General features: G+C 63.4%; 45 protein-coding genes and 4 pseudogenes. 15 read left to right on the top strand and 34 right to left on the bottom strand.

The window, feature by feature from the left end; translation table 11 throughout:
- The 3 genes from FMZ75_RS16880 to FMZ75_RS16870 all read right to left on the bottom strand — a co-directional run.
- Positions 1-375: relaxase domain-containing protein (locus FMZ75_RS16880; RefSeq protein WP_166144423.1), on the bottom strand; the 375-nt coding region annotated here is incomplete at its 3' end.
- 3 nt (positions 376-378) lie between these two features.
- The gene (locus tag FMZ75_RS16875; RefSeq protein WP_142864235.1) at positions 379-696 is read right to left on the bottom strand and encodes a hypothetical protein; all 318 of its coding nucleotides are present in this window, start codon (positions 694-696) and stop codon (positions 379-381) included.
- Between the two features lie 156 nt (positions 697-852).
- Positions 853-1,191 (bottom strand): integration host factor subunit alpha, encoded by a 339-nt coding sequence (locus FMZ75_RS16870; protein ID WP_142864234.1) that lies wholly within the window; start codon positions 1,189-1,191, stop codon positions 853-855.
- Between the two features lie 319 nt (positions 1,192-1,510).
- Between FMZ75_RS16870 and FMZ75_RS16865 the strand changes: the two genes are divergently transcribed.
- Positions 1,511-1,927, top strand: coding sequence for a hypothetical protein (locus FMZ75_RS16865; protein WP_142864233.1), 417 nt, complete (start codon positions 1,511-1,513; stop codon positions 1,925-1,927).
- A gap of 234 nt (positions 1,928-2,161) precedes the next feature.
- Entirely contained in the window at positions 2,162-2,407 is a 246-nt protein-coding gene (locus tag FMZ75_RS16860; RefSeq protein WP_142864232.1) for a hypothetical protein, read from the top strand.
- Positions 2,408-2,608: 201 nt separating this feature from the next.
- Here FMZ75_RS16860 and FMZ75_RS16855 read toward each other — a convergent pair whose 3' ends face one another.
- Positions 2,609-2,995 (bottom strand): SOS response-associated peptidase, encoded by a 387-nt coding sequence (locus FMZ75_RS16855; RefSeq protein WP_142864231.1) that lies wholly within the window; start codon positions 2,993-2,995, stop codon positions 2,609-2,611.
- A 162-nt stretch (positions 2,996-3,157) separates the two neighbouring features.
- On the opposite strand from FMZ75_RS16855, the gene FMZ75_RS16850 reads away from it, so the two are divergent.
- On the top strand, positions 3,158-4,063 hold the full coding sequence (locus FMZ75_RS16850) for a protein-L-isoaspartate O-methyltransferase (RefSeq protein WP_166144420.1): 906 nt from the start codon (positions 3,158-3,160) through the stop codon (positions 4,061-4,063).
- Positions 4,064-4,266: 203 nt separating this feature from the next.
- Here FMZ75_RS16850 and FMZ75_RS21705 read toward each other — a convergent pair whose 3' ends face one another.
- The 4 genes and pseudogenes from FMZ75_RS21705 to FMZ75_RS16830 form a co-directional block, all read right to left on the bottom strand.
- Entirely contained in the window at positions 4,267-5,493 is a 1,227-nt protein-coding gene (locus tag FMZ75_RS21705) for a tyrosine-type recombinase/integrase (protein ID WP_142864240.1), read from the bottom strand.
- Positions 5,494-5,706: 213 nt separating this feature from the next.
- Positions 5,707-6,864: pseudogene (locus tag FMZ75_RS21700) on the bottom strand (IS256 family transposase); the annotation flags it as partial.
- Positions 6,865-7,047: 183 nt separating this feature from the next.
- On the bottom strand, positions 7,048-7,389 hold the full coding sequence (locus FMZ75_RS16835; protein WP_370464737.1) for an SOS response-associated peptidase: 342 nt from the start codon (positions 7,387-7,389) through the stop codon (positions 7,048-7,050).
- 282 nt (positions 7,390-7,671) lie between these two features.
- The gene (locus FMZ75_RS16830) at positions 7,672-8,640 is read right to left on the bottom strand and encodes a Rha family transcriptional regulator (RefSeq protein ID WP_166144417.1); all 969 of its coding nucleotides are present in this window, start codon (positions 8,638-8,640) and stop codon (positions 7,672-7,674) included.
- Positions 8,641-9,228: 588 nt separating this feature from the next.
- On the opposite strand from FMZ75_RS16830, the gene FMZ75_RS16825 reads away from it, so the two are divergent.
- The 3 genes from FMZ75_RS16825 (at position 9,229) to FMZ75_RS16815 (ending at position 11,336) form a co-directional block, all read left to right on the top strand.
- A complete protein-coding gene (locus tag FMZ75_RS16825) occupies positions 9,229-9,762 on the top strand; it encodes a hypothetical protein (RefSeq protein ID WP_166144414.1) in 534 nt (177 codons plus the stop codon).
- Positions 9,763-10,032: 270 nt separating this feature from the next.
- On the top strand, positions 10,033-10,647 hold the full coding sequence (locus FMZ75_RS16820) for a hypothetical protein (protein WP_166144411.1): 615 nt from the start codon (positions 10,033-10,035) through the stop codon (positions 10,645-10,647).
- The gene (locus FMZ75_RS16815) at positions 10,644-11,336 is read left to right on the top strand and encodes a hypothetical protein (protein WP_166144408.1); all 693 of its coding nucleotides are present in this window, start codon (positions 10,644-10,646) and stop codon (positions 11,334-11,336) included. Before FMZ75_RS16820 ends, FMZ75_RS16815 begins: the two co-directional genes overlap by 4 nt.
- Before the next feature lie 68 nt (positions 11,337-11,404).
- Here FMZ75_RS16815 and FMZ75_RS16810 read toward each other — a convergent pair whose 3' ends face one another.
- The 6 genes from FMZ75_RS16810 to FMZ75_RS16785 all read right to left on the bottom strand — a co-directional run bounded on the left by FMZ75_RS16810 (position 11,405) and on the right by FMZ75_RS16785 (position 14,694).
- Positions 11,405-11,854, bottom strand: coding sequence for a DUF4326 domain-containing protein (locus FMZ75_RS16810; protein WP_166144405.1), 450 nt, complete (start codon positions 11,852-11,854; stop codon positions 11,405-11,407).
- A gap of 50 nt (positions 11,855-11,904) precedes the next feature.
- Entirely contained in the window at positions 11,905-12,084 is a 180-nt protein-coding gene (locus FMZ75_RS16805) for a hypothetical protein (RefSeq protein WP_166144402.1), read from the bottom strand.
- A 36-nt stretch (positions 12,085-12,120) separates the two neighbouring features.
- Complete coding sequence (locus tag FMZ75_RS16800) at positions 12,121-12,339, bottom strand: hypothetical protein (RefSeq protein WP_166144399.1); 219 nt, start codon at positions 12,337-12,339, stop codon at positions 12,121-12,123.
- Between the two features lie 70 nt (positions 12,340-12,409).
- Positions 12,410-12,859 carry a hypothetical protein gene (locus FMZ75_RS16795; protein ID WP_166144396.1) on the bottom strand — a complete coding sequence of 150 codons (450 nt, stop codon included), beginning with the start codon at positions 12,857-12,859 and terminating at the stop codon, positions 12,410-12,412.
- A 65-nt stretch (positions 12,860-12,924) separates the two neighbouring features.
- Positions 12,925-13,521 (bottom strand): hypothetical protein, encoded by a 597-nt coding sequence (locus FMZ75_RS16790; RefSeq protein ID WP_166144393.1) that lies wholly within the window; start codon positions 13,519-13,521, stop codon positions 12,925-12,927.
- 651 nt (positions 13,522-14,172) lie between these two features.
- Positions 14,173-14,694: a VOC family protein gene (locus tag FMZ75_RS16785; protein ID WP_246729034.1), complete on the bottom strand. Its 522-nt coding sequence runs from the start codon at positions 14,692-14,694 to the stop codon at positions 14,173-14,175.
- Here FMZ75_RS16785 and FMZ75_RS21695 point away from each other — a divergent pair.
- Complete coding sequence (locus FMZ75_RS21695; RefSeq protein WP_246729033.1) at positions 14,684-14,908, top strand: tautomerase family protein; 225 nt, start codon at positions 14,684-14,686, stop codon at positions 14,906-14,908. The two genes, FMZ75_RS16785 and FMZ75_RS21695, sit on opposite strands and share 11 nt — an antisense overlap.
- Positions 14,909-14,968: 60 nt before the next feature.
- Here FMZ75_RS21695 and FMZ75_RS16775 read toward each other — a convergent pair whose 3' ends face one another.
- Positions 14,969-15,547 (bottom strand): hypothetical protein, encoded by a 579-nt coding sequence (locus tag FMZ75_RS16775; RefSeq protein ID WP_166144390.1) that lies wholly within the window; start codon positions 15,545-15,547, stop codon positions 14,969-14,971.
- 976 nt (positions 15,548-16,523) lie between these two features.
- On the opposite strand from FMZ75_RS16775, the gene FMZ75_RS21690 reads away from it, so the two are divergent.
- Positions 16,524-17,144, top strand: coding sequence for a hypothetical protein (locus FMZ75_RS21690; protein ID WP_246729032.1), 621 nt, complete (start codon positions 16,524-16,526; stop codon positions 17,142-17,144).
- A 36-nt stretch (positions 17,145-17,180) separates the two neighbouring features.
- On the opposite strand, the gene FMZ75_RS16765 is transcribed toward FMZ75_RS21690, so the two are convergent.
- Positions 17,181-17,555, bottom strand: coding sequence for a hypothetical protein (locus FMZ75_RS16765; RefSeq protein ID WP_142864176.1), 375 nt, complete (start codon positions 17,553-17,555; stop codon positions 17,181-17,183).
- Positions 17,556-17,954: 399 nt separating this feature from the next.
- On the opposite strand from FMZ75_RS16765, the gene FMZ75_RS16760 reads away from it, so the two are divergent.
- The 3 genes from FMZ75_RS16760 (at position 17,955) to FMZ75_RS16750 (ending at position 20,262) form a co-directional block, all read left to right on the top strand.
- Entirely contained in the window at positions 17,955-19,259 is a 1,305-nt protein-coding gene (locus tag FMZ75_RS16760) for a MobA/MobL family protein (RefSeq protein WP_166144384.1), read from the top strand.
- Positions 19,260-19,337: 78 nt separating this feature from the next.
- Positions 19,338-19,595: a hypothetical protein gene (locus tag FMZ75_RS16755; RefSeq protein WP_166144381.1), complete on the top strand. Its 258-nt coding sequence runs from the start codon at positions 19,338-19,340 to the stop codon at positions 19,593-19,595.
- A gap of 85 nt (positions 19,596-19,680) precedes the next feature.
- Positions 19,681-20,262 carry a hypothetical protein gene (locus tag FMZ75_RS16750; protein ID WP_166144378.1) on the top strand — a complete coding sequence of 194 codons (582 nt, stop codon included), beginning with the start codon at positions 19,681-19,683 and terminating at the stop codon, positions 20,260-20,262.
- A 71-nt stretch (positions 20,263-20,333) separates the two neighbouring features.
- Here the strand turns inward: FMZ75_RS16750 and FMZ75_RS16745 are convergent, their stop codons facing one another.
- Positions 20,334-20,756, bottom strand: a complete 423-nt coding sequence (locus FMZ75_RS16745; RefSeq protein ID WP_166144375.1) for a single-stranded DNA-binding protein — start codon at positions 20,754-20,756, stop codon at positions 20,334-20,336.
- Positions 20,757-21,368: 612 nt separating this feature from the next.
- On the opposite strand from FMZ75_RS16745, the gene FMZ75_RS21685 reads away from it, so the two are divergent.
- On the top strand, positions 21,369-21,971 hold the full coding sequence (locus FMZ75_RS21685; RefSeq protein ID WP_370464738.1) for a BPSL0067 family protein: 603 nt from the start codon (positions 21,369-21,371) through the stop codon (positions 21,969-21,971).
- Positions 21,972-22,991: 1,020 nt separating this feature from the next.
- On the opposite strand, the gene FMZ75_RS16735 is transcribed toward FMZ75_RS21685, so the two are convergent.
- The 17 genes and pseudogenes from FMZ75_RS16735 to FMZ75_RS16660 form a co-directional block, all read right to left on the bottom strand.
- Positions 22,992-23,399 carry a hypothetical protein gene (locus tag FMZ75_RS16735; RefSeq protein ID WP_166144372.1) on the bottom strand — a complete coding sequence of 136 codons (408 nt, stop codon included), beginning with the start codon at positions 23,397-23,399 and terminating at the stop codon, positions 22,992-22,994.
- 45 nt (positions 23,400-23,444) lie between these two features.
- Entirely contained in the window at positions 23,445-23,693 is a 249-nt protein-coding gene (locus FMZ75_RS16730) for a hypothetical protein (protein WP_166144369.1), read from the bottom strand.
- 140 nt (positions 23,694-23,833) lie between these two features.
- Positions 23,834-24,154 carry a hypothetical protein gene (locus FMZ75_RS16725; protein ID WP_207783485.1) on the bottom strand — a complete coding sequence of 107 codons (321 nt, stop codon included), beginning with the start codon at positions 24,152-24,154 and terminating at the stop codon, positions 23,834-23,836.
- Positions 24,155-24,178: 24 nt separating this feature from the next.
- Positions 24,179-24,355, bottom strand: a complete 177-nt coding sequence (locus tag FMZ75_RS16720; RefSeq protein ID WP_166144366.1) for a hypothetical protein — start codon at positions 24,353-24,355, stop codon at positions 24,179-24,181.
- Positions 24,356-24,453: 98 nt separating this feature from the next.
- The gene (locus FMZ75_RS16715) at positions 24,454-24,732 is read right to left on the bottom strand and encodes a hypothetical protein (protein ID WP_166144363.1); all 279 of its coding nucleotides are present in this window, start codon (positions 24,730-24,732) and stop codon (positions 24,454-24,456) included.
- A gap of 276 nt (positions 24,733-25,008) precedes the next feature.
- Positions 25,009-26,673 (bottom strand): ParB N-terminal domain-containing protein, encoded by a 1,665-nt coding sequence (locus FMZ75_RS16710; RefSeq protein WP_166144361.1) that lies wholly within the window; start codon positions 26,671-26,673, stop codon positions 25,009-25,011.
- Positions 26,674-26,911: 238 nt separating this feature from the next.
- Positions 26,912-27,331 carry a LysR family transcriptional regulator gene (locus FMZ75_RS16705; protein WP_370464736.1) on the bottom strand — a complete coding sequence of 140 codons (420 nt, stop codon included), beginning with the start codon at positions 27,329-27,331 and terminating at the stop codon, positions 26,912-26,914.
- Between the two features lie 114 nt (positions 27,332-27,445).
- Positions 27,446-28,672, bottom strand: coding sequence for an MFS transporter (locus tag FMZ75_RS16700; RefSeq protein WP_246729030.1), 1,227 nt, complete (start codon positions 28,670-28,672; stop codon positions 27,446-27,448).
- Entirely contained in the window at positions 28,669-29,535 is an 867-nt protein-coding gene (locus tag FMZ75_RS16695; RefSeq protein WP_166144355.1) for an NAD(P)-dependent oxidoreductase, read from the bottom strand. The genes FMZ75_RS16700 and FMZ75_RS16695 overlap by 4 nt, the downstream gene beginning before the upstream one ends.
- 61 nt (positions 29,536-29,596) lie before the next feature.
- Positions 29,597-30,181, bottom strand: a complete 585-nt coding sequence (locus tag FMZ75_RS16690) for a TetR/AcrR family transcriptional regulator (RefSeq protein WP_166144352.1) — start codon at positions 30,179-30,181, stop codon at positions 29,597-29,599.
- 77 nt (positions 30,182-30,258) lie between these two features.
- Positions 30,259-30,499 (bottom strand): annotated as a pseudogene (locus FMZ75_RS16685) (DUF3363 domain-containing protein); the annotation flags it as partial.
- A gap of 558 nt (positions 30,500-31,057) precedes the next feature.
- Positions 31,058-36,115: a DEAD/DEAH box helicase family protein gene (locus FMZ75_RS16680; protein WP_166144349.1), complete on the bottom strand. Its 5,058-nt coding sequence runs from the start codon at positions 36,113-36,115 to the stop codon at positions 31,058-31,060.
- A 105-nt stretch (positions 36,116-36,220) separates the two neighbouring features.
- Positions 36,221-36,547 (bottom strand): hypothetical protein, encoded by a 327-nt coding sequence (locus FMZ75_RS16675; RefSeq protein WP_166144346.1) that lies wholly within the window; start codon positions 36,545-36,547, stop codon positions 36,221-36,223.
- Positions 36,548-36,761: 214 nt separating this feature from the next.
- A complete protein-coding gene (locus FMZ75_RS16670; RefSeq protein WP_166144343.1) occupies positions 36,762-37,196 on the bottom strand; it encodes a hypothetical protein in 435 nt (144 codons plus the stop codon).
- 63 nt (positions 37,197-37,259) lie between these two features.
- A pseudogene (locus FMZ75_RS21380) lies at positions 37,260-37,811 on the bottom strand (phosphoadenosine phosphosulfate reductase family protein); the annotation flags it as partial.
- A gap of 12 nt (positions 37,812-37,823) precedes the next feature.
- Positions 37,824-38,297 (bottom strand): hypothetical protein, encoded by a 474-nt coding sequence (locus FMZ75_RS21375; protein ID WP_207783483.1) that lies wholly within the window; start codon positions 38,295-38,297, stop codon positions 37,824-37,826.
- Complete coding sequence (locus tag FMZ75_RS16660) at positions 38,294-39,271, bottom strand: ArdC family protein (protein WP_166144339.1); 978 nt, start codon at positions 39,269-39,271, stop codon at positions 38,294-38,296. Before FMZ75_RS16660 ends, FMZ75_RS21375 begins: the two co-directional genes overlap by 4 nt.
- On the opposite strand from FMZ75_RS16660, the gene FMZ75_RS22230 reads away from it, so the two are divergent.
- The 3 genes and pseudogenes from FMZ75_RS22230 to FMZ75_RS21680 all read left to right on the top strand — a co-directional run.
- The gene (locus tag FMZ75_RS22230; RefSeq protein WP_370464735.1) at positions 39,221-40,111 is read left to right on the top strand and encodes a MucR family transcriptional regulator; all 891 of its coding nucleotides are present in this window, start codon (positions 39,221-39,223) and stop codon (positions 40,109-40,111) included. The two genes, FMZ75_RS16660 and FMZ75_RS22230, sit on opposite strands and share 51 nt — an antisense overlap.
- Positions 40,112-40,445: 334 nt before the next feature.
- On the top strand, positions 40,446-42,578 hold the full coding sequence (locus FMZ75_RS16650) for a DNA topoisomerase (protein ID WP_166144336.1): 2,133 nt from the start codon (positions 40,446-40,448) through the stop codon (positions 42,576-42,578).
- Between the two features lie 211 nt (positions 42,579-42,789).
- Positions 42,790-43,069: pseudogene (locus FMZ75_RS21680) on the top strand (IS21 family transposase); the annotation flags it as partial.
- Positions 43,070-43,178 lie beyond the last annotated feature (109 nt).

Genomic DNA, 43,178 nt, shown 5'->3' with positions numbered 1-43,178 from the left:
TTCCGCCGCGAGCGTCACGGATTTGTGGGGCGAGAAGGTGAAGTCGTAGCCGCTGATTTCTCGTTTGTGCTTCGACCAGTCCTCTCCCGTGTCGGCGCGCTTGCCCTCGAACAGCCGGTCGAGCTCCTCGTCCTTGGGCGCGTGATGAGAATTGATGCCCAGCGCGCGGGCGACAGAGAGCGGCATGTCCGATCGCCACGCCGGTCCGGCGTCGCGGCCGGTGTAGTAGCTGGTGAGGCGCGAGCCCGGCTCCAGCTGCTGCTGGCCGAGGGCCTCGGTCGCCTGCTCGGGCTGCGGCCCGAGCCTCGCTTCCGTGAAATACATGCGGACGAGCTTGCCGTCGGACGCTGCGGCGAACTTGCGGAACGTGATCATCGATCAGGCCTTCGCGAGGGAAGAGAAGCGCTTTTCCAGCGCCTCGACCATCTTGTCCGGGAGGCTCTGCTGCATGTCGACGAGGAGCTCGAAGGTCTTCCGCGAGAGGATGAGCTGCTCGCGGTTCTGCGCGATCAAATGGGCGAGCAAATCGCTCAGCGTCGGCTTGCCGGCGTCGTCCTTGGGCGTGAGCAGGACGATGATCTCGTCGAGGCGGGCGATGGTGATGCGGATCTGCTCGTTCTGAAGGCCGACCGCTTCGACGATCTGGTGGGCTTCCTGCTCGACGCGAGCGAGCCCTTCTTTCAATTCCTTGGACATGATTGCGCCTCCGCTATGAAACGAAGGGTCGTCGGAGTCTGCGCGAATGGAAACGATCGGCGCCGAAAGATTCGAGCTGGCGTCGGGCGCTGGCGGCGCGCGGTTCGCGACATCAGCGGTCATGAGCGCTCACACCACGCTGCGCCGGCGACAGCTCTACGGAGAGTCGCCGGCGACCGGGGATGCTCCCGACGCCGCCACTGCAGATTTGAGATGTGACGCCGCTTTGAACACGACGACCCGACGCGACGAGATGAGAGCCGCAGCTCCGGTTTTCGGATTGCGGCCCGGGCGAGCGTTCTTGGAGCGGATACGAAAAGTGCCGAAGCCGCGGAGCCTTACGTCTTCTCCGCTGGTCAGGGCGGATAGCATCTCCTCGAACGCGCAATCGAGCAGGGCTTTTGCGTCCGCTCGGGAGAGGCCGGGGATGCGGGCGTAAATGGCGTGCGCGAGGTCGTCGCGCGTCACCGTGCTCCTGGAAACAGCTGCGTCCAAAATCCCATCCGGCTTTCCGCCGTTCCCTCAAAAACACACCGCGTCGCCCGCAGGGCAAACCGAATCGCAGTGCGGCTGGAGAATGTCTAACCCGCAGGTACGGGGCAGACCAGCGCCGCCCGAGCTTGGTATTTGGTCACTGCGGTTTATCGTTGGCGATCCCAGCGAGGAGCCGCCTGCTCGCGAGCGGGGTCTAGGGCGAGAATGCGCCGGAGTTTCACATTCGGCCGAGACGCCGATTAGCGATCAGAGCGCGAGCCGCAGAGTCGACCGCCTTCCGGGCTTGACTCGACTTGCCGCATGTTCTCTTTATGTTCGCATGAGCGAGCGGCGCATCCCGGAGAACACCAGCGGCTACGCCAGATGGTTGGCGGATCAAATCGCGAAGCGGGCCAGCGGCATCCGCCTGAGCCCGACAACCTCGCTCTTCGTCGGCATGGCGCTCGAGGGCTATGCAGATTGGCTCGATCGCACGGAGGCGAAGACGCTTCCTTTTGTCGTGACGGCAATCGAGCCGGCCGACACGGGCGCCGGCGAGGTCGTGGCTGCGGCGCTCAATCTGCACGTCGCCACAGCCGCCTATACGGCGGCGATTATGACGCGGCCCGGCGCTCGCATCATGCTGCGCCACGGGACGAGGGTCGTTTCGGTTTCAGACAAACAATCAACGGGCGACGCAGGGCATGATGCCGATCAGCAGACAAAAGCGCGCTCGGGAAAGACGTCTCACGAGTAAGGGCGTTCAAGTTCTAGAAACGGCGCTGGCAATCGGTTTCGCGCTGCTGGTTCAGGCTGCGGAATCGGCGGCGCTCGCCATGGCCTTCGCTCCGGCCCCCTCGTGAGGTCGGCCAAGCGCCCGGAGGCCCTGCCGAGGTCACGCATTAGCCCACATCGGCCTCTACCTCGCAACGAGCGGACCGACTCACCTTGGCTCGAATCCTTCCGTGTCGGCTATGTCTTGCGGGGACTCATGCGCAAATATCTCTTCGTCGCCGCCTTCCTCTCGATCGGATCGCAAAGCGCCTGGGCGCAAGAGCGCGTGCTGGACGGAGCGCTCGGCGGGATCGCGGGCGCGGTCGTCGCGGGACCGATCGGGCTCGTCGCCGGAGCGATCACCGGCGTGACGGCCGGACCGGCTATCTCATCGAGCTGGGGCCTGAGCGGAAGCCGGCGCCACGCTTATCACCGGCGGCGCCGGCATCACGTATCTCGATGAGCGCGGTCGCCGCGACTCACAAGCTGCCGAACAGGACCGAAATCGTCGAGTCGGAGGTCGAAGCGTTGTTGTAGTCGTACATCGCCGAGAACCGCGCGATGAAGCTCTGCAGCTTTTTCGGGTCCTACTTTCGACGTTCAAAGGCCGATCGCGCCGATCGGCATCGGCTACTCGCGATAATTTACCGGAGCCCTTCAGGGGTCAGGCGTCGATTTCGTCCGCTATTGGAGCCGTCAGGCTGGCGTCGTCGTCGCCGGCGCCCGAGCGATTGACTTGGTTCGAGACCACCCATTCGCGCAGAGCGTCGGTCGGGGGCGGCCGCAAAAGGGTGCCCGGCTCCGCGCCAGTCAGCCATGCATCGAAATCCGACGGCGCCAGCATGACCGGCATTCGATCGTGAAATTGCGACATCCATTCATTGGCGGCGCCGACGACGATCGTCGCCGAGAGGAGCGCCTCCGTCGTTTCAGGGTCACGCCAGCTCTCCCACAGCCCTGCGAAGGCCAGTGGCTCCCCGGCCGGCGAAGAGAAATAATGCGGGACTTTCGCGCCGGCTTTCCCGGTCCACTCCGTTATGTGGACTGGCAAGCCTAATCCGAACGGACGGCCGGTAGCTCACCGGCCGCCTTCGAGCGCACCGACGGGGCCGTGAGGCCACAACGTTCACGATCGACCCACTCAAATTTCTAGGCTGAAATCGCCATGACGAGATGGTACAGTCCACTTTTCGAAAGTGAGGAGGTAGCGGCATTGCTTCAAGAATTGGCGGAAGCGCAAATCGATTTGGTGGCTCTACGGCGTGTTTACGCGCGTCAGCTTTTAGCCCGTGCCGGAATCTCGGAGAACAAAGCCTTGGAGGCCGCGTTCGCGGCTATCCCCAGGGAGACTTTCCTTGTAGCGCCGCCTTGGGAGCTGCTTCCCGTCTATTTCAATCACCGGGGTGTAACGACGGACGACCCTGCTCTTCTCTATCAAGACGTATTGGTCAGCCTCCAAGGACACCGGCGCGTCAACAATGGATGCCCGGCTCTTCACGCCGCGCTGCTCAATGCCGTCGGCGTTCGGCCGGGCGAGCGTGTCGCACATATAGGAGCCGGCACCGGATACTACACAGCGATCTTAGCTCATCTCGTTGGCCCAACGGGGCAGGTGACAGCAGTGGAATTCGACGCCGAGCTTGCGGGGCATGCACGTACTGCTTTGGCAGCCTATTCGAACGTCTCCGTTGTTCACGACGATGGTTCTAAGTGGCCGCAGCAACAAGCAGATGTCATTTACGTCAACTTCGGCGTAAACCGGCCATCGGACGCTTGGATCGAGTATCTGGCGGATGATGGACGTCTGATGTTTCCGTTGACCGCCTCCGCTTCCTTGATCGAACTAAGTGGCAAGAAAGGCGGCGTGATAGGCAAAGGTCCTGCTTTTTTGGTAACGAGGGCGGGCGAACGATTTGCCGCAAAATCGATTGGCCCTGTCGCTATCGTTCAGGCAGAAGGAGATTTGGTTACAGCGAAAGACAATGAACGCCTCGCTGCAACTCTGAAAAAGCGGACCGCAAGTTTTGTTCGTTCCCTAAAATGGCGTAAACCTATCCTCGCTCCGGAACGCTACTGGTATATCGGCGCAGGCTGGGCGCTTGGATTCGATGAGCCGTGACGCCGAGCATCTCTTTAAAGCTCGGCTTTACAAACCAGTGCTTCGAGTCGTTCGCGCGAATTGGTTTCCAGCCACGAAGCGGATCTCAGGACAGTCCCCTAACACGCGGAAGACCGACGAGCGAAACGCGTTCCTGCGCGGTTGATGAAGCCGGTGACCAGTACTGCTGACGTCCCGCTCGTAATTCGGCTGCCGGACTCGATTCATATTAGTGCCCCCACGTCGGCCACCGGCTCTCCCAGTTCGGCTAGCAATTGGTCGATCCGCCTCAGCGTGCAGTCGTGACGCTCGACTTCTCGTGACCACCCCTCCGCTCGCGCGCGCTCGATCAGTTCAAGCTCTCGTTTCCTTCGCTCTCGAAGGCGGGGCGCGTACTCAGGGGTCGTCACGAACTTTGCGCAATTCAGGTAGAGGTCACACTCGCAGGGTCCCTCCTCCGGCAGGCGGAGACAGTGACCGAGTTCGAGCTCAGTTCGAAAGAAATTCTTCTTCATCCAGTCGATAGAGGCGGGCGTCATGTCTCCACGCCTCAACGCGTCGGCCAAGCCGCCAGCGACCACAGCGCCTGGTCCGAGAACCTTGCTGTAATCCGCCTTCAGCGCCTGGTCCGAGATGTGCGCATACACGAGCGTCATCCCCGTGCTCGTATGCCCGAGCATCTTCATGATCGTGTGGAGACGCGCACCACCCTCGGCGAGTTCCGTCCCGACGGTGTGCCGAAAACGGTGCGCAGTGACTGCCATTCCATCACCCGCGTCGTACATCCCGAGCTCCGTCGTGATCCGGGCTAGCGGCTCGTCGAAGAGAAAGGAGTTGCTGCATAGGCGCCCGGCCTTCACGAACAGCCGCTTCGCGACACGACCGTGCGGGTCCCGGAAGCCCCGGTGTCCTTGCGCCATCGGCATTAGAACCCGAAGAGCTTCCGCCGCCTCAGGATGGAGCGGCACCATCCGCTCGGTTCGGGTCTTGCCGGCGGGAATACGAAGCCGAGGCGTGCCATCAGTGAAACTGTCGACGCAGTCGATCTCTAGCCATCGGATCTCGCTTCGCCTCGCGCCACTCCAGCGGGCGGTGAGCAACGCGGCGCGTTGCAGCGGGCATTCCAATTTGCGGATCGCGCTCAGCAGCCTTTCGAGCTGATCGGCTGGGATGTACCGCGGCAGGCGTGTCGGTCGCTTCGGCAAATCCAGGTCGGCCAGCAGAGGCCTCGACGGCGCTCCTTCCCATCCCCAGCCCGTCACTAGGCGAAAGAAGACGTTGAGCGCCGAGAACTCGGAAATCTGACTCTCGAACTTTCCTCGCAGATCGGCCAAATACTCCAGAACCTGATCGCGCGTGACGTCCGCAAAACTCTGGAGCCCATGCCGAGAGGCCGCCCATGCAGCGAACCGCCGCAGCACGACATCGTTGTGGGCCGCCGTTGACGGCATGATCCCCAGCGCGACACGGGTCTGGCGATATCTTGTGATCAACGTGGCCATCGCTGGCGGAGCAGTGTAGATCGGACCCGCGGAAACCCTGACGCGCTGCGCAGGCGGCGCCGTCGTCAGGCCAAGATGAAACGCCACCCCGCGGACGTTGAATAGCTCGGCTCGGATCTGCCTTGCCCGCCCGGGCCATTCTCCCGCCGCGCCGATCCTCTCCAAATCGGCGATGGTTTCCAGTGTCATGTAGCGGCCACGCTGCACTGCCCACTCGTCATTCTGCTCCAGCAGGATCGCGCCGACGAGGCGTTTGATCGCCTTTTCATCGGGGAAGATGCCGACGACTTCGGTTCGGCGCTTGATCTCGCCGTTGAGGCGCTCGATGCCGTTGGTGGACTGGATTTTCGGCCAGTGATCCTTCGGGAAGCTCGCATAGGCGAGCACGTCGCATTCGGCGTCGTCCATGAAGGCGGCGAGCTTGGGGAGCGTCGGCCGGAGCTGATCGGCGACCTTGCGCCATTGCGTCTTGGCGGCGCCTTCGTCTTCCTGCGCGAAGGCGGTGGCGATCAGCGCCGAGACGACGCGCCTTCCGCTCTTGCCCGCATGCGCGAGCGCATTGCGCATGAAGTGCACGCGGCAGCGCTGCCAGGAGGCGTTCATCACTTTGGCGATGGCGGCCTTCAGCCCTTCATGCGCGTCGGAGACGACGAGCTTGACGCCGCGCAGTCCCCGCCGGCGCAGGCCGCGCAGGAACTCGGTCCAGAAGGTCTCGGCCTCCGATGGGCCCGTATCCATTCCGAGGACTTCACGCCTTCCATCGGCGTTGACGCCGACGGCGACGATCGTCGCCACCGAGACGATGCGGCCGTTCTGGCGCGCCTTCACATAGGTGGCGTCGATCCAAAGATAGGGCCAATCGCCCTCGAGCGGCCGCTCGAGGAAGGCGTCGACCTTCTCGTCGATCTCCTGGCAGAGCCGGCTGACCTGGCTCTTCGAGACGCCAGAGCCGCCCATGGCCTTGACGAGATCGTCGACGGCGCGGGTCGAGACACCGTGCACATAGGCCTCCTGAATGACGGCGGCGAGCGCCTTTTCCGCCATGCGGCGTGGCTCGAGAAAGCAGGGGAAGTAGGAGCCTTTTCGAAGCTTGGGGATGCGCAGCTCGACGGTCCCGGCCCGCGTCTCCCAATCGCGGTCGCGATAGCCGTTGCGCTGGACGCGGCGGTCCGCCGAGCGCTCGCCATGGGCGGCGCCGGTCAACGCGCCGACTTCGAGCTCCATCAGCCGCTCGGCGGCGAAGCCGATCATCTCGCGCAGGAAATCGGCGTCCGGGGACTTCTCCAGCAGCACGCGAAGGTTCATCATATCGTCGGTCATCGGTGTTTCCTCGGTTGCGTTTCGAATCGCAAACCGATGCTACCGGAGAACCGCCGATGACCGCCCAGCGGCGCTCGGACGCGCTGCGCTTCGGCCTACGGCCTCCGCTCCGCACGCCCGAGCGCCGTTCTACACCTCTCCTGGGGGCATGACCAATCGACCTCTGCAATCACATCAGAGTGTCTACATAAACTCGTAAAATCCGGACGCCGGAACGATGCACCGCCGCGACTTGAAGGCGGAACGGAACATCGGCTTTTCAGCGACGCTCTCGGCGCGGGCGTTGAACGTCGATGGCAGCTCTTTCAGCGGCTTCTTCCACCACGACGGGACGAGCCCCCAACGCATCGGGAGAATTTCTCGGCCTACCTCGCCGGAACGTATGACGTCGATCGTTGTAGTGGGCGCGATATTGTAACGCGGTCGCAGGTTCCGCGGCGGCCCGACCACGCTCAAAAAAGCATGCACTTCGGCCCAGGTATAGGATTGGGTGAACCGTCCGCACATGAACGCAAGATAAGCCACGCTCGGCACAAACGGAAGCCGAGTCGCCGCGGCCAGTTCGCCGTGGCAGCGGGAAGCAACATTTCCTCGCCCGCATTGCGGGCGGCGAACAACTGGGAGCCGCGCCGGCCGGACGGCTGCGTCGAAACAGCGATCGAGGCAGCCGCCAGGGTCGAGCGCGCATCAGCGATTTTGGAGTACGGGTGCCTCCTCGGCGGTCGGGATGACCCGCACGCCGAGAAGATTAAAGCTGCGGAGAGCCGCTTGCCCTTCTAGCTCCATGACGTGTCTTTTATCGAAAGATCAATGTCCTCGGCGTGGCAAGCCGACGGTGAGCTGCTGGTCCGCGGCTTGGGCGGCGCTCGAGATCACCCGTTCGAAATTATGGAACGCCGGTATTTCGTCGAGACCCGCTCCCGGCGAGACCGACTCTCGGAAGGACCGAAAATAGCTCTCGAGCGTCTTGATCTGATACGAGAGCGCGACTGCGTCGCTATGCGCAGCGATGTCGTAGGGAAAGAGACCGCCGGGGCCGGCGGGCCATGCAGTGTTGAGCTGGCGACGATCGAACGCGAGCGCATAGAGAGCCGCCTCCGTGATTGCTTCGCGCTCAGTCGGCCCACCGCCGAAATCGACGGTGACGAACCCTTTGGCCAGCGCGGGAAGACGCCGGAGGGCGGCGTCCTTATTGCCGATCCCGAGCGCCTCGCAGGATTCTTTCGCGAGCAGCGGGAAACGCTTGTTGCCGGTGTAGGGGATATTTCCGACGAACAGGATTTTGAGCAGATAGTCCGGGCTGATGAAGTCGCCGGAGAAGATATCCTTGAAGCGTCGGCGGCAGTGCTCGAGGAATTCCGCCGGCGCGGACTCAGACTCCTCGGAGCCGACGACGCGCTGGAGGCCGAGCTCGGTCTCCAGGACGTTGAAGGCTTCGATGAACTTAATTTTCCATACCAACGCGTCCTCTCCCGTGAAGCCGAAGGCGAGCAGCGCGAAGCCGTCGCGGGTCAATGCGAACGAGCGAATGGCGCGGCCCGGCACTGTCGGGTGAGGGTGAGATATCTCCCTAAACCATTGCTTCTGCACATCCCCCAATTTTGAGGACTGGAGCAACCCGTCGATGTCGCGAAGAACATTATCGTGTCGTTTGCCGAACACATCCGCGACTTGGCGACTGTCCGCGAGGACGGCGCCATCCGAGATGGAGACAAGGCTTTCGACCGGCAGGTTTTCGGCCGGAGCACCGGCATCGAGGTTTTGATCGTGTGACATTTTCCACTCCGCATTTGAAATAACAGCTGTTTTCCGAACAGCCGCTCTGCGCCCAGGCGCCACGAGATTCAGCTTGCGGGTGGTGCGTGCGAATATGAAGCGCTGAGGCGGCCGGAAATTCGCGCAAGAGGCCACTCAAAAAACTCATCGGCGCCGCGCCGCGCGCTCTGAATTCCGCGCCGGCGGCCCCTTCGAATTCAACTTTTGCGTATTTTTCTGCGCGCCAGCGCGCCTTGCGGGTGATGTTCGCCGGTTCGGCTCTGAGCGCCCCGAAGGGGCGTCCGGCACCAACGGTGCAATGGTCCATTCCCGGACTGTCTCGTGGTGTCTTCGCAGTGCCTTTTATGTGCCTTGGATGTGCTTTGCGAGGGCGGATGTGCCCGCGAGGTGCCGCCGACGTGACTCGAAGTTCGTTGTACGTTCGTCATTGGCGCGTCGCGCCAGCAGCGGGCTCGGGAGCCGCACTCTACCGCCGCTGCCGGCCCGAATCGGTCTTCGAATTCGCGCGGGCTCGGTTTCTCATTCGCATGCGCCCGCAGGCTCGCACGCTTTGCGTGCGCAGCGCAACCGTTCGAGAGGAAAACGCGAATGAGCAAGGAAAACCGAAATCTACCCTTCGAGGGTGAAGCGCTCGAAGACCTCGGGCGACCGTTCGGACGGCAAGGCGACATTTATCGCTGGCTGCGCGCCAATTTCGATTTCGTCGAGAACTGGCGGATTCGACTGAGTCCGACCTGGGACACGATCGCGGCGAAGATTTCGAAAGCGGGCGTCGTGAACCGGAATGGAAAGGGACCAACGGGACGACTGGTGCGGCGAATTTGGCAGCGTGTGTGTCGCGACGTGGCGGCCGAACGAGAACGCGAAGCGGCCGAGCAGGCGGCGCGGGACGCGCTGGCGGAGCGGCGGCGCAGCTATCCGTCGAGACAGCCGGCGGCGGGGCCGTCGTTGGTGGAGGCAACGGGGCGGGCGCTCGTGCCCGTGGGCGCGGCTCAGACGGCAGTGGCGACGACGGCGGCTGCGGATAAGAAAAAGGAGATCGAGGAAAAGAAGAAGGCGGCGAGGCGAAAACTGCAATGCTTGTCGGGGTTGAGGCCGATGTCGGAATTTTTGGAGGGTTGACAGCTTCAGATACGCGCAGGGTCGCGCGACGCTCGTTTCGAGCGATGGGGCGGGAACAGCCGCTCCGTCGCGATAGGCGGAAAGGGAATTGCTATGACCCTGTTGGATATGGAGACGACCTCGCCGGGCGCGGATCGACAGCTTGTGTTGGCGGTTCGCCATGGACGAGGGCGAACGGGCGGGAGCACGTTCGCGGATTATCTGATTCAGCGAACGCGACGCGGTGGGCGGGAGATCATCGTCGGAGACGGCGATCGTCGGAACGCGACCTTGGCGGGGTTCTATCCGCCTGGCACGGAGGGCGGGGCGCATCAACCGCCGAGCGATCAGACGCCCGATGTGAAGGACTGGATCGGCCAGCTGGTCGGCAAGATGGTGGAGGAGCGAAGCTCGCTGATTTTCGATTTGGGCGGGGGCGATCAGGCGCTGGCGGAGTTCTGCCGGGAGCTGTCGCTTTCGGAATTCTGCGCGTCGGTCGGCGTCGCGCCGCTGTCTATTTATATGACGGGGCCGGAGGTCGAGGACTTCGAGCATATCGTGACGATACATCGGTCGAAGGTGTTCGAGACGGAACGCTCGATGCTGGTGTTCAACGAGAGCCTCGTGCGAGCGGGCAAGACGCCGGAGGGCGCGTTCGACGCGATAATGGAACGGCCGGAAATCCTCGAGCTGATGGAGACGGGCACGGAAATCGTGGTGATGCCGCGGATCATTCACATCGCGGAGGTCCGCAAGGCTGGGCTCGGCTTTTACGAGGCTGTGGAGGGCAAGGCGGGTCGAGACGGGAAGCCGCTCGATCCGCTGAAGCGGTTTTCGATCAAGACGTGGCTGGATCGGATGGATGCCCAGCTGTCCTCCGGCAAGTTTCGGGAGTGGCTGCCATGACCCTGAAGGAAACGGGAAATCCGATCGAGAGCGTGGCCGAAGACGTGCGGAATTCGGCGCGGCAGGCGGAAGCGGCGGCGGCGGCGGAGGGGATCGAGCCGAATGGTCCATTGGGCGGCTTCGTCGGCGCGTTCAAGTGGGCGCTTTTGAAGCTGGCCGATCTGGTCGAGCGGTTCGACGCGTCATTGTCGGGAAAGATGGAGGCGCAGCAACAGCAGATTGTCGCGCTTCACGAGCTCGGCGAGGCGGAGATCGAGCGATTGCGTGAGGCGACGCGTCTTGCGGCGCTGACGATCCGGCAGGCGGAAGTGGTTCAGGAGACGATCGTCACCAATGTCTGCAAGGACTTGGTGAAGAATCTGGTGAGCGAGTCGAAGCAGTGGCTGGTGCTGGCGGAGGACAATATCTCTCGTCGTCGCACGCGCATTTTCGCGATGAAGATGAGCGCGGCGGCGCTGGCGCTGCTGAGTGTGAGCTTCTGGTCCGGTTATCAGATTCGCGTGTTGCAGGACGAGCCGGCTCTGCAATCGCTGGCGCGCTGTGCGAAAACGCCGATGCGGGTGGCGATACAGGGGCAGCCGACGGGCGACTGGGTGTGCAAGCTGGAGACGCTGGCTCCGCGGGAGTGGCGAGATTTGCCGGACGAGCTGAAGCGTCGATGGCTGACGTGGTGGCCGTTTTCGGGCTGAGACCGAGCCGGCGGGTCTGACACGGATGAGGGGCAGATGCGCGACGCGCGTCTGTCCCTTTCCTTTTTTCAATCGCATGTGAAGGCGAGCCGTCTCTCGATTTGCGCCTTGATGAGATCGCCATGGCACGGCTTGTCGAGCGGGGCGCCGTGACACCAGCACATGAGGATGAGGCGCTCGCCGGCGCGCACGCGCTCGGCGAGCTTTTCGGTCGCGGCGGCCATCGGACCGCCGCGCGCGAGGTCGGCGTCGTATTTCTTCTTGTAGAGCGCGATGACTTCGGCGCGGCGGGCATCGTCGCGATGATTTTGGAGAATGAAGGGATTGCCGAGGATCGGATTGCATCTGTCGATATCGACGACGGATTCGCCGGGGCGCGGCTTGGCGGCGGCGCCCTTGCGCTTGTTGCCGAGGCGGACGGTCCCCGAGGGACCGCTTTCTCGGATTTGGTCGCGTGCGGCGGCCGCGGGAGAGGCGTCTCGATCGGGGAAGGTTCGGCCGGAATCGAGGGCGTTCATTCGCGTGTCTCCTGTCAGAGTGGCGAATCCGAAGCGCTGAGAGCGTTCGGTCATTCGGGGGCGGGGGGCTTCTGTCTGGCGCGGCGATAGGAAGCCTTGCCTTTTTTCGGCGCGACGATTTTAGGGCGGGCGTCGAGAGCGGTCTCGGCGCCGGCGTTGGCGGCGCGTCGGCGCAGGGCGCGGGCGGCCTGGTTGATCGGGCGGGCGATGGGCCGGCGGGAGAGAGGCATAGCGATGACTTTCGTGGTGGCGCGGCGAGCGGCGAGCTACCATTCGCCATAGAGTTCGCCGTCCTCGAGGCGCCAGACGTCCCAGTCGAAGCCGGAGGACGTCCCGTCGCTGTAGAAGGCGCGGCCGGTCACTTTCAAGACGGCTCCTCCTTCGAGCGAGGCGACGTCGTCGTCGATCTCGACGCGCACGCAATTTTCGGATGACGTCATGAGGCGCGCGACATAGGCTTTTGCGGTTTCCGCGGTGAGCTGCATGGGTCGCTCTCTTGGTCGGGTGGATAGGTCAATGAAATGCGGAAGCCTTGCGGTTTCCGCTGGTCGTGCGTCAAGCGTCGAAGGCGGCGATTTCGGCGTCGGGCGATTTTCGCTCGGCGGGTTCGGCGTGATCGGCGGCTTTCACGAACTGGGCGACGAAGGTGAAACTCGTTCCCGAATTGCCGTTGAACGGTTTCCAGTATCCGCGCAGGTCGAGCGTTGCGCCGATCGCGTATCCGGCGACGATCGTGTCGAATTCGTCGCGGCTCAAGTGATCGGGGGCGTACCAGACGGCGCGGGCCTCGCGGCCGTTCGGCTGGTCTCCATAGAAATGGATGGCGCGGTCGCCGGCGATGGTGAAGCGGGCGTCGGGGTGGTCGGTGAGGGTGACGCGGAGGGCGTCGCGGGAACGCAGGAGGCGGCGGGTATGGTCGGCGGCGATGGCGTCGGCGCGGCGTCGCTGTTCCTGCTCGCGCTGCTCGGCTGCGTTCGGGCGGCGGAGCTTGCTGAAGTCGAACATGTCGTTCTCCATCGAGATCGCGAGAGAGGGAGGCGGGGCGCTTTCGCTCCCCGCCCGCGGCGGCTTCAGCCGAAGGCTCCCAATTCGGCGGCGGCGGACTTGCGCTCGACGGTCTCGCCTTCGCTCTGGGCGACGTAGGGCTTCCAATCCTCGCCGGTGATTTCGAGGTAGGCGTCGATGGCGCCGTGGGCGGCGGCGAGCAAGGCGTAGGACTGCATAGCGAGATCGGCGGCGAACTGGCGGGCGCGCTGGGCCTTGCTCTCGAAGCCGGCGGGGGCGTCGCGATCCTCGTCGCGGATGTCGTTGGCGAGCTTGGCGGTAAGGGCGCGGGCTTCGGTCAGCTTGTCGGAATAGAAGCGGCCGGCTCCCTGGGCGGAGGCGACAAAGGTTCCGACGACGCGCTGGAAGTGCATTTGCGCGGCCTTTTCATTGAGGGCGTCGTCGAAGGCGAGCGCGGTTTCACGAAGGAGCTTTTCGTGGGTTGCGCGGATGCCGAGGTAGTCGGGGGTGGAGAGGCCGAAGGCGGCGGCGATGCTGACGGCCTGTGCGTCGGTGGGGCAGAGGAGGCGGGCGGCCTCGAAGGAGATTTGCGGACGAGCGGGACGCGCGTTCTTGTTGGCTTTGGCGGCGACGGCGGCGGACTTCTGCGGACGATTAGCCATGACGAATTTCCTTCTTTTGCAATGGACTGGCCCCTTGCCAGTGCCGAGGCCCGGCCCTTCAGGGCCGCGCCTTGGCATTGGCATGGGAGCCAATGCCGCGCGTCCTAAGCGGAGCAGTCAAAGAATCGCGCGCCTTCGCGCGACCGCTCTGCGGCGCGGAGCCACGCACAGGCGGCGGCGCCTCGAAGCGCCGACGACGAGCATGGCGAGCGTTCTTGACGGCGACGCTGGGCGCGCCAGAGAGACGGCCGAGGCCGGGCGCAGTCCCGGCGTCGGCTGGGAAAGAGATTTCGTCCTTATGAGAGAGGCGCAGCGTCGCTCGGGAAGGGCATGCGGAGGCATGCGCGGAAACGCATCCGCGCGCGGAAGCGCGCTGGGGAAGAAGGTCTTCAGGCTCTTGGAAGGCTAAGGATTATTCGCGTGGCGGGCCGGCTGGCGCGAAAGCGATCGTGACCCGCAGGGACGAGACGTCGCTTGCGACGGCTCGGTGAGCGCCGCCGGCGGCGCGAGTAGAGCGCGGTTCCGATATATCGGAATTCGCCCATCTCTCTCATGGATGAAAAGCTTTCCGACGATGAGGAGTTCGAAGGCGGCGGAGAGCTCGAAGCGCACTGGACTCGGCGGCAATCCCGAGACGGTTTCGAACTTCGCCTACTCCAGGTCATGACAACAGACGCAGAGCTTGTTGCCGTCGGGATCACGGAAATAGGCGCCATAGTAGTCGGGATGGTATTGCGGTCGCAGCCCAGGCTCGCCTTCGCAGTGAGCGCCATTCGCGATCGCGATGCCGTAACATTTGTCGACGGCGGCTCGTGTCGGAGCGAGCAATGCCACCATCTGCCCATTTCCTGCCGAGGCGCATTCGCCCTCGTAGGGACGTCCGATAAGGAGAAGCGGCCGCGCGGCGTTCGCTGGTCGCCAGCCGGCCCAGGTTTTCTCCGGCTCCGCAAATTTGAGCGGGAAGCCGAGTTCGTCCATGATGACAGAATAGAAGGCGAAGGCGCGGGGGAAATCCGTGACGCCGATGAAGACGTGCGACAACATCATTTCGATCCATTCAGGTTCAAGAGATTGCAATTTGGCCCAGCGAAGCGCGCCGAGACAATCCGGTTCGGCGCTGGCCTCTTCGCCAAACTGGCTAACTGACGAAAGGAACTGCGCAATGCCTGTCATTACCGTTCGGATCGGCAAAGGCCGCCCCGCCGAGACGAAGCGGGCGGCCGCGCGAGCGATCACCGACGCCGCCGTGGCGACGCTGGGCGTAAAGCGCGAATGGGTGACTGTGCTATTCGAAGAATATGATCGAGAGAATTGGGCGACAGGCGGAGAGCTGCATATCGACAAGTTCGGCCATGGATTTGGGACCGGAGGTTCGAAGGACAGCTGACGCCTGGAGCGCAGGGCGATGATTGGACGGCGGGGACCTTTCGATCCCCGCCGCTCTGGCTCAGCCGAAGGCTCCCAATTCGGCGGCGGCGGACTTACGCTCGACGCTTTCGGTCTCGCTGTGGGCGATGTAGGGCTTCCAATCTTCGCCGGTGATTGCGAGATAGGCTTCGACGGCTCCCTCGGCGGCGGCGAGGAGGGCGTAAGCCTGCATGGCGAGATCGGCGGCGAACTGGCGAGCGCGCTGGGCCTTGGACTCGAAGCCGGCGGGGGCGTCGCGATCCTCGTCGCGGGCGTCGTTGGCGAGCTTGCTGGTGAGGGACCGGGCCTCGGACAGCTTTTCGGAGTAGAAGCGTCCGGCTCCCTGGGCGGAAGCGACGTAGGTACCGACGACGCGCTGAAAGTGCATCTTGGTGGCGGTCTCGTTGAGCGCCTCGTCGAAGGCGGTCCAGGTCTTGCGGAGCAGCGTGTCGTGGGCCTCGCGGATGCCGGAGAAGTCGGGCACGGAGAGGGCGAAGGCTGCGGCGACGTTCGTCGCGACCGCGTCGTCGGGGCAGAGGAGGCGCGCGCTCTCCAGAGAGATCGGGGGGCGAGCGGGCTTATTGCGTTTCGCAGCGGACGTTTGGGGACGCTTGGTCATGATCGTGATCCTGATTATCTGGGCCGGGGGTTTCGCCGGCCCGATGCCGGTTTGTTCCCCTCGGTGCGATCCCTGAAAGCCTGGCCTAGAGAGCGGGCCTGCACCCGCAGCCGGCGCCCATCGGGCGGCGGCGGAGGGCCGTAGCAAAGCGGAGGACGGCAAGACGCCAATTTTTTTGTCTGGCGATGCAAAGATGTCCGGGGCGAAGAAAAGAGGCCGGCGCTTGCGCCGGACACAAAAAGAGCGCCCCGGCAGCGGCGGAAAAAAATTGGCGTCTGCCGTTGCGGGCACGGTCGGCCAGGCTTAGGGAGCCGCATAAAACCGAGGGGGCAAACCGACGCATCTGGCCTGCTGAGCGAAACACCGCCAGAGAAATCACGCGATCTTCGAGACCGAGCGCGCTCTCCCGAACGCCCCGCGACTGCGAGGCGCATCCCGCCGACCCTACGATCGACCAGCGCGCGCCGACGACTGCCGACGCGCGCGACGAACCGTCGATTGCCGCGGCCTCGGCCTCGATCTCCCCCGACGACCGCCCGCGGCCCATGACGCGCTCTGCAACCGGACCGCCCACGGCGCTCGCCGAGACCGCCGACTCCAGCACATCGGCGCATCGGACGGACCGAGGCGCGCACTGCCGGGAGCCAGCTTTCTCGGAGACAGCGACGAGGCTTCGACCCCGACAGCGCGCTCGCCATCGACAGCGAGGAGGTCGCGCCCGCCGTGCGAGAGAGCCTTGGCCAGCGCTCGCCTTCGCGCCGAGCCATGCAGGGCTATGCCTGCCGCCTGCCGTGGAGCCGTCTCGCCGATCGCATCGGCGGGATTGTGAAGGCCACGTCGCCGCGAGATCGCGGCGAGCGCAAATCCGAAGCGCTTCCGAAGGGGCGCCCGGCCCCCAACGGCGGGATCGAAAGGCGCCCGCCTCTGTCCGCGCGCGTGAGCCCGCTGGGGAAACGGCCGTCGTCAGGCCTTTGGAATGCAGGGATTGTTCGCGCGTCGGATCGGTTTGCGCGAAAGCGATCGTGACCGGAACGGCCGAGACGTCGGTTGCGACGGCTCGGTGAGCGCCGCGCGCGGTGCGAGTAGAGCGCGGTTCCGATTTATCGGAATTCGCCTATTGGTGGATAATCGGAGCGACTGGAATGAATCTCGTGAGGGCGGCCACGGCTCCGACGATGGTTCCGACCAAGACGAGGGTCTGAAATCCGATTGCGCTGATGACCCATTTGAGGGTGTTGGCGTTTACCTCGGTGATTTTTCGATCGAGGCCTTCGATTTTGAGTTCGAGGCGGTGCTCCGCGCCGTCGATCTTCTGATCGAGTCGGTGCTCGACACTCTCGATTTTGGCTTCGAGATCGGACTTCAATTCGCCGATTTTGAGCTCGAGGCGGTGCTCGACGGCGTCGATTTTCTGATCGAGCTTATGGCTGGCGGCCTCGACATCGGCTTTGGTCGCGGCCTGGGTGTCGACCAATTCGGCGAGCGCCGAGACTTGCTCGACGGAGAAGCCGGAGGCCTGGAGTTTGAGAATAGCAGCAGCGCTCATGGTGTGAATCCTATCATGGAGATGGAGACGGGAGAAGGGGGCGGGGCGTGAGGGAGCTCACGTCGTAGAGGCCGGGAACTCGTGGGGCTATCCCCAGCCGACATGAGTGGCTCCGGCTTCCCTGCTTTGCTGGACGAGAATGGCGAGCTGGTGGAGCCGTCGATTGAGATAGCCTTCCACGCGACCGCAATCGATGACTGTGAGTCGGCCGGGCGCCTGGTCGACTGTCACGGGAATTTCGATGGAAGGGCGTCCGGTAGAATTCCGCAAAGCGGCGGTGAGACGGCCGAGGAACGCGGCGATGGGTTGTGGGGGCGCGGACCACAGGTCTTCGAATCCCAAGATGGAGAGAAGATCGGAAGCGTTCGCGTTGGAAAGTTCGAAAGTCTCGCTCTCGGCTCCGGCGAAGACGTACCGATTGGCAACGGCGTCGAAGACGTAGGGAAAGAAGCTGACGGTCATGATGGGCTCCGGCGGTTGCGGAGAGAGCTTGTCAAAGATCGAAGCGTCTCCTGTTTCGTTCGGGACTATTCCTCGAACACATTCCCGCTGAGCCGCCGTCGGGGCGCGGGGGCAAGGGGCGCGCTTTAGCGCGCCTCGCCTTGCCCTTGCGGCCGCGCCCCGATGGTGGCAATCGCGCTTTCTCCTTTCTTCTTCAGACGATTACGTCTTCTTGTGCTCGGCGATTGTTGGCCGCGCTGCGAGCGAACGGCTTGCTGCATCGGGGCGGTCGGCCGCGCCGATCGACCGAATTCGAATTTCGCTTTTTGGTTTCAACATTCGCACCGATTTCGGGGAGCCTGTCGGCCGCGCGTCGGAATTCCGGCACGGGCTGGAGCGACTCGCGGCGAGGACTGCGAAATGGCGATCTTCTATCTCAATGTCATCACGGTGAGCCGGTCCGTCGGACGAAACGCAGTGGTCGCGGCGGCCTATTGTTCGCGGACACGACTGCGAGATCCTCGGCGAGAGACAGTCGCGGATTTTTCCGCCCTGGGCGACATCGAGCATTCGGAGATCTTGCTTCCCATTGGCGCCCGGGCCGAGTGGTCAGATCGCGCGACCTTGTGGAGCGAGGTCGAGGCCGTGGAAAAGCGCGACGACGCTCAGGTCGCGCGGGAGGTCGAGATCGCGATCCCGTCCGATCTGTCGAGAGCGGACAGGATCGCGCTCGCGCGTGAATTCTTCAATGAACAATTCGTCGAAAGGGGGATCATCGTCGATCTGAACATTCATCGCGCGGAAGGGGCGGACGGCGTCGAACGCTCCTACGTGCAGGGGCTCTTCTCGATGCGGGAGATCGTCGAGGAGGGCTTCGGAAAGAAGCGGACGGATTGGAAAGACGCCAAGCTCTTGTCGAAGTGGCGTGAGCGCTGGACCCTTCTGTCGAACAAATATCTGCTCGCCGCGGGCTGCGGTCAATTGATCCGCGCCGGAGCCGATGCTGTTCGCGAGCGCGCGTTGGAACCTTTTTTCGAGGATGAGCAGATCGAGCGACGCGCGGAAAATCAGGAAATCGCGTGGCGCAACGGCGAGCGACTGCTGGGGGAACCCGAGCTGGCGCTGCGTGCGTTGACGCGCGCGGGCACGACATTCACCTACGGCGAATTGATCGCGTTCGTGAGCAAAAACACTGCAGGAAAAGAGCAATTCGAGACGGCGCGGGCGCGCGTGGAATGTTCGGTCGAGCTGGTCCGACTCGCCGACGGCGAGAGTTTCAGCACGCGGGGCCTCGTCGCGACAGTGCAATGCGCACCCAGCCAAAGCGGCGCCATTGCTGTGGCTTCCGGCGGCCTCGACGCGGCGGAGACGAGCCGGACGCTGAAGGAGGCGATCTCGCAATGGGAGAGCGCGGGCCTTCGGCTTCGCGGAGTGGGCTTGACATATGAGACGGCGAAGGCGTTCGAGAAAAAGTCGGGCATCAAGAGCGTCGGCGTTCACGGGCTTCTCGGGCGATGGCAGAAAAAGCAGGATCGACTGGGGTCGACGGACGTGCTGGTCGTGAATGACGCCAAAGGCTTGAGCGCGCGGCAGAAGGAATGGATGTTGCGGGCGACGCGCGCGGCGCGGTCAAAGCTGGTGTTGGTCGACGGGACTCGACTCGTCGAAATCGACGGCGGCGCGACCGGATTGAGCCCGGAAGAAATGACGGCCGTGGGCGGTTGACGCCATTCGAGCCGGATACACATCCCTCGATCGGAGGCTCTTATCAGTGCAATAATAATAATTTGGAGAGAAGTGTCGATGAACGCCCGCATTGAATTGACGGATATCGATCGCCCGCGCGAACCATTGGAGGTCGAGGTGGTGGAATCGAACGCGCGAGCGATGGTCGTGGCGGTTCCCGGCACGATCATGAAATTCGAGCTGCGCCTCTCGCAGGATGGCGCGTCGTTCGAGGGAGCCATCGGCGGGCGGTATTTCCGCTTCGATCCGAGCGCGTCCACGACGCGAGAGGGAGAGAGCGCGGCGACGAAGGGGAGAAAAGTCGCCGCCGCGTGACTTTTCCTCTTATTTTCAATATGTTGTCGTTGCATTCCGAACTCGCGTCTGATCTGATGAAACAATCAGCGACAGGAGAGTGGCCATGCGCATCGAATTGACGCCCGGCATGACGAACGTCATGCGCTTTCCGATCGAGCGGCGCGCAAAGCCGTCGATGGATCTCGTGCGCGATATCGCGCCGGATTCGCGAGAAGTCTCATGGGTGATCGAGTCGTTCGGATTCAACGACGACATCGACGGCCTACGCGACGGCGCCGACCAGGAAATGGCGGATTACATCGCGCACAATGGATGTCGCTCGTCGAGCTCGAAGCACGAGGCGGATTTCGACCAGATGCTGCGCCCATTTATCGAACGCGCGGTGTCGCTATGCGGCGAGGCGCATGACGCGTCATTGGCGGCGGTGAAGGCGCAGCGCCAAGCGGTCGAGGCGGAGACGGAAGGCGGCTACTGGCTGACGCCGCTCAACGAGCGGGCGTCGGCGCGGACCTACTACGCCGCGCGATTGCTGGTCGACGCGCATGTGGCGTGTCAGCGCGCGGCGGGCGCGTCGCGCGCGATCGAGATGGCGAAGCGCGGCGAGACCTGGGCGCCGTTCGATTTGCACGCGGAAACGCTCGCAATGTGCGTCGACGAGATCGCGGCGAGGTCGTCGAATCGTTGAAGCGCTCGCCATAGAGCGCGCACCGAAATAGGGACGAAGGGAGGCGTAGCGCCTCCCCTCCGGTCTTTCGATCAGTAGGGAATGGCGTCATCCGGACTGGGAGACCCGGTCCTTTGCCGGCGTCCGACGGAGCCCTCCCGCGCCTCGGCGTCGCGGTGCTCACCGTCACGATTGTCGGCGGCCTGCGCGAGGCGCGAGAAATCATTGCAGATGAGATCGACGGTGAAGACGCGCTCGCCATCGTCACGCTCATAGCTGTTCTGGCGGACGCGGCCGCGTGCGTGAACGAGATCGCCCTTGCCGATATGTTTTTCGATGTAACGCGCCGTGGTGGCCGAGAAAACAACGACCTCGTTCCAATGCGCGTCGTCCCGCCACTCTCCACCCTCGTCCTTGTAGGAGTAGTTGGACGCGATGGTGACGTGCGTGGTGGAGCCGACCTTCTTGACCACGCCGACGCGTCCGATGATCTGAAACTCTGCTATGTTTCTCATTTCATTTCTCCGAGCGGGGCCGCAGCCCGTTGCACGGCGTTCACGAACAGCCGGAAAGACGAGCCGGAGCCTCCGGCCGGAAGGCCGGAGGTCGAGCTTCAGCGCTGAGCTCCTGGAGCCGCTGAATTTTGATCCGCGGGGAATGTCCGCGCGGGGGAGCCCCGCCGTTCGAGGCGGGGCGGCGCGGACAGGGGAAAATTCTGCGGCGCCTGGAGCCGAAGGACTCGAAGACGGCTGTAAAACGCCGGCGTGCAATCGGGCTTTCGGCTTCTCGCTCGATTTCGATTCTTCATTCTTCCCTTTTTCAAAATTCCTCGCATCTCGCAGGGGCTACGCTGCGGCGCGCCCGAAGGAGCGGCGGCCGGTCTCCGCAGCCGGGAGCCCTCGCTGTCGGTGATTGCCAAAGGCGCGGCGACGACACACTCACGAAGATCCGTGACGGCGAATTCGCGGTTGACAGGAATTTCACATTCGCGCCGAGGGGAGCAATGTTGAGAGCCTTCTGCAAAAGGAGGTCTCATGTTGCGAAAGATGAATGTGTCCCCTCCGCGCGACGGAGGTGGAGGAAATGGCGGTCGGCGCAGTCGACGCGGCGACTCATGCCGATTGATCGTGACGGCGCTGGCGGCGGTCGCTGGATGGCCGCTCTTGGGGACGGCGCCGGCACGGTCGGACCCCACCCCCGTCGTCGAACGTGGATTGCCCGCGGCGGTGATCCCGACCTATCGCGAGAAGGGAGCGCCGAATTTCAGCTATCCGACCGGCGGAACGGATACAGGTGGCGGGAACGGAGGAGGAGGAGGAGGAGGAGGAAATGGCGGCGGCCAGGGCTATAATGGCGACGGCGGAATTGGCTCGGGCTCGATCGCGACCGACTACAGCCAATACAATGGCCAGAGCGTCGGAAGTGGTCAGTGCGTCGCGCTGGCGCAAGCGACGTCGGACGTCGGCCTCACGTCGACCTGGGTTCCAGGAGAGCGTGTTCAGGGGGCGACCGACATTCCCGAAGGGACCGTAATCGCGACATTCGGTGAAGACGGAACCTACACGAACACGCCGGGCCAAAGCCACACGGCGATTTACCTCGGTCAGAACGACCAAGGCATTCAAGTCATGGATCAGTGGGTGGATCATCCGGCGAGCGTAAGAACGATCGGTTGGACGACGCATAACGCATACGAATCAGGGAGCCAATTCTATGTCGTCTCTCACTAAGATAGCCGCATATTTGTCGTTGTTGCTGATGGCGCCGGGGATCGCTCACGCGTTCGCGCCTTGCAAGGGAAACTTGAGTGGAATCGAGGTAATTGAAGGGTCGTATGATCCTCCGGGGTACCAACCTCCCGACAGCGAGTCCTATCGGCCGACCGGCAAATGGCCCGACAATTTGATAGAACAAGGCTGGCATAACTTGCGAAGGGCAAAGCGGCCCGTGAGCGTTTTGTGTCGCTATGCAAGCGGACAAAAGGAAAAAATAGTTTTGCCGGAAGGTACGAACGATTGCGTATTGAGGAATGGCCGCTCTGGTCTCTTCGTCACTTGCAAGTGAGCCTTCAAGGCGGCGCGGCATTTCGCCGATAGACAATTGCGCGTACGCGGCCGGGAGATGCGAGGCATTTCCCGGTCGCGCGAATCTTTTCACCGCGAGCGGACGTATTATCGATCGAGCGTGAATTTTCCCGAACGGCCGACTCCCAATTCGCGCATGTGGGCCGCACCGTTGCAGTGCGGACGATCTTGGAGCGGCCGCACTGCAATTCGGGAGCCTTTCATGAATAAGGAATCGTCGGCGTCACGTCTTCATCTGAACGTAAGTGGGGTTTCGAGCTCTCTCGTCGGATTGCTTGCGGACGCCCTTTCGATAGCGATCGGAGCGGGTGCGCTGGGAGGCGCTGTCGCCGGCATTGTCGTGCTTCTGTTGGACGGCCCGAGCGCAATTCGAGGGCGTATGCTCGACGCGCCATTCATTCATCCTACTTCTCGCGTGAGCGACGATTTGGCGCGACTATTCGACAGAAGTGCGAGAGAGCGAAGCGAAGCTTTGGAATCCCAAGTCCCAGGCATGAATCTGTCGCAACATGAGCGGACGGCGCCGCACTCGACTCTTCTGCGCGGTGAATGAACTCGGGATCGTTTGAGGCTCGCAAATCAAGAGAGCTTCGAGGGGACGCATTCTCGACACACTCCGGCGCCCTCTGCGTCCGATTCTAGTCGCCAGCGCCGGGCATATCCCCATTACGCGGCGATAGGTCGAAGCGGCAAATTGCGATGTGACAATCGCGGCAGGGTCGGATAGACCGTCGCTTGCTTGCACATGCCGAGATCGTCGTGAAGGATCAGGGTGCGGACGGCGATCTTGCGGATGCGCCCATCGCGGAGGGACCGCACGAGCGCGAGATCGGAGCGGCCGCTCACAAAGACGTCTTCCCATTTGCCGGTGGTGACGCTGCGGCGGGAGGCGGCGACGACGCCATTCAAAAACGCCAAAACAATCCAGGGATCGCGGCACACAGGCATCCCGCGAAATCGGTCGCGCCAATAGGAGTCGTTCTGCAGATAGTAGATGGATCCGACGGCGATGACGCCGACGCCCTTCGGATTGTCGCCGCCCTGACGGCGCTGTGCATAATATTGTCGAATCATTTCGTATCTCCAAAGCTAGAGGCGTTCCGTCGGAAGTCCTCCGTGTCAGTCCGCCCAGGCGCCGACACGAAGAACGGAACCATCTTTGAAAGCGACTCGAACGCCGACGCCGCATTCGATTTGGGTCTTCGCGTGATCGATTTCGAAGGACCAATTTCTTTCGATCAGGCTCATGGCGTATTCGACGGTCATCTTTTCGCTGTCTTCGCCGTCGAAGGCGAATTGCGCCAGATGCGCGATGCTCGTGGTGCTGCGGAATATTTCGGCGGTGACATCGACGTGTGTCCTGGCCATCTTCGAGTCTCCTGGAACCGGCCTACTGAATGGGCCAGGCCGAGAGAACGGGATTGACCACCATGTCGCTCTCATGCACGATCAGGCGGCCCTGAAGATCCTGTCGTGGTGGCTATGGATGGTGGGATGACAACGCCACATCATTGGCCATCTTCCTCCGATGTCGTCTTGGATGGCGATTGAGCAGGAGAGGCTGGCGTATTGAGGTCGATTTTCTCGACTTCGTTGCCGTCGTCGTCCAGCAACACGCAATAGACGCGCGTTCGAACGAGATTGTCGGGTTCGAGGCGGGCGCTCTGCCCGTCAGGCAGGGAGACACAATTGGACGATTTTTCCCGTGCGCGAGCATGGGCGCCGACGAGGATTTTTGCGCCGTCTCGGGCCGTGGAAGCGGCGACTTTGAATTCTGCGCAGTCGCTTTCCACCTGCTCTTCGACGAGAAGGATGCGGTAGGTCGGCATTCGGGCTCTCCATAGGTCGAACGGCTATGAACGCGCGGGGCTTTGCGCCGTGATCTCGGTCGCCTCCGTGAGAATGCGAACGAGGTCTCGTGTCTCGTCGAAGGTGAGACTCGCGTGTCCGAAACTGTCGCCGAACCGAAATTGCACGGCGACGATACGCGGCGACTCGTTATAGACGCGAATGCAATCTTGCGCATTCATCGGTCTCTCGGACTTGGGAACGCGTTTCAGAAGTGGAGCGCGCCATCGCGCCGCAATTTGCAGTATCGCATCCATCGTCGGGCTTCCTTCGATTTCGGTTAGTCCTCGGCCTCGGCGCGGGAATGCCGAATTGTGAACGGTTCGCTGCGGTCGAACAGACTCGCGAAGGCGGCTGCTTCTCCTGCCTGAAGCGCGAACTGGTCGGCGAGCCGCAATGCCGCGTCTCCCGTCGGGAGCAGCGATTTCGTCTCCGGCGTCGGGGGAGCGGCCGCCAGCTTGCGGAATTCGGCTTCATGATCCTTGAAGCGCTCCGCCGCGACGCGGCAGATATTGGCGAGCGTGGCGAGATCGTGTTCCGTGATGAATTTCGATTTCATCGGGGTTCCTCATGATTGGGTCGAGAGTCGTCGGACACGAGCGCGCGAATTTTCTCGATCGCCGCATCCGCGTCGCGGCGGCTGAGGTAGGACGTTTCAAAGAGATCGTAGCCCTCAGTCCTCGGCTGAGGACGGGGCGATCGGCTGTTGGTCAAGGAGTCGATGCGCCAGCTCCCATCCTGGAATTGAAAGGCGTACATGGTCGGAGCTCCCTTCCTCGACGGCTACCTCGACATGGACGCGGCCGGCTTGAATCCGGCCGCGCCGTCGCTGCGCTCAGGCGAATTCCTCCGCTTGGTGATCCTCTTCGGGATCGGGATCCTCGTCGGAGGCGCCGATCTCGGGATCGGGGCCGTCGACATTTCCGTCATCATCCTCGGCGCCTTCGGTCGCCCGGGTCATCTCGCTCGCGATCTCCTCCTCGGAGAGGGCGAAGCGCGCGGCGGGAAGAATGTAGGTTCCCCCGGAGACGTGCTCGATGAGAGCGGCCCGCGTCTCCTTGGCGCGCGGACGCGGCAGCACGGAGTGCTGCGCGGCGGCCTTTTCGAGCGCAGCCTTCGAAAGCGACGACAGAAAATCGTCCGTCGCCATATTGGGTAGATGTGCATCCGCGCCGATCGCGTCTCCGACCAGGCGCGCAACGACGCCGCTCGAATGATAGCCGGGGCGGCAGTTGAGCACATGTGCCAGCATGTCGCGCGCCGCCTTCCGAACGAGGGCGGCGTCCTGGGTGATGCGTCCCTCATTGGCGAGCCGATGCGCGAGACCTCGACGCAGGCGCGAGGAGTAGCCGCTGGCTTTCACATCGACATTGTCGGCGGCGAAGGCGACGACGAGCAGACCGAGAAGCGTGAAATCGTCGATCTCGTTTTCCGCGAGCGCTCGGACGAGGGCGTCGGTGCGGAAATCGCCGATGATCGCGAGACCCTTTTGCGTGATCTCAGGACGAGTACGCGCGGGCTCGGAGAGCGTCTCGACGCCGTTGCCGGAGGCTGCAGTCTTTCCCTTCTTCGGCTCCGCCTTGGGCATGCGGAAGATGATTTCCTTCACCGATCCGTCGCGGGTGTCGACGTAGCGGCCGATCGTGTCGCTCTTTCTCGGCTGCCCCCAATTGCGCTCGGCCTTCGGCGGCAGCTTGCCCTGGCCGTATTCGTCAATTTGCAAAACGACCCCATTTTTCGGGAGATTGGATTCGACCCATGCGGCCTGCGCGGCGAAGAACGCCTCGACCTGCGTGGTATAGCGGTTGTCCTGATCGCCCTGCTCGAACAGATCGTCCTCCCACACGATGCCGAAGGCCTGCTCTTCGTCGGGACCGAATTTCGCGATCTTGGCGTAAAGACGCCGCTTGGTCAGGGCGCGAGCGACTTCGTGCCAAATGACCGTCTCTTGGCCCTTCTTCGGCTTATGCTTCTTCCAGACGGAAGCCTGCTCGTCGGCGCCGGCGGCGGCGATGGTGCGCAGATGACTTTCCTGCGGCATGTCGCCCTTGGCGATCTGGTCGAGCATGTCCGGATGGATATTGGCGAGCAAGCGCAATTTCTTGATCGTCCGCACGGGCAGGGCGAGAGCGCCGCCGATCGCCTCTTCCGTCCAATGGTCCGAAATGAGCGCTTCGATCGTGCGCCATTGGTCGACCGGCGACATCTGAACGCGGACGACGTTCTCGGAGAGCGCGCGGAGATTGTCGGCGCCGTCGTCGGGGCCGCGGACGAGGACGAGAATTTCATTCAAGCCGGCTCCGATGGCGGCGCGCACGCGCCCATGGCCGGCGACGATGACGAGACCGTCGCCGTCGGGACGCACCACGGGCGGCTGCGTGATGCCGGTCGCCTTGATATTGGCGATCATCTGCCGATCGGCATGCTCGCTGGGAGCGACGCGCCGGGGATTGCTGGGATTGGGCTTGAGATTGCGCGGGTCGACATGATGCAGTTCCATGGCGATGATCTCCTCTTCGCTTTTACAAATTGCCGATCTTCTTCTCGAAGACGAGGATCGAACGCCCCGATCGCGGACGGCGGGGCAAGGGCGCGCGGCACGCGCGGGAGCGGAGCGACGCACTCTTGCGGCGACGGCGCGCATGGGGCAGATCACCTTTTTTCTTCATCCCGATTTTCGTGTTTGTTCCGCTCGGCGCACCCCTATCCTCGACGATCGGCGCGAGGAGGACTGCCGTTCATTCGGAGAATTCAAATCGCGATCCTTGGCGCAGGACCGTCGACGGCTCGGGCGCTGTCGGCGGCGCCTGGTCGGGTCGCGCATCTGGTCGAGGCATCGGCTCGTATTTGGCTTTCAGACGCTCGAGCAACTCGCGCTCTCGACGAGTGACGTCACTGTCGCGCTGCGCCTTTATGATCGCGAGAAGGTTCGCCGTCGTGATCCGCGATTGGGCGACGATCTCCACGTCGCAAAATGTAAATTCCGCGGAGCCAAAACATGGCCATTTCAGCGTTTGTTCGAGGAATTCTGCCTTCGTTTCCAAATCCAAAAAGAAGTGCTCGAAGATCCGATCCTCCAAATCGCGAATGCGACGGCTTATTGCGGACGGGGAAACATCGAGCGCCATTCCGGCTCTGCGGAAGCTCCGCAGCGGCAACGACGTAGGAGAGATGGCGAAGCTCGACGTCGATCCTCTTCGCCATCCCTGACGCAGCTCACGCCGCTTGTCGGGAGGCGTAGGGACTCGTTTCGGGGCGGTCGGACTTTGGCGTCATATTCCAGCGTCCCTTGGACCGGGCCGGAAGCCGTGCGTCCGTGCCTGCCACGTCGTCCCCAGCGCGATCAACGCGAGCGGCGCCACGAGCCCCGGGAGGAAGGCAGCGCCAAGATGATCGACCGCCAGCCCCCCCGCGAGACCGCCTACCGCCACAGCCAGATTGAAAACGGTTACGAGGATTGACTGTGCAACATCGGCATGTTCGTCGGCGCAGTCGGCCAGCGCCGTCTGAAGCAAGGTTGGCGCACCTCCGAAAGTCGCGCCCCAAAGTCCGATCCCAGCCAGCATCATGAAGGACGATCCGTGCGCGGACGTGAGCAGCGTCGCCGCAATGGCGAAGACGGCAAGGCTTAGAAGGGTGGCGCCGCGCAGATGGCGATCCACCAATAGTCCCGTCCCCCAAATCCCGGCAATCGAGGCTATGCCAAACACGAGCAAAGCCTCATCGACGCGCATGGTCGCCCCGGTCGCAGCAAGGAAAGGCGAGACATAGGTGTAGAGGATATTGTGCGCGAAAATCCACGCAAGCAGCACCAACAGGACCGGACGAATGCCGGGGAGGGCGAAGACACGGCAGATCGACAGCCGCTTGTCCTGCGATTGACCAGGGAAATCGGGTACGCCGAGCCGAACCCAAGCGAGCAGGATCAGCGCGGCCGCAGACATCGCCCAGAACACCAGTCGCCAGTCGGCGAGCGTGCCGAGCCAGGCGCCCAGCGGGACGCCGAGCGAAAGCGCGATTGGCTGTCCGACGCCGACGATCGCCAGCGCCCGCCCCTGAAGATGCGGTGGAGCAAGACGCCGGGCATAGCCCGCGACGAGCCCCCAAACGATACCGGCGGCCATGCCGGCGACGAAACGTGCGACCAGCGTCAGGCCGTAATGGGTGGAGAGCGCTGTTACGCTATTGAAAATCAGCAGTCCGGCAATGGCGAGCAGGAACAGTGGGCGGCGGTTCCAGCTCCGCGTCGCGGCAATCACGGGGATCGCGGCGACGACGGAGCCGAGCGCGTAGAGCGTTACCGTCTGCCCGGCCATCGCCTCAGACACACCGAGGCCGCTGCCGATCTGTTGTAACAGACCGGCAGGCATCGTCTCGGTCATGATGGCGAGAAAGCCCGCGACCGTGAAGGCAAGCAGGCGACCGATGGGAAGATGGCCAGGCGCGACACGCTCTTCGACCACGGCGGATAGGTGGGCGGACATCGGCACGTCCTTCATACAAGAAAGGTCGCGGCGATATCCTTGTCGCCATGAGCTTCGGCGATGGCGCGCTCGAACCGGGACAGGCCCGCCTCGGCGAGATCGGCCCGCATGCCCGTCCCGGCAAGCGCATCAATGACGAGCCGCGTGTCCTTCGCGCCATTCTCGACCGAGAAGCTGGTCGCAAAGTCCCCCTTCAGCATCGCGGCGCCTTTTGCGCGAAAGTAACCGCTGTCGAGCGGGCCGCCCGTGATGGCCTCGACCACCAGGGCCGGATCGACGCCGAGCGCCTTGGCGATGGCGAGCGTTTCCGCCGTGCCGTGCGTCAGCGCGAAGACATAGGCGTTCAATGCAAGCTTCAGCCGGCTGCTGGCGCCCGGCGTCCCGGACACCCAGAGGGTGCGCTGGGCGATCGCATCGAAGACGGCTCGGGCGGTGTCGCGTTCGCCTTCCGGGCCGGAGGCGATGATGGTCAACTGCCCCTGCTCGGCAGGCTGGCGCGTGCCGAGCACCGGGGCATCGTAAAAGACGAGACCGTGATCGTCGGCGAACCGGACGAGCGTCTCGTTCGCCTCGACGCCAACGGTGCTGAGTTGGAGCCAGACGGCGGCCGTTGCGAGGCCCGCCTGTGCCGCGGTCATCGCCTCGCTCACGGCCGGACCATCCTTCAGCACGGTGACGATGACCGTCGCGCCGCAGACCGCCTCGACGGCATCGTCAAATGATGCGACGCCGTCTGCGGCAAGCGCCCGCGCCTTCTCCGGCGTGCGGTTCCAGGCGCGCACGGCGAAGCCCTTCCGGGCGAGATTGCGCGCCACGGCGCCGCCGATGATGCCCGTACCGAGAATGGCGACGGTCCGGGCTGTGCTGTGGTCTGTCATGCGGATCTCCTGTTTTGAGAATTATGTAATTTTCGTTCCAGAACGAGGCAAAAAAGGGGGGTCAGTTCAATGCCCTGATCGTCTGGTCGATGATGGCGTAGAGACGGTCTCGATCGTCGGGCGTCGTGGTTCTGGCCAGCACACGCAGCCCCTGCACCGCGTTGAAGACGAAAAGCGCCAGCGCCGCGGCATCGTTGTCCGGCGAAATCTGTCCCTGACCTTGCGCACGCCGGATCGTTTCCTCGATACCGCGTAGAAGGATGGCAAAATTCTGCCGAACGAGATCGGCCGCGTGCGGATCACGACCAGCCATCTCGATCGCCATGTTCGTCGCAAGGCAGCCGCGCTTTTCCAACCGATCCAGATCCGCTTCGATGATGTCGGTCATCAGGGCGCGCAGGCCGCCGATCGGAGACGCCGTGTTGCGAAGACGATCGACATGGGCCTGTGCGTTCCGCTGATAACGACGGAGCGCCTGCTCAAAGAGTCCGTCCTTGCTGGCATAGGCGGCGTAAAGGCTGCCGCGTCCTAGCCCCGTCGCATCGACAAGATTCTGCGCCGATGTTCCCTCATAACCGTTGCGCCAGAACGTCTCCATCACGGCGTCGAGGACACGGTCTTCATCGAACTCGCGGGGACGTGCCATTGCGCTGTACCATTATTATTGAACGATCATACCATAAATGCGTCTGAGCGATCGCGTCAATGGGGCAAGCTGAATAATCATCGACCGAGCCCCCGCTTGCGGCCGAAGCTCCAGTCGATGCCGCCATCGTCGCGGGCGACGCCGGAGACGTGTTTGCCGAGCTGCTTTTCCAGGGAGGGCGTCCACAGCACGAGCTGGAACCCCCATGCCGTCATCGATCACGGCGAAGCGGCCGGAGGCGAGCGTGAGGCGCTGGCGATAGGCGCCCGCGACATAATCGCCGCCACCTGCGCGGTTGAACGGCTGCCCGGCTTCTGCGGGTGTCCCGCCGCCGCTCCTTTTACCGCCCCACCCTCGATTGGATTTCGGGCGTCGCGCTCAGAGGCACGCTGACCCGGCTGGACCGGCCTGTTGAGGAGTTCACTGCTCGTTCGGTGCTGCGGTTCGCCGCTGGGCTTCTTCCCCACCCGCCCTCGCGGACGCGCAGTTGCCCTCCGCTCGTGGTTGCTACCAACTCGCCCCACGAAGGACTTTCACCTCCAATTCGATGCCCATGCCTGGCACACCTCCCTCCGTCACGCCAAAATCGGCGGTTCACCCGTGTCTCCAGAGGGCGGCCTTATTCAATGCAAAGCTGGGGTTCCGATCCAATGAAATTTGACAGCGAACCAGGCCTTGTCGTCGGCCGAAATGGAACTTAGTCGGCATGAAGTCCGCAGCCGTCAGTTGCGGTATTCGGAGAGATCGAATAATTGCGGTCGGGAGCATCGAAGGTCTCCTGATAGGAATGGCGCGGGCGCGGCGCGTGGCGATGCGGGCTCCATGGGATCGCCCGCGCCGAGAGGCTCCGACCAGCCTGCGCCGAAGGTCCGCGCGTCAGGCCGCAGAGGGGGCTTCGGACTTGCCGTCGTCATTCGCGGCGAGCGAGGCGTCGAGCGCCGCCAGCTCGTCGCGTTTCATGTCGAGCTCGTCTTCGTAGGCGAAAGCTTCATCGAGGCGCCGGCGAAAGGCCGGGAGGCGTTCGGCGGCGTCGTGGGCGGTGCGCTTCTGCTCGGCCAACTCCACTTCAAAGCGAGAGAGGCAATATTCGAGGCGGGAGATGACGCCGAGCGGCGTCAGATCGTGCGAATATTCGATGTCGAGATACTTGCCGGCGCGCTGCATCGTCAGCTCGACCTCAGCGAGCTTCTGGCGCTCGACGGATCTTGCCGTCACGGACAAATCGAAGCCGCCGATATTGGCCACGCGCCAGTCGCCGCCCTTGCCTTCGAACTCCCTGGCGCGGATGTTCTTGAGCAGGGCGGCGCCGGCGTCCTTGCGTTCGACGAAGCGCTCGCCGTTCACCTCCATGCGGAAGGCGTCGCCGCGGGTCGGGATTCGCCTGGCGATGTCCTGCTCGATCTCGTCGATCCGCTTTTTGGCGTGACGGAGCGAGGCCTCGGTCGAGGAGATCGTGCGACGGACGGCGTATTGATCGTCGAAATGCGCGTCGCGCAGGCGCTCCAGGCGCGCGATCTCGGCTTCGAGCCCGGCCTTCTGCATGAGCCTCGGATCGCCCGATGCAATGGCCTTCGCCATGGCAAATTGATTGACCTGCGATCCGGCGTCCTCCAGCCGGCGGATGCTGCGGTCGCCGGACATGGCCATCTCGATGAAGCGGGCCTTCCGTTCGAGCAATTGCCAGCCCGTGGCGTCGACGCTGCCCTTGGTGGCGTAGGCGTAGAGCTCGATCTCCTCATTCTCGTTGCCCTGGCGCTCGATACGGCCTTCGCGCTGCTCGATCTGCGAGGGGAGCCACGGAACATCGAGGTGATGGAGGGCGACCAGACGGCGCTGGGCGTTGACGCCGGTGCCCATCGTGTCGGACGATCCGATGACGATGCGGGTCTTGCCGGCGTTGATGTCCTGGAAGAGACGCTGCTTGGCGCTCGACTTCTTGTAATCCTGCATGAAGGCGATCTGCTCGGCGGGGACGCCGAGCGCGACGAGGCGCGACTTGATCCAGCGGTAGGCCGAGAAGCCGCGCGTCGCCTCCACATTGAGCGTGCCGAGATCGGAGAAGATCATCTGCGCGGCGCCGGGCAAAAGGTAGGGGACGCCGTCGGCCCTCGTGTAGCGGCGGTCGGAGGTCTCGCGCCAAATACGATAGACATTGTCGATCAGGGCGTTGAGCTTGTTGCCGTCCTCATTGGCGTGGCCGGGCAGTACGAAGCGCAGATCGATGGCGGCGTGACGGCCGTCGGTGATGACGGAGAGGAGAATGTCGTCGCCCTTCTCGGGCTTGCCCTTGCGCTTCTCGATGACGGCGATGCGCTCGGCGAGAACTTTCTGATAGGACTTGAAAGCGGCGGTCGGCTCGGCCGTGACGATCTGGCGCTTGCCGCCTTTGACGCTCGGCAGACGCAGATAATGACGCAGGTCCGATTTGAGCACGACATCGGCGACCGAGCGATACATGGCCATGAGGTCGGCGACATTGACGAATTCCGAAAAGCGCGTAACCGGCTTGAAGAGCCCGGACGGCTGCAGCTCGAGTTCTGTCCGCGTCTCGCCGAAGGTCGCAGCCCAGGCGTCGAACTCGTGAATGCCCCGCTCTTCGAGCGCCTCCGGCTGCATGAAGCGCTGCAGGGTGAACATCTCGCCGAGCGTATTGGTGATCGGCGTGCCCGAGGCGAGGAGAAGCGCCCGCCCGGGGTTCTTCTCGTCGACGAAGCGGGATTTGACGAAGAGGTCCCAGGCGCGCTGCGAGCCGTCGGGATCGACGCCCTTCAGGCTCGTCATATTGGTGGCGAAGGAGAGCTTGCGAAACTCCTGCGCCTCGTCGACGATGAGCTGGTCGACGCCCATCTCGCCGATGGTCAGAAGATCGTCCTTGCGGCTCTGCAAGGCTTCGAGCTTGGCTTCCAGGCCTTCCTTCATCCGTTCGATGCGCTTGCGCGAGATGCGGTCGTCACCGTCGATCTTCTCCAGCAATTCGGAATAGCTGGCGAGATGGTTCTGAATGAGCGCCTGCTCGAAGGCGGCGGGCGCCGGCACGAATTTGAAGGCGCTGTGGGTGATGATGATGCAGTCCCACTGCGCCGTGGCGGCGCGAGCGAGGAAGCGCTGGCGCTTGTCCTTGGAGAAATTCGTCTCGTCGGCGACCAGAATGCGGGCGTTCGGATAGAGCAGGAGGAATTCGCGGCTGGCCTGCGCCAGGCAATGACCGGGAACGACCAGCATCGCCTTGGCGACCAGGCCGAGCCGCTTCTGCTCCATGATGGCGGCGGCGATGGTGAAGGTCTTTCCGGCGCCGACCGAATGGGCGATATAGGTCTTGCCGGCGCTGATGATGCGCCAGATGGCGCGCTTCTGGTGATCGTAGAATTTGATGACGCTGCTCGCGCCGGGGAGCTGCAGATGGCCTCCGTCGAAGTGCCGCGGGACCAGATTGTTGAACTGGTCGTTGTAGATGCGGGTGAGACGCTCGGCCCGCTCGACATTGGTCCAGACCCAGCGCTCGAAGGCGGTCTTGATCTTGGCGAGCTTCTCCTTGGCCGCCTCGGTCTCGGCGGCGTTCAACTCGCGCCGTTCTCGGCCGTCCTCCTTCCAGACGTCATAGATTTGCGGGATCGACGAATTGAGCGCGTCGCCGAGCAGCAGGCCGGCGTTGCGGCGCGCCGTGCCCCATTCGGAGGTCGCCTCGGCGCGGCCCGAGAAGGCGGAGAGCTCGACGGTCCAGGAGGCGATCTCGACGGTGTGGCGGATCGAGGCCTCCACGCCGATGACATCGGCGACGAAGGCGGTGACATCGGCGGTCGGGATCCAGGGCGCGCCGAGCCGCGCGGAAATATCCGAGGGCTTCAGATCCTCGGGCTGGACGGGGCCGAGCGCCTCGACATTGCGCCGATAGCGCGGATCTCGCTCGGCCGCGACGATCGCGGCCGCGAGCTTGGTGCGCACTGGGCCGGACAGATAGGCGTCGGCGGTCTGCCAGCTTTCGAGGCCTTCGATCGTGGTCTGAGGATCAAGGAAGACGCGATCCCCGAGCTCGGCGAGCGCTTCGTCGCGCGAGCGGCCGAGGAGGTCGGCGATGCGGTCGATGTCGACGTGGCCGAGTTCGTGCAGGGTGACGGCGAGGGCGTCGGCCGCGCTCTCGATCGTCGGCGTCGCCGGCGGATGCAGCACGCGCTCGGAGAAGATCGGCCCCTTCTTCGCCTCGCCGGTCTCGACGTCGTAATCTTCGATCGAGGCGACGAGCCAGACGTCGGGGTCGTCGAGGAAGGGCTGGAGATTGGGGCGGCGCTGCGTCTCGCGCGCCTCGCCGGTCTTCGGGTCCGTCGTCTCGGTGATGGTGGTGAGATTGATCGCTCCGAAATTGCGCAGGAAGCTGTTGTAGGCGATGCGCAGGCGCGTCTGGGCCGGACCCCAGGGCTCGTTGGCCTCTTGGGCGCGCAGGACCTCGCGAATGGCGTCCCGGATCGGAATGAGCGTGCGAATGATGCGGGCGTGCTTTGCGGGAATGCCTTCGCCTCCCTTGCCGCCGCGGATTTCGATCTTACGCGGCGCGCCGTCGATGATCTGCATCAGCGCGTCGTCGACGATGACGAAGCTGCCCTCCTTGATCGTCGCGCCTTCGGCTGCGGTCCCGACGCGAAGGGCGGTCCGGCTCGGCGCCGTCGCGGCCGATGGCTCGCTCGGCTGATGGATTCCGCGCGGCAGGCGCGAAACGGCGGCGTCGATCTCGACGTCGAGCGCGGCGCGGTCCTTTCGCAGGCAGGTGTAGGTCGGGCCATAGGCGCTGCTGGTCCGGGCGTGGAGCCCCATGACCATCTCTGGATGATCGATGAAATACCGATTGATCGAGAGAGCCTCCTCGCCATCCTCGGCGGGGACCGCTTCGGCGAGGCCATCCCATGCCGCGCCGGCGGGCTCCTGGTCGGGGGGGCGCCTCTGCAGGAACAGAATGTCGACGACGACGTCGGTTCCGGCGGCGGCGTTCATGGCTCCCTCGGGAAGCCGGATCGCGCCGACGAGATCGGCCATGCCGGCGATATGGGCGCGCGCCTTGTCGTCGACCTTGTCCATGGTCCAGCGGCTGGTGACGAAGGCGGCGAGACCGCCCGGCTTCAGCCGTTCGATCGACCGCGCGATGAAATAATCATGCAGCGAAAGGTCGAGGCGCTCGGCTCCGTCGAGACGCGCGCGCCGATCGCTGAACGGCGGATTGCCGATGACGAGGTCGAAGTTCTCGGAGAGGCGGGCCTTGGTGAAGTCTTCGCGCCGGATCCAGGCGTTCGGAAACAGCTGAGCGGCGATCCGCGCGGTGGTGGCGTCCATCTCGACGCCGGTGAGGCTCGATTTGCCGATGAGGCCTTCGGGGATGAGGGAGAAGAACAGGCCCGTCCCGCATCCGGGCTCCAGGATCGAGCCGCCGGCAAAGCCCATGCGCTGGACCGCGCGCCAGATGGCGCGGATGATGAACTCGGGCGTGTAATGGGCATATTGCGTGGCGCGGGCGAGGCTCGCCAGCTCTTCGCGCGGGACGAGCCGCTCCAGCTCCTCGCCGAGATCCTCCCAGCCCTCAGTGAAGGTCTCGCCGGCGCGCCGGAACATCATATCGGCGAGGTCGCGCGCACCGAAGCCGACGAAGCGGCTCAGGACGTCCTGCTCCTCCGAAGTCGCGTTGCGCTTTTCAGCCTCGATTTCAAACGCCAGCCGGATGGCGGCGAGATTGTCGGCGGCGCGGGCCTTCCAGCCGTGGGCGAGCTGGCGGTCGCAGCGAAGCACGAAGTCCTGGGCGGGGATGGCAGGCGGCGCAAGGACGGCCGGCGTTTCGTCTTCTTCGGGGACATCGGTCGATGGGCGAAAACTTCCGCCGTCGAGCGTCAAGCCGCCGGCGAGGCTGGTGGAATCGAACAGAGAAAGCGTCAGCTGATTGCTGTCCTTGGCCATGACGAGAATTCCTTTAGGCGAGCACGAAAAAGCCCGGCGCGCGCTTGGCGGCCGGGCATGGGCAGTGGGACGAATGTTCGAAGGAGAGGTCGCGTCGCGGCGGACTCACCAGGGTCCGAAGGCGGCTTCGATAGCGACGCGCTCGCGTCGATCGACGAGGTCGAGCGCTTTCATGTGAAGCGCGGAGCAGGCGCGCGCACGCGCGACGACATGGGACCAGGCCTCTCTGTCGTCGTGGAATCTCGGGGGGCCTTCTTGCGGATTATCGAACTTCTGCAGCTCGATGCGAGGCGCGCCGTCGCGATAGCTGCCGCAATCGGATATGACCCAGCCGTCGCGGCGCGCCGCGTCGTGGTCGAAGGCGTCGGGGCCGAACGCCGCCGCAGTGGCGGCGTCGCGAGTTTCGGATCCATTCGTGCTGATCTGTCGCATCGGAGTCTCCTCTCGATCTTCTTCTCGAAGACCCCGATCCCGAACCGAGGACGAACGGCTGGGGCAAAGGCGGCGCCTCGTGCGCCGGGATCGATCCGGCCCAGCGAAGCGGCCGGAGCGACCCCACCCTTTGCGGCGGCCGTTCGTTCGCGGTAACGCATTCCTTTCTGCTTCTGCTTTTCGGTTTTCTCCTTTTCGGACCTATGAATCGGCGTCATGAATGGTGCCGAACGAGTCGCGCCGCCGGTCTCGTGTCGCGCTCGATACGTTCCGAGATCCAGCGCCGACAATCGATCCTGTCGACGACGCGCTGCGCGCCGAGATCGAGCAGGCAAGCCGCGCCGCCGAAGGCGTCGAACGAGGGGAACACGCAGCCCTGACTCCAATGGAAACCCCATAGGCCGGTCAATCCGAACGTCCTCGCACAGCGCTGAACGAATGCAATCACTTGTTCGGGATCGCCGTCGTCGCCCGACACGATGCGAAGACATCCTCTATCGGCGTCGCTGGCTTTCACCGTGAAGCAGACGCGCTCAAATCTCGCGTCGAGCTCGTCCGCATATTGCTCATAGAGAGCAATGGCCGGAGGGACGAATTCTAAACGGCCGAGTGGAAGAACGCAGGAAAAATGCGTGTAGGAGCGGGACATGTCGATGTCTCCTCTGTGAAGCGAGATGCGGATTGTGAAAAGGGAAGTCGAGAACTGCGGAATTCAGCCGGGACCGGCGGCGTCGCCGAAGGCGCCGGCGGGCAGGCGCCAGCGCTCGGAGGATGTGAGTATCGCCGCCGACCAAAACGCGGACAGTGCGAGCTGCACGAGATCCGACCGAGCCAGCGCGGCCGGATAGGGTCTGCCGCGATCGGCGACGGTATGGAGGGGAGCGTCGCGTTTGACGGTGCAGCCGAAGCGTCGTTCGTATTCGGCGATCGTCTCGAAGCGTTCCGGCGCCATCCATCTGACCGTCGCCAACTGGTCGGGCGACGCGAAGATGCAATGTATGCAGGAGACGCGTCCAAAGCCGAGTTGATAGGCGACATGCGGAACGACGCCGTGACGTCGGAGCAGATCCCAGACTTGTCGTTCCTGCAAGCCGTGGATCGGACGCCAATGGTCGACGTGACGACGCCGGCGGGTTCCGCAACGCGTATCGGTGCGATGCGGCTCGAAGGTCGCATAGCGCGCCCTCGCCGGGCTCTCCTCGGCGCGCTCGCCGAGGAAGCGGGGCGAATTGCAGATCATGCTTCGCATCACGTCGATCTTCGCGACGGAGCTGCATTAGCGAAGCCGCAAATCGGCCGTGACCTGGGGGAAGCGCAGACGCGTGCCAGGATTGCCGAGACCGCCGACGGTCGTGACGCTTCCATCCGCAGTCTCGAACGTCACGCAGGCGGTGGGTTCGCCCTCGCGCAACATCTCGCGGCGCAAGCCTCCGTCGCGCCATGAGAAGTAGAGCGGAACATCGAAGGCCTCGGCGATCGCTCGGCAATAGCCGGCGGTGATCGGCCAATCGAACGTCGGCGGCCCGCGACCGTCGACGTCGTGATGATGCAACTCGACACGAGCGGGATCGACTCCTTCATCGATGAGATGAAGGAGTGCTCCTACCGAGTCCTTGCCTCCCGATGCCGCAATCAAGATGTAGTCGTAGCTCGTCAGATCAGGAGCAGTGGAGGATTCGGGGCGAGAGCGAGCATTCGGATGCTCGCCGCCTGCGGAGTTCGTCGATATGGCGCGTGTCATGACGATCACGCGGCCTCGACGAGGGGCGCGTCGCCAACGGCGGACTCCTCTTCATCCGGGTCGCTTTGGCTTTCCGCGAAGTCCGGATGAAAGGCGAGGCAATAGTCGGCCGCCTTCTGCGCCGCGGCGGCGGCGCGAAATATTTCGCGCTTGTCGCTCTGGAGTCGCGCTGCCCAAAATGCCACATAGCTCGCGTGGTTCTCTATGTCCGTCGGCAACCCGAGTTCCGTGTTGACGAGACAACTCGCTATATCAGCGATAAGTTCTTCGAATGCGTATTTTGCGGAGCCGAATACTCCTGTCAGATCGCGGTTCAAGCGGCTCGGCGCCGCAGTCCAGTGGCAAAGCTCATGGATCTCGACCACAGCGAGCCCTTCCGGCGAGCGGAACGCGCTTTTCGGCGGCAAATGAATGCTATCGGTGGACGGACGATAGAAGGCGCGATCGCCGCCAATATGGATGATGGCGCCGCTGTTGCGCATGATGATGTCCGCTGCTTCGAAGCGGCGCCAGGGAGCTTCCTCGATCGTCGGGGGCACGAACTCGGGAATGCCGTCGATCTGCGAGCCGTTGAAAACCGTGTAGGCGCGAAGTAACGGAATGTTGCGCGTATGCTCCTCGCCATCCGCGGGAGCGTCGCGATCTTCGACCCGCAGTTGCTTGTAGAAATAGACGGTCGTGCCCTTCTCGCCGGCGCGCACTTGCCAGCCTCTTTCCTTCGCTTGCTTGTAGCTGCAAAAACGAGGATCGCGACTCTCGAAGGAGAATTGCGACAAGCCGAGCAAGAGGACGTTGATCCCGTGATAGCGACGCCCCGTGACGGCGTTTATCGGTGAGAGCGATCCGCCCGATTTTTCGGGATCCCAGTGCCTGCGCCAGGGAGCCGTGCCCGCTTCGAGAGCAGCGACGATGCGGTCCGTGACGTCTTGGTAATGATCGCGACGCGCGGACGCGCGTCCATTGCTCTTCATGTTGTTATTCATGGGATTCGTCTCCGCTTCAGGTTTCGGAACGAAATCCCACGCCCCGCATCACGGCCGCCGGGGCAAGGGAGGACTCGCCGCTCGCGGCGAGAACGGGCGCGCGCGCCTTCACCCTTGCGGCGGCGGACGCGCATGCGGGAACAGCGCTTCGCGCTTTTCGATCTTCTTTTTGCTTCGGCTGTCGGTGTTTTCTGGATGCGCCGATTATCACGGGGCCGAAGACGCTCGGCGAGACGAGGAGCAGTCCATTCGATCCCTCCCCAAGGAAAAGTCGCTGAAAGCGCTTGCGCTGGTGTCGAGGAGCGGCCAATAGTTACGAAATCTCATTCGTCATGGACTTCGAGGAAAATTCGAATGACGGCTTCCGAGACAGAACCCTCTCGCTCGACCACGCTCGCGGCCGAGGTCGTCGCCGCTTTCGTCGCGAATAATTCCCTGCCGATCGGGAACCTGCCGTCGCTGATCCATGCTGTGCGCGGAGCGCTGGAAACTCTCGGCAAAGCTCCAATCGATACAACGACGCCGGTGGCGAAGCGAGAGCCGGCTGTTTCGATCCGCAAGTCGGTCACGCCCGATTTCATCATATGTCTCGAAGACGGGAAGAGCTTCAGATCGCTTCGACGCCATTTGAGGGCGCTCGGAATGAGTCCGGAGGAGTATCGGGCGAAGTGGGGCCTTCCTACCGACTATCCCATGGTCGCGCCAAATTATGCGGCGCAGCGATCGGAAATGGCGAAGTCTCTCGGGCTCGGCCGGCTTCGCTCAAAGACTGTGTCGAGCCCAAAGACCGCCGCCACCGCGCCGGCGAAACGTGGACGTTCGGCGAAGAAGAAGGTTTAATCGGAGATTTTCGGGGCGCTGTTAACGGATCCGAAATGCGCTGTTGGTCGCAATCGCGTGTCCTCGATTCGGATGACGTCTGTTCGGCATGCGTACGGAGATTCCAGAAATGGAACGCAGCCATGACGGCGCATCGCAGATTTTCGAAAGAAATATTGCTGCTCGCCTCGACCGACCGCGTGGGGTAGGGGCTACTTCCGTAGCCATCGGATTGGCCCGGCCGGTCATCCCGAGCGCCGAGAGAGGCTCTACTCCAGGAAATCGCCCCGGCTGAGTTCTTTATTTGTTCTCCTTATTGCGCTACGCTGAAAACCTCTCCGATTCGGCGTGACGCATGGCGACACTGATCATCACGGAAAAGGCCAGTCAGGCGAAAGATCTCCGCGCGGCTCTCGGCGCTCGCTTCGGGCAGATTCTGCCCGCCGAAGGCCATCTCCTTCGTCTGGCCGAACCCGAAGAGATCAACCCCGCCTGGAAGAATTGGTCCTGCGTCGTCCTCGAGCCGGATGGGCTCTATCCGACCCGCGTGGTCGCGCGAGGCAATAAGCCGGCGAAGCTCAGGGCCATAGCGTCGGCGCTCTCCGCATGTGACGACGTCATATTGGCGACGGACTGCGACCGCGAGGGTCAACTGATCGGCCAGGAAATCCTCGACCACCTCGGCTATCGCGGACGTGTGCGGCGGGCCCTGTTTACGGCTCAGGACCCGAAGACGCTCCAGCAGGCCTTCGCTCGGCTGAAACCCAACGCCGAGATGCGTCCGCTCTATGAGGCGGCGGTGGCGCGCCAGCAGGCCGACCAGATCTTCAATTTGTCGCTCACGCGGACCGCGACGAAGACCTTGCTCTCGCCCGGGGTTCGGGGCGTGATCGGGATTGGTCGGGTGAAGACGCCGACTTTGGCGATCGTCTGCCTCCGCGAATTGGAAATCCGCAGTTTCCGGCCCGAGGATTATTTCGAGGTCGTCGCCACCGCGACCGTCGAGGGCGGCAGCTTTCTGATGCGTCACGCTCCGCCGCCCAAGATGCGGATCAAGGAGCGCGCCCAGGCCGAGACGATCGCCAATGCCGCCGGCGGCCATAAAGGGCCCCTCGGCGTCCTGATCGACGAAAAGCGTCAGGCGCCGCCGCGTCTCTTCGATCTTCCGTCTTTGCAGAAGACGTGCGGCCAGCGCTGGGGATGGACGGCCGACAAGACTTTGTCCGTGGCGCAGGCGCTCTACGACGGCGAGGGCAAGAAGCTGATCACCTATCCGCGGGCGGAAGCGCGCTATCTGAGCGAAAATCAGATCGGCGACGTCCCGGCGATCGTCGCTGCGCTCACGCGCCTGCGCGGCTTCGCACGACTGGAAATCGCCGCTCCCGTGGTCCGACGCGGCAAGTCCGGCCATTTCTGCGACAAGGCGCTGGAAGGCGTGTCGCATCATGCGGTCGTTCCGAATGTCAATGTTCTCGACGATCTCGAAGCCCGATTGACGCGCCTCGACGAGGACGAAAAGCGGCTGTTCGCGCTCATCTGCCGTTCTTATCTGGCCGCGGTGATGCCCGATTACGAATATCGCCAGACCGTCGTCACAATGACCGTGCCGGTTCCGAGCCAGATTGCAGCGGAGTTCCGCGCCATTGGGCGCATTCCGCTCAGGCTCGGGTGGAAGGCCGTCTATCAGGCGATCGATCCGGACGTCGAGACAGAGATGGAGCAAACGCTGCCCTCACTCTGCGACGGCCAGAGCGCAAGCCTTTCCGACACGCGGGTCGAAGCAAAGAGAACGCAACCGCCGCCTCGTTATAACGAAGGGACGCTGGTGGATGCGATGCAAAATGCGTGGCGCTTCGTCGAAGACGCCGCGCTTCGGGACCGCCTGAAGGAGGCCAAGGGGATCGGCACGCCGGCGACCCGTGCAGAAATCATCAAGGGATTGAAGCGGCAAAATTTGCTGACCACGGATGGTAAGCTCGTGCTGCCGACTCCGGCTGGATTGCAACTGTTCGAACTCTTGCGCGGCGCCGCGCCTGCGCTCGTCGACCCCGCCACGACCGCTCTTTGGGAGATGCGCCTCGACGAGGTCCTCACCGGAAAGGCGGATTATCAGGCAGTCATCGACGGCATCGCCGCGGCTGCTCGCGAATTGATCGAAGCGCTGGTCGAAAAATCGACTGGAAAAGTCGATCTGACCATTTCGGCGCCGGCGCGTCGGTCAGGGCGTCGACGCCGAAGCCCACAGGATGACCGTTCCGGCGCGGCGAAAAGCGCGAGCGCGAGTCCGCGCCGTCGTACGTCGAAGGCGAAATCAATCGCCTCGGCCGAAAGTGTCGACGACCCATGCGCCAGGCGATCAAAAGCGCCGACCGACAAGATGGTCGCCTATGCGCAAAATCTCGCGCGCGCCAGAAAAGTGAAACTGCCTGAAGCGTATCTGCGGGATTTCGACGCCTGCCGCAGGTTTCTGGATGAGCACGCGAGATAGCGCTTGCTCGTCCATTTTCCTTTTCGGCAAGGCGCGAACGGAGCGTCGAGTCGGCCCGTTCATGGGGCGGCGGCGTTCCTCATCTCCGCACTTGCCGGCAGACCGCCGTCTCACAGATGCTGATCGAGAAACCGCAGGATTTTCTGCCGATTAAGGAAAACCAACGCCTGGATCTTCTCGATCCGGTCGATCGGACGTAGAAGCGCCGGATGGCTTCCGCGACGTTCTGGTGAAAGGCTTCGTCGACGAGGCGGCCATTTTCTGCGAGGGCGCCCTGGTCACGCGGCAAGCGGTCGGTCTATAGCAAAGACGACTTTGTTTTCGAGCCACGCCACTATCTGGCCCTTCTCGAGCACAAGCCTAACACTCTGGACCAGGCGGCTCTGTTGCAGGGCTGGGCCCTGCCGGATGCGCTCGCTGATCTGCGTCGGCCGATGGAGGCGCGCATGGGACGGCGAGGAAAGCGCGAGTTCGTTCAGGTCTTGCGGCTGACGTGCCCCTGAAAAATCCCCCCAGCATCGATTAGAGTCCGGCCGATTGCAGGACGGACACGATGAAGAAGAAACGGTTCACGGAAGAGCAGATCATCGGGATTTTGCG

The sequence above is a fragment of the Methylosinus sp. RM1 genome, assembly GCF_011378635.1.
Lineage (GTDB): Bacteria > Pseudomonadota > Alphaproteobacteria > Rhizobiales > Beijerinckiaceae > Methylosinus > Methylosinus sporium.
The sequence above is the reverse complement of the archived record's forward strand: the minus strand, read 5'-3'. Positions and strand labels throughout refer to the sequence as shown.

Excerpts from the sequence above, each read along its gene's own strand:
- FMZ75_RS16750 (WP_166144378.1), top strand. The coding sequence starts at position 19,681 with ATGCGCATCGAATTGACGCCCGGCATGACGAACGTCATGCGCTTTCCG.
- FMZ75_RS22230 (WP_370464735.1), top strand. The coding sequence starts at position 39,221 with ATGATCGCGACGCGCGGACGCGCGTCCATTGCTCTTCATGTTGTTATT.
- FMZ75_RS16735 (WP_166144372.1), bottom strand. The coding sequence starts at position 23,399 with ATGATTCGACAATATTATGCACAGCGCCGTCAGGGCGGCGACAATCCG.
- FMZ75_RS21695 (WP_246729033.1), top strand. The coding sequence starts at position 14,684 with ATGCCTGTCATTACCGTTCGGATCGGCAAAGGCCGCCCCGCCGAGACG.
- FMZ75_RS21705 (WP_142864240.1), bottom strand. The coding sequence starts at position 5,493 with ATGCCGTCAACGGCGGCCCACAACGATGTCGTGCTGCGGCGGTTCGCT.
- FMZ75_RS16710 (WP_166144361.1), bottom strand. The coding sequence starts at position 26,673 with ATGGAACTGCATCATGTCGACCCGCGCAATCTCAAGCCCAATCCCAGC.
- FMZ75_RS16830 (WP_166144417.1), bottom strand. The coding sequence starts at position 8,640 with ATGTCACACGATCAAAACCTCGATGCCGGTGCTCCGGCCGAAAACCTG.
- FMZ75_RS21690 (WP_246729032.1), top strand. The coding sequence starts at position 16,524 with ATGCAGGGATTGTTCGCGCGTCGGATCGGTTTGCGCGAAAGCGATCGT.
- FMZ75_RS16755 (WP_166144381.1), top strand. The coding sequence starts at position 19,338 with ATGAACGCCCGCATTGAATTGACGGATATCGATCGCCCGCGCGAACCA.
- FMZ75_RS16795 (WP_166144396.1), bottom strand. The coding sequence starts at position 12,859 with ATGTTCGACTTCAGCAAGCTCCGCCGCCCGAACGCAGCCGAGCAGCGC.
- FMZ75_RS16810 (WP_166144405.1), bottom strand. The coding sequence starts at position 11,854 with ATGAACGCCCTCGATTCCGGCCGAACCTTCCCCGATCGAGACGCCTCT.
- FMZ75_RS16825 (WP_166144414.1), top strand. The coding sequence starts at position 9,229 with ATGAGCAAGGAAAACCGAAATCTACCCTTCGAGGGTGAAGCGCTCGAA.
- FMZ75_RS16650 (WP_166144336.1), top strand. The coding sequence starts at position 40,446 with ATGGCGACACTGATCATCACGGAAAAGGCCAGTCAGGCGAAAGATCTC.
- FMZ75_RS16690 (WP_166144352.1), bottom strand. The coding sequence starts at position 30,181 with ATGGCACGTCCCCGCGAGTTCGATGAAGACCGTGTCCTCGACGCCGTG.
- FMZ75_RS16720 (WP_166144366.1), bottom strand. The coding sequence starts at position 24,355 with ATGAATGCGCAAGATTGCATTCGCGTCTATAACGAGTCGCCGCGTATC.
- FMZ75_RS16860 (WP_142864232.1), top strand. The coding sequence starts at position 2,162 with ATGCGCAAATATCTCTTCGTCGCCGCCTTCCTCTCGATCGGATCGCAA.
- FMZ75_RS16700 (WP_246729030.1), bottom strand. The coding sequence starts at position 28,672 with ATGAAGGACGTGCCGATGTCCGCCCACCTATCCGCCGTGGTCGAAGAG.
- FMZ75_RS16815 (WP_166144408.1), top strand. The coding sequence starts at position 10,644 with ATGACCCTGAAGGAAACGGGAAATCCGATCGAGAGCGTGGCCGAAGAC.
- FMZ75_RS16775 (WP_166144390.1), bottom strand. The coding sequence starts at position 15,547 with ATGACCAAGCGTCCCCAAACGTCCGCTGCGAAACGCAATAAGCCCGCT.
- FMZ75_RS16790 (WP_166144393.1), bottom strand. The coding sequence starts at position 13,521 with ATGGCTAATCGTCCGCAGAAGTCCGCCGCCGTCGCCGCCAAAGCCAAC.
- FMZ75_RS16805 (WP_166144402.1), bottom strand. The coding sequence starts at position 12,084 with ATGCCTCTCTCCCGCCGGCCCATCGCCCGCCCGATCAACCAGGCCGCC.
- FMZ75_RS16730 (WP_166144369.1), bottom strand. The coding sequence starts at position 23,693 with ATGGCCAGGACACACGTCGATGTCACCGCCGAAATATTCCGCAGCACC.
- FMZ75_RS16745 (WP_166144375.1), bottom strand. The coding sequence starts at position 20,756 with ATGAGAAACATAGCAGAGTTTCAGATCATCGGACGCGTCGGCGTGGTC.
- FMZ75_RS16765 (WP_142864176.1), bottom strand. The coding sequence starts at position 17,555 with ATGACCGTCAGCTTCTTTCCCTACGTCTTCGACGCCGTTGCCAATCGG.
- FMZ75_RS16800 (WP_166144399.1), bottom strand. The coding sequence starts at position 12,339 with ATGCAGCTCACCGCGGAAACCGCAAAAGCCTATGTCGCGCGCCTCATG.
- FMZ75_RS16785 (WP_246729034.1), bottom strand. The coding sequence starts at position 14,694 with ATGACAGGCATTGCGCAGTTCCTTTCGTCAGTTAGCCAGTTTGGCGAA.
- FMZ75_RS16660 (WP_166144339.1), bottom strand. The coding sequence starts at position 39,271 with ATGAATAACAACATGAAGAGCAATGGACGCGCGTCCGCGCGTCGCGAT.
- FMZ75_RS16875 (WP_142864235.1), bottom strand. The coding sequence starts at position 696 with ATGTCCAAGGAATTGAAAGAAGGGCTCGCTCGCGTCGAGCAGGAAGCC.
- FMZ75_RS16865 (WP_142864233.1), top strand. The coding sequence starts at position 1,511 with ATGAGCGAGCGGCGCATCCCGGAGAACACCAGCGGCTACGCCAGATGG.
- FMZ75_RS16725 (WP_207783485.1), bottom strand. The coding sequence starts at position 24,154 with ATGCCGACCTACCGCATCCTTCTCGTCGAAGAGCAGGTGGAAAGCGAC.
- FMZ75_RS16670 (WP_166144343.1), bottom strand. The coding sequence starts at position 37,196 with ATGTCCCGCTCCTACACGCATTTTTCCTGCGTTCTTCCACTCGGCCGT.
- FMZ75_RS16675 (WP_166144346.1), bottom strand. The coding sequence starts at position 36,547 with ATGCGACAGATCAGCACGAATGGATCCGAAACTCGCGACGCCGCCACT.
- FMZ75_RS16695 (WP_166144355.1), bottom strand. The coding sequence starts at position 29,535 with ATGACAGACCACAGCACAGCCCGGACCGTCGCCATTCTCGGTACGGGC.
- FMZ75_RS16760 (WP_166144384.1), top strand. The coding sequence starts at position 17,955 with ATGGCGATCTTCTATCTCAATGTCATCACGGTGAGCCGGTCCGTCGGA.
- FMZ75_RS16715 (WP_166144363.1), bottom strand. The coding sequence starts at position 24,732 with ATGAAATCGAAATTCATCACGGAACACGATCTCGCCACGCTCGCCAAT.
- FMZ75_RS16680 (WP_166144349.1), bottom strand. The coding sequence starts at position 36,115 with ATGGCCAAGGACAGCAATCAGCTGACGCTTTCTCTGTTCGATTCCACC.